Consider the following 56,990-nt stretch of genomic DNA (forward strand, 5'->3'; position numbering starts at 1 on the left):
CGGGCCGCTGTCCCAGAACTTCTTGATGTCACCCCGCAGCCGCGTCAGCACCTTGAACGCGCGGTCCACATCCAGCGGATACAGCTTGTCCATCGGAACACCGTCGGCCAGCAGCGCGAACTCCAGCTCCGGCAGGTCGCCGTCCGGGTGGACCATCGCACGGGAACCCTGGAACGCCTTGGTGTCCCAGAAGTCCGCCCACGACTCGGGCTTCTTACCCCCGAAGGCATCCGTGCGGTACCCGATGCACTGCCCGTAGAAGCTGTGGCCGATGGCGTGGTCGGTGATCTGCGCCTGGGGGATCTTCGCGCTCTTCAGGCTCTTGAGCCGGTCGCGGTCGAGAGTCTCCACAGCGTCCTGCTCGGCGTACTTGGTGTGGGCCATCATCGAGTTGTTGATGAGGTCGCACTGCGGCCGGCCCTGCTTGATCTGCGCCAGCAGCGGGGCGTCGTCCAGGTTGAGCACCCTGACCTGGATGCCGGTCTCCTGCGTGAACGGCGTGTAGACCGCCTTCTGCAGGGCCGCGCCGTAGGAACCGCCGCTGTCACGGACGACCACCGTCTTGCCGCCCTTCCCACCGGTGCCGGTGGAAGCGGTGCGGCTGGTGCCGGTGCCACAGGCGGAGAGGGAGGTCGCGGCGGCGAGACCCGCCGTGGCTCCGCCGACGCCGCGCAGGAAGAGTCTGCGATCGATACGGGCGTCTCTCATGGTGTGCCTCCTGGGGCTGGTGCTAAGGGGGAAGAGGGACGGCTGGGCTGGGGGTCTGAGGGTGGGGGTCCGCCTCGCCGGATCCGAGGCCCGCGCCGGGGGTCGGGAGGGTGTCGATTCGCGTGACCGTGTCGGGGTCCTACGGACGGCCAGGGTGGCCGGTTCCGCGCCGGGGACGACGGTGAGGGCCGTGCATGCTGGGGAAGATCCGCCCCTCGGCCGGGGCGTGGACCGTGTGCTCAGTGCCAGTCGGCCGGGTCGATTACGTGGGCGGGGACGTCGCCCTCGGCCTGGTACTTCGAGTTCTGCGCGGGCGTCGCCGACGAGCTCGGCGGTGGTTCTTCGGGGCTGCCCGTGCGGAACGGTGTGCGTCGCGCGTCAGAGGCCGAGCATGGTGTTGAGGTCGTCCAGGGACTTCACCGTCACGTAGTCGTAGCCGTGGGTCACCGGGTCGCAGCCGCGGTCCAGGAGGACGAGGTTACGGAAGCCCATGTCGTGCATCGGCATCAGGTCGTAGCGGGTGTGCGAGGAGACGTGCACGAAGTCCTCGGGGGACGCGTCGAGCTGGTCGAGCATGTACTCGAACGCGGCGTAGCGGGGCTTGTAGTAGCCGGCCTGCTCCGCGGTGAAGACCGCGTGGAAGTCCGCGCCGAGCCGGGGCACGCTCTCCTCCAGGAAGGCGTCCTCGGCGTTGGAGAGGATGACCAGCTTGTAGTTCTCGCCCATCTTCTTCAGCGGCTCGGGCACGTCGGCGTGCGGGCCCCAGCTGCGGACGCCGTCGGCGAACCGCTTGCCCGCGTCCGGGGCGGCCTTCACGCCCCACTTGCGGCAGACCCGCTCGAAGGAGTCCTGCAGCGTCTGCTCGTAGGGGTAGTACTCGCCGCGGACCTGGTCGTAGCGGTAGCCGCGGAACTCGCGGACGAACTGGTCCCAGTGCTCGGCGGGGATCTGGTCGCCGACGAGCTCCCGCGTGATGGGGGTCATCGGCCACTCGATCAACGTGCCGTAGCAGTCGAACGAGACGTACTTCGGGCGGAACTGAAGCGAGGGAATGGGCATGAGGATGCTCCTGTCTGTGCCGCGGGGAATAGGTTGTGGCCGGTGCGTGCCTTTTCGGGCATGCCCATGACCGAGGTGCCTGGGGCGGGACGGTGCCGTCGGCACCGACGGGGGTCAGGCGGCGGCGACTCCTGCCGGAGCGAGGAAGTCGATGGGGTGTTCCGTGGTGCCGTCGAGTGCCAGATCGGCGGCGATCTCGCCCATGGCGGGCGACATCTTGAAGCCGCTGCCGGAGAATCCGGCCATGACGATGACGTCGTCCTCGCCGGGGAGATGACCGACGAGAGGGTTTCCGGATTCCGTGTAGCCCTCCATGTAGACCGACAGCCTGATGGGGTCGGGGTTCAGGTCGGGCATCAGCTCGCCGATGAGCTCGCGGAAGGTGGCGAGTTCCTCCGGGCGGACGGTGCGGTCGACCCGTTCGGGGTCCGGCACCGGCAGATAACGGGCGAAGGAGAGGCCCAGCTTGACGGAGATGCCGTCCGGCGACGGGAGCCCGTAGCAGTCGTGGGGTGCGCTGCGCACGAAGGCGGGGGCGCCGCCCGCGAACCAGTCGTGGCGTGTGGGGATGTGCCAGGAGCTGATCAGCCGGCGGATGTCCACGGTCCGGGGCAGGTCCGGGAGCAGGGTGTTGATCCAGGGACCCGCTGTCACCACGGCGGTGTCCACGTGGTCCGTGCCCTGGTCGGTGACGATGTGCACGCCGCCGCCCGGCGCGGGGACGATCTCCCGCACGGGGGTGTAGCGGTGCAGCCGGGCGCCCAGCTGTTCGGCGCGGGCGGCGGCGGCCTGGACCGCTGCCTCGGGCCTGATGACGGCGCCCTCGCGGTCGAGGACGGCGGTGTGTCCGTCCGGGAGGCGGTGCTGCGGGTAGCGGCGGGCGAGTTCCTCCCGGTCCAGTACCTCGTGGTCCAGCCGGTGGGTGGAGCTGGCGGAGAGAAGGAGACGCATCGGCGGCGAGGCGGTCTCACCCATCACCAGGCAGCCGCCGCGGCGCCGCAGCGAGAGGCCGGTTTCGCGCTGGAGCCGGTCCCACATCCGGTCGGCGAGCCGCAGCAGCGGAAGGTAGCCGGGTTCACCGAGGTGTACGGCGCGGAAGATGCGGCTCTCGCCCCCGGCCGCGCCGCGGTCGTGACCCGGCGCGTACCGGTCGTAGCCGATGACCTCGGCTCCGCGGGCGGCCAGGCGCCACATGGCCTGGCTGCCCATGCTGCCGGCACCGATCACGGCGACACGCTTCGGGATGCGCATGAGGTCGCTCCTTTCGCCGGGTGGGGCCTGGATGTCAGTGGTGCCCCGGCACGGTGGGGACACCGTGCGGACCCCTCCGATTCGGGCCCCTTGGGGATGGCGTTCACTCTCGACCCCGACGAACACGCAGGTCAACCCACACTCTGTTCCGCCTCGGGACGTTATCGAGACGATGTGTCACGGCGAGCGGGCGGGCCACGGAAAGTGCCCTGCCCCTCTTGTCACGGTGATGTGCCGGTGCGAAGGTGACCCCCGATACCTCGGACGAAAGCACTCCCTATGCCGCCCAAACGTCCCGCAACCGGGCACTTCCCGACCATCACGGAGGTTCTGAGCCTCCCCGTGCTGGCCGAGGGGATGCCGCGCGTGCTGGCCGGCGAGTCACAGCTGAACCGTGCGGTGCGCTGGGTGCACGTCACCGAACTACTCAACCCCGCCGATTTCCTCGAGGGCGGCGAACTGGTCCTGACGACCGGCATGCCCTATCCCGAGGACGCCTCCGAGCTGCGGGGCTACGTCGACCAGCTCGCCGACGTCGGCGCCGCCGGCCTGATCGTGGAACTCGGCTACCGGTACCGGAAGGTGCCCGACGAGCTGGTGGCGGCCTGCCGTGTCCGTGAAGTGCCGCTGGTCGAACTGGCCCGGGGCGTGCGCTTCATCGACGTCACACAGGCGGTGCACGCGCTCATCCTCGACGCCCATGGGGCGTTGCTGCGCCGCGGCAGGGACATCCAGGACATCTTCACTGCCCTGACGCTGCGCGGCGCGGACCCCGAGGAACTGGTGCACACCACCGCGGAGCTCACCGGGGCCCCCGTGGTGCTGGAGGACCTCACCCACCGGGTCCTGATGTGCGAGCTGCTCGGCCGGCCGTACGAGCCGGTGGTGTCGGCCTGGTCCCGGCGTTCCCGGGCCACCCCGACCCCGGAGAAGATCACGCCGAGCGGCCCGGAAGGGTGGCTGATCGCCCCCGTGCAGGACCACCAGGGGCCTTGGGGGCGGCTGGTCCTGCTGGAGGGCCGGCTGAACCCGGAGCCCGACCCGGAACACGTCCTGGTCCTGGAGCGCGCGGCGGTCGCCCTGAGCATGGCACGTCTGGCCGGGCCGGCCTGGTGGGAGCGCCGGGCCCACCGCTCGGTGCTTCGGGACCTGTGCGAACGGCGTTTCCGCTCCCCCGCGGACGCCCGGGCACGCGCCGAGGCACTGGGGCTGCCGACCCTCGGGCACCGCCTCTTCGCCGTGGTCATCCGCCATACGCACACCGGTACCGGGGAGCACCTCGACGAGCGGATCGCGAAGGCGATGGGCCAGACCGGCATCCGCGCCCTGGTCGGCGAGACGGCCCCGGGCCGGATCGGCGTACTCCTCGCACTGGCGCAGGCCAGCGCCTGGCAGCCGGTCGCCGAGCGGATGGGCCGTCTGTGCCGCGAGGAGCTCGGCCCGGAGGCCGTCGTCGCCGTCGGCCCGGGCGTGACCGACCTCTCCGGGATCGCCCGGTCGTGGCAGGAGGCCGAGCAGACGGCCGAGGCCATCACGCCCGCCTCACCCGACCGCTGGTTCTACGTCCCCGCCGACATCCGGCTGCCGGAGCTCCTGGGCGTGCTTCGGGAGGACATCCGCCTCCAGCGGTACGCGGAACGCCAGCTCACGCGTCTCATCGAGCACGACGACCGCAACGGCGGCGACCTGCTCCCGGCACTGCGCGCGTATCTGGCGGCGGCCGGGAACAAGTCGGTGGCGGCGAAACAGGCCGGCATGTCCCGGCAGGCGTACTACCAGCGTCTCCACACCATCGAACGGCTCCTCGGCTGCGATCTGGAGTCGGGCCTGCAGTGCACGTCCCTGCACGTCGCGGTGCTGGTGCTGGACGCGCGGGCAGCGGCGCCCGGCGCCTGACGAAATCAGGTGTCGCGCAGGGCCTCGTCGATCGCGCCGAGTGAGCCGGTCAGCCGTCCGTAGTCGTCGGGATCCAGCGGCGCGACGAAGTACCGCTCGACGACCCGCGCGTGAACGGCGGCGGCCCGGAGGAACACCGTACGGCCGTGATCGGTCGACTCGACCAGGACGCTCCTGCGGTCCCCCGGGGCCGGCACGCGTCGCACCAGCCCGGCTCCCTCCATGCGGTCGACCAGTCGGGTGACGCCGCTGCTGGTGAGCGTGAGGTCGTCGGCCAGCCGGCGCTGGGACACCTGCTCGTCCGGCCGTCGGCAGAGCCGGATGAGCACCTCGAACATCGTGTGGCTGATCCCGCACTCCTTGTGCAGCGCAGTGTCGATCCGTTGCTCCAGGCGGGTGGCGGCCTTGATCAGCAGCCCGAAGTCGTGCACGAGCCGGCTGTCTGCGGCGCGGGCGGCTTCGTCGTCGTCTCGGTTCGCGGCGTTCACCCGGCCGACTTTACTGCCTTTTCACCTACCGCCGCCTCAATTACTGAACAATCAATTGCTGAGCAGTCAATGAAATCTTATGGTGGCCTCCACGACCCCGGCAAGGCGACAGAAAGGGAGATCAGTGGACCTTCAGCACTGGCTCGGCCGGGCCAACGACGCAATACAGCGGTGGGCCGACGACTTCGGGCCCTACGAGCGGCACCCGTCCCTGCTCGTCGGGGACGACCGCTTCGCCGCCACCTTCGAGGAGTTCACCGGGCGGCTGAAGGACAACTATCCCTTCTTCCACCCGCACTACGCGGGACAGATGCTCAAGCCCCCGCACCCGGTGGCCGTGGTCGGCTACCTCACCGCCATGCTGATCAACCCCAACAACCACGCCCTGGACGGCGGCCCCGCCACCGCCCGGATGGAGCGCGAGGCCGTCGCCCGGCTCGCCGCGATGTTCGGCTACGACACCCACCTCGGCCACCTCACCACCAGCGGCACGATCGCGAACCTCGAAGCCCTCTTCGTCGCCCGCGAGCTCCATCCCGGCCGTGGTATCGCCTACAGCGCCGACGCCCACTACACCCACGGCCGTATGTGCCGTGTGCTGGGAATGGAGGGACACAAGGTCCCCACGGACGACCGGGGACGCATGAACCTCGACGCGCTGGAGGAGCTGCTGCGCGGCGGCCGGGTGGGCACGGTCGTCCTGACCGCCGGAACCACCGGGCTGGGGGCCGTCGACCCGGTCCACGAAGCCCTGCCCCTCACAGAGCGCTACGGCGTCCGGCTCCACGTCGACGCCGCCTACGGCGGTTTCTTCACGCTGCTGGCCGGCGCCGAAGGGCCCGAGGGACTCGCCCCCGAGCCCTGGCGGGCGATCGCCCGGTGCGACTCGATCGTCGTCGACCCGCACAAGCACGGCCTCCAGCCCTACGGCTGTGGAGCCGTCCTCTTCCGCGACCCCGAGGTGGGCCGCTTCTACCTCCACGACTCGCCGTACACCTACTTCACCTCCACCGACCTCCACCTGGGAGAGATCAGCCTGGAGTGCTCCCGCGCCGGCGCCTCGGCCGCCGCCCTGTGGCTCACCTTCCAGCTCCTGCCGCCCACGCCCGACGGTCTCGGCCGCGTCCTCGGGGCCGGCCGCCGGGCCGCCCTGCGATGGTCCGAGCTGATCAGCATGTCCGATGCTCTGGAGCTGTACCAGGAGCCGGAGCTGGACATCGTCGGCTACTTCCCAGCGGTCGAATTCGCGACCCTCACCGCCGTCGACGCCGCGTCGGCACGCGTTCTGGCGGACGGCATGGCCGATGCCGATCCGGTGTACCTGAGCACTCTCAAGGCAGACCGCGAAGCGTTCACCGCACGCCACCCGGGGGTCAAGGCCGACGCCGACGGCGCACGCATCCTCCGCAGCGTCCTGATGAAGCCGGAGTCCGAGGACCATGTGGAGCACCTCCACGACCGGGTGGAGCGGCTCACGCGGTCACAACCCGTGTGACGACTTCGCCGGGTCGGCCGCCGGCATCATCACCGAGATGCCGGGCCGACGTCGCGCAGGGCGGCATCGACCACGGTCTCCGCCACGGATCGCGCGATCGCACGGGTGGGCCCCTGTTGAGCGCAGTGCCGCGTGCGGCCGCGCCTCGAAGAGCAGGGCCGGTTGCTCACCCAGGGTTTCCGGGTCGGCGGCCCCGGCCTGCCGCGCGATGTCCGTGAGGCGGCGGGCCAACTCGGGATCTTCACCGCGGCATCGGCCTCGGCCGCGCTCGCACCGGGGATGGGTGAACTGGTGCCGCGCGTGCGGCGCAGGGCGTCGGGGCCGCGATAGTGACACCGCTGACGCTCACCCTGCTGTCGGCCGCCGTCCCCGCCGAACGGCACGGCGCGGCCCTGGGTGTCTGGGGCGCGGCCAGCGGCATCGCCGTCGCCATCCATTGATCAGCCCCGCGCCCTTCATGAGCGTCGAGACCCCGCAGGCGCCGATACCGTCCTGCTCGCACCGGCGGCCTGGCCATCAGTGTGCTACGAGTTCCTCTTCATACGGGCCGGCGGCTCCCAGCTGCGCGAGCTCGGGGCACCGACCACGGCAGCGACTGAGAGTGTGCCGGCCGCAGACCCTCCGTCCGGCAGGGTCAGCGCAGGGGCGACACACGGTGCCAGCGGGGAGCGCGGTCCTTGTCGACCAGGGCCGCGCGGACGCCCTCCAGGAAGTCCGGCGTGCGGATGGTCGTGCGCGTGAGGGCGAGTTCGGCGGCAAGGCACTCGCGCAGCGTGCGCTGCCTGCCCCGGGCCAGCAGGGCATGCGTGATCTCCAGGCTCTGCGGCGAGGCGGACTCCAGGGCGGCCGACGCGGATGCGGCCCAGGGGGTGTCGAGGTGGCGCAGGCGTTTCTCGATCTCGCCGAGGGCCGGCGCGCCGAACGCCCAGTCCACGTCCGCGCGTACCTCCGCCAGCCCGCTCCGCGCCACCGGGGAGCGGCCGGCGAGGCGGTTCAGGACGACGTCCACCGGGTCGCCGGGGTGGTCGGCCAGGACATCCCCGACCGTGTCGAGCCGGTCCGCGGGGACGAAGTGCGTGGCCAGCCCGGTGTAGAGGGCGTCGGCCGCGTCGAGGCGGTGCCCCGTCAGTCCGAGGTACATGCCGATCGCGCCGGGCAACCTCGGCAGAAAGTAGCTGGCCCCGATGTCCGGGAAGAACCCGATCCCGGTCTCGGGCATCGCGAGCACCGCCCGCTCGGTGACGACGCGGAAGCCGCCGTGGACGGAGAGACCGAGACCGCCGCCCATGCACACGCCGTCGATGAGCGACACGACCGGCACGGGATATTCGGCGATCCGGGCGTTGAGCCGGTACTCGGAGGCGAAGAACCGCTCACTGGCCTCGGCATCCCCGGCGAGGCTGTGCTCGCGGATCGTCCGGATGTCCCCGCCGGCGCAGAACGCCTTCGTGCTGGTACTGGCGAGCACCACCGCGGACAGCGGCCTGTGCTCCCACTCGGCGAGCACCCGGTCGATGGCGGCGACCATGTCCGTCGTCAGGGCGTTGAGCGCCTCGGGCCGGTTCAGGAGGACGCGGCCTACGCCCCGGTGGACGTCGGCGAGTATCTCGGCCGCAGCGGTGTCAGTCATCGGTCGTCATCTCGTTTCCGCGCGGGGTGGGCACCTCAAGATCCTGACACAGGGCGCGCAGACGCCCCGGAAGGGCCCGGCCATGCCGTACGGCATACGGTACTTGTGTCCGGCAAAGGTTCCGTACGCAGCCACCACCACCGTCCCTCGATGCCACAAAGGAGTGCGCGATGGGAACGTACGAGGATGTCTTCCGCGCCAGCACCGAGGACCCGGAGGGTTTCTGGCTGAAGGCGGCGGAGGCCATCGACTGGGATGTCACTCCGCGACGCGCCCTGGACTCCTCGGGCGCGCCGTTCTACCGCTGGTTCCCCGACGGGCGGCTCAACGTCTGCCACAACGCGCTCGACCGGCACGTCGAAGCCGGCCGCGGCGGACAGCCCGCGCTCGTCTACGACTCCCCCGTGACCGGCACCCGCCGCACCTACACCTACGCGCGGCTGAGGGACGAGGTCGCGGCCTTCGCCGGAGCACTCGCACAGCTCGGCGTGGGGCATGGCGACCGGGTGGTCATCTACATGCCGATGGTCCCCGAGGCGGCGGTCGCGATGCTGGCCTGTGCCCGTGTCGGCGCGGTCCACTCGGTCGTCTTCGGCGGCTTCGCCCCGCACGAACTGGCCCTGCGCATCGACGACGCGGCCCCCAAGGTGGTCGTCTCCGCCTCCTGCGGCATCGAGGGCAAGCGTGTCATCGCGTACAAGCCCCTGCTCGACCGGGCGATCGAGCTCGCCGGCCACAAGCCGGAGAAGAGGGTGATCCTGCAACGCCCGCAGGAGCCGGCCGTACTGGGTCCGGACGATCTCGACTGGGCCGGCCTGGTCGCCGCCGCGCCGCCGGCCGACTGCGTTCCCGTCGCCGCCACCGATCCGCTCTACATCCTCTACACGTCCGGAACGACCGGAAAGCCCAAGGGAGTCGTGCGTGACTGCGGCGGCCACGCGGTCGCCCTGCACTGGTCGATGGGCGCCGTGTACGACGTGGGCCCGGGCGAGACGATGTTCACCGGCTCCGACGTCGGCTGGGTCGTCGGGCACTCCTACATCGTCTACGGGCCGCTGCTGGCCGGGGCCACGACCGTGCTGTACGAAGGCAAGCCGGTCGGCACGCCGGACGCGGGCCAGTTCTGGCGCGTCGCCGCCGAGTACCGGGTCAAGACCATGTTCACGGCGCCCACCGCCTTCCGGGCGATCAGGAAGGAGGATCCGAAGGGGACGCTCACCGCCGGCTACGACCTCTCCCACCTGCGCTGTCTCTTCCTGGCCGGTGAGCGCCTCGATCCCGGGACGTACCAGTGGGCGAGCGACCTGCTGGGCGTCCCGGTGATCGACCACTGGTGGCAGACCGAGACCGGGTGGCCCATCGCCGCCAACCCGGTCGGCATCGAAGCCGCGCCCGTCAAGCCCGGCTCCCCCACCCGTCCGCTGCCGGGCTGGGACGTCCGCGTCCTCGGCCCCTCGGGCGAGCCGGCGCCCGCGGGCGTCGACGGCGCCATCGTCGTGAAGCTGCCCCTGCCGCCCGGCGCGCTCCCCACGCTCTGGAACGACGACGACCGCTACATCGCCTCCTACCTCTCCGCCTACGACGGCTACTACCTCACCGGCGACAGCGGCCACATCGACGAGGACGGCTACGTCTTCGTCATGGGCCGCACCGACGACGTCATCAACGTCGCCGGCCACCGGCTGTCCACCGGCAGCATGGAGGAGGCCCTGGCCGCCCACCCCGACGTCGCCGAATGCGCCGTCATCGGCGTCGCGGACGAACTCAAGGGACAGATCCCGCGCGGCTTCGTCGTCCTCAAAGCGGGCAGCGACCGCGAACCGGGCGAGGTCGAGACCGAACTCGTCCAGCTCGTACGCGAGCGCATCGGCGCCGTCGCCTCACTCAAGGACGTCACGGTCGTGGCCGCCCTGCCCAAGACCCGCTCGGGAAAGATCCTCCGCAAGACCATGCGCGGCATCGCCGACGGCCGCGACGAGTCCATCCCCTCCACGGTGGACGACCCCGGCGTCATCGAGACACTGCGCCCGGTCCTGCGCCGCACCGGTCACACCTCGTGAACGGTCCTGTGGGCGAGGTCGTTGCACACCCTGCGCCCCCCTGGCACGTCTTTCCGCATCAGGACTACGACTCGTCCTCGACGTCATCCCTGCCGGCCCTGCCGCATCGCCGATCTCCACGAGCCGCGATGAGGACGCCTTCGTCCGGCAGGCCAGGCATACGAAGGCCTCCAGAACGGCCGTCCTGGAGGCCTCGCTGGCACCGATCGAGGGCCGGTTCCGGACACCACCCGTGGTTTCAGCGTGTTCGGGTGGCGTCCATGCCTTTGCGAGACGACCCCGCAGTGCCACTCAACCCAGGGGGTCGGTGATCGCGCTGCCGTCGGCGCGATGCTCGTGGGCATGGTCGTGCGGGGCGAGGTGGTGGTGTGCGGCGGCCGTCGTGCCGCCGACCGGGGAACGGTCGGTAGCGGATTCGACGCGGGGCCGGACGCTCGCGGGCCGGGTGTCCGGCAGCGGGGAAGTGCGCCAGCGGCGCAGCCTGGAGGAGTTCGGTCTTGTCCTAGGCGCTGCGGCGAGGGTGAGTTTCTCCTCCTCGGCCTGAAGCGATGCCTGTTGGGTCTGGAGGTCCGTGACCTGTGAGGCCACGGCCGTGCGCCGGCTCAGGGCTTCGCGGGCGAGGTCTTCTCGTCCGGCGGCGAGCGCCTGCTGGGCCTGTCCCTCCAGCTTGCCGCCGGACTGCTGCACCCGTGCCGGTCTCCCAGCTGCGGACTCGTGCGCCTTCCTCCACGATGAATGCATGGCGCTCATCCGATCCGCCCAGCGATTCGACGCCTTCCGGGCGCTGGCGGGCCGACGTGGGCGGCCGGGAGACAAGCTGATCGAGTCGTTGGCCGAGACCAGGGCTGGAACGCGGGACGGTCCCGAGGTCTGGGCACCGACTGTCGCCGCCCGCGTCGGACTGCCTGCTGCCGCCGCATTGGGACCTGCCAGTTACTACGCCGACCTCGCGGCTCCGCACGGGGACCGCCATGTCCGGGTGTGCGCCGCGACGGCGTGCTTCGCCGCAGCGGGCGGAGAGCACCTCGCGGAGGCGGAGCGTGAGCTGGGTGTCGCTGCGCACACCGCCTCACCGCGCGGTGACGTGTCGCTGCAGGCTGTCCGCTGTCTGGGCTACTGCTACGCCGGGCCCGCCGCCCTTGACGGCGACACACCCTGTACCGGGGCGTCGCTTTCCGCTCAGCTCGCCGGGCGGGAGCCACCGCGGGCGCCAAAGATCCCGGTGGCCGACGACACCGGTGACCCGGTCCTGCTCGGCGGTGTGCTCTCCGGTGAGCCGGCGTGGCAGGTGTGGTCGGGGACGGTGTCGTCGGGCACGGCGGACGAAGTGCGCCGAGAGGTGGCGGCGTCCGGGCTGCGTGGGCGTGGCGGCGCCGGGTTCCGCGTGGCGGCGAAGTGGGAGGCGGCCGGCCGCGCACCCGGGACCGTGGTCGTCGCCAACGGCGACGAAGGCGATCCGGGTTCGTACGCCGACAGGTTGCTGATGGAGGCCGACCCCGGGCGCGTGCTGGAGGGTCTGGCCGTGGCCTGTTTCGCCTGCGGGGCCCGTCAGGGCGTGGTGCTGGTGCGCTCCGAATATCCGGCAGCTCTGGCACGGATGAGGGAAGCGGTGCGCCAGGCGTACGCACATGGGCATCTCGGAGCGTCGGTCCACGGGACGGCCACCTCCTTGGACATCCACATCGTCGAGGGCGCCGGCTCCTACGTCGCCGGTGAGGAGACCGCGCTTATCGCGGGGCTGGAGGGCGGTCGCGGTTGCGCCCGGCCCCGTCCGCCGTATCCGACCGAGCGCGGCCTGTGGAACGCGCCGACCGTCGTCAACAACGTGGAGACCCTGGCGGCCGTCCCGTGGATCGTCCGGCACGGCGGTCAGGCATACGCCCGGCGCGGCACGCCCGACGAGACGGGGACCAAACTGGTCTGTCTCTCGGAGCGGTTCGCACGGCCCGGTTGCTACGAGGTCGAGGTCGGTACGCCGGTGCGACGGATCGTCACCGAACTGGGAGGCGGTCTGAAGGACCGCGCCGAGCTGGCGGCGCTCCAGGTCGGAGGGCCGCTGGGCGGCTTCCTCGCTGCCGACGCGCTGGACGTGCCGCTGTCAGAGGCAGGGCTGTCGGCCCGGGGCGCCGCTCTCGGCCACGCCGGTCTCGTCGCGTTCGACGAGCGTGTGGCACCGGAGGAAGTACTGTGCCACATCTGGGAGTTCGCCGCGGCCGAGAGCTGCGGAGCGTGCTCACCCTGCCGTGTCGGCTCGCGCCGCGGCCTGGAATGGGCGTCCGCCGGTACTCCGCCGGGCCGGGAGTGGGAGCGACTGTCTCGGCTCCTGGCCGAGGCGAGCCTGTGCGCCTTCGGACGGCGGATACCACCCGCCGTGCAAAGCCTCGCCCGCGCCTACGGGGACCGTCTGGTGGGATGGGGCCTGCCATGAACGGCGTCACGATCGAGGTCGACGGCACCGGCGTCGAGGTACCCGAGGATTCGTCACTGCTCACGGCGGTGCGGTCGGCCGGGATCGAGCTGCCCGCGCTGTGCTCCGACGACCGGCTCAGTCCCGCCGGGTCATGCCGCACGTGTCTCGTACGGACCGGGGGACGCATCGCGGCGGCCTGTGTCACTCCGGCCTCCCCAGGCATGCGCGTAGATACCAGAAGCGACGAGGTCGTGCGGCTGCGCCGGGACGCGGTGGAGGTCATCGTCTCCGCACTGCCGCCCCGGGCCCTCGCCGACGGCAGTCCCAGCGAACTCGCCCATGTCTGCCGGTCGACGGGCATCGGCCCTGAGGTGGCGCAGGGTGCCGGAGGCCGGGGCGGGGACGAGTCCCACCCCTACGTCCACCTGGACCGGGACCTGTGCATCGCCTGCGGCCGGTGCGTGCGGATGTGCTCCGAGTTGCAGGGCACCTTCGCCCTCACCCTGGTCGGCAGAGGCGGCGACACCGTCGTGGCCCCCGGCACCGGCGGGCCCTGGGCCGAGTCGGACTGCGTGGCCTGCGGCGGCTGCGTGGACACCTGCCCCACGGGGGCGATCACCCAGCCGGGACCGGCGCGGGGACTCACCTCGGCGTTCCACCCCGCTCAGGCCCGGACGCGCACCACGTGCGGCTACTGCGGGGTGGGCTGCACCCTCGACGTGATCGCACACGACGGTGAGGTCACGGCGGTGCTGCCCGCCCGGGACGGCGCGGTCAATCGCGGCCACGCGTGCGTGAAGGGCCGCTTCTCCCATGGATTCCGCACCTCACCGGAACGGCTCACCCGGCCCCTGCTGCGACGCGACGGCGTACTGGAGCCGGTCGGCTGGGACGAGGCACTGGCTCACGTGGCCCGGGGGCTGCGGGCCGCCGTCGATGCCGGCGGCCCGGACTCCGTGGCGGCGATCTCCTCGGCCCGTGCCACGAACGAGGAGAACTACCTCGTACAGAAGTTCATGCGGGTCGTCGTCGGAACCAACAACGTCGACAACTGCTCCCGTCTCTGCCACTCCCCCTCCGCCGCCGGCCTCACCGCTTCCTTCGGGCTCTCCGGCGGCACCGACAGCTTCGACGACGTGGAGCGGGCCGACTGCCTGCTGGTGGTCGGGGCCAATCCCGTCGAGGCCCACCCGGTGGTCGGAGCTCGACTGCTGAGGCAGGTCCTGCACGGCGCCAGACTGGTCGTCGCCGACCCGCGTGCCGTGGGTCTCGCCCTGCACGCCGATGTGCATCTGCGTCCGCGTCCCGGCACCAACGTGGCGCTCTTCCACGGGCTCGCCCGTGTCCTGCTCGCCGAAGGGCTGACCGACGAGGCGTTCCTGCGCGACCGGGCCACGGGACTGCCGGAGCTCACCGAGCTGCTGGTCGACTACCCGCCCGACCGCGTCGCGGACATAACCGGTGTACCGGCCGCGGACCTGGTCGCCGCCGCCCGCCTCTACGGCAGGGCCGAGCGGCCGGCCATCGTCTATGGCCTGGGCGTCACCGAGCACCTCCACGGCACCGACGGGGTACGGTCCCTGGCCAACCTGGCGATCCTGCGCGGCGCCGTGGGCACCGACCGGGGCCACGGGGTCAACCCGCTGCGCGGCCAGAACAACGTCCAGGGGGCCTCCGACATGGGCGCCCTGCCCGACCTCCTGCCCGGGTACGGAAAGGTGACCGACCCGGCCGTCCGCGCGCGGGCCGAGGATGTCTGGGGCGTACCGGTCCCCGGGCGGCCCGGTCTGCGGATCCCGGACATGTTCGCCGCGGCGCGAGCCGGGGATCTGCGAGCGCTGTGGGTCATCGGCGAGGACGTCCGCGCAACCGACCCCGACGCCAACCAGGTGGCCAAGGCCCTGGACGCCTGCCCGCTCGTCGTCTGCAACGAACTGTTCCTGTCCGAAACGGCCCGGCACGCCGACGTCGTACTACCAGTGGCCTCATGGCTGGAGAAGGACGGGACCTTCGTCAACTTCGACCGCCGGTTCCAGCGTGTCCGCCCCGCCGTGCCCCCACCGGAACAGGCCCGCACCGACTTCGACACCCTTCGGGCCGTCGCCGAGGCCATGGGAGTCGACCTGGCCTGCGCGACTCCCGCCGACGCCCTCGCCGAATGTGGCCGGCTCGCGCCCGTCTTCGCCGGGCTCTCCTACGACCGTCTGGACCGCGAGGGCTCCGTGCCTTGGCCCTGCACCGCCCCCGACCGGCCGGGAGAAGCCCAGCTGTACAGGGAGCGCTTCTGCACACCGGACGGCCGGGCCCACCTGGCAGCCGCCCCCTATCTGCCCCCGGGTGAACGGCCCGACGACGACTATCCGCTGATCCTGGTCACCGGGCGGCGCTGGGCTCACTACAACTCCGGAAGCATGACGCGGCGGGGCAGCAACCTCGCGCTCGACCCCGTTGACTTCCTGGACCTCCACCCCGACGACGCCGGCCGGTACGGCGTGCACGACGGCGAACGGGTAACGGTGGAGAGCCGGCACGGCCACGCCCGGCTCATCGCTCGAATCGGTGACCAGACAGCCCCCGGCCAGGTCTTTTGCTCCTTCCACTTCCCCGCGAGCGGAGTGAACCGCCTTACCTCGGACGTCGCGGATACCGTCACTTCCTGCCCCGAGTACAAGGTCACGGCGGTCCGCGTGGCCGCGTCGTAAGGGCGGCAGACCGGGCGGTGCTGCGTGGCCTGCCGCCTCCGTCCTCCGCCGGTCCCCACCCCAGAGTCGCGTGCAGCAGCCGGAGCCTCGTCCTGCGAGCACGGACACTGGATCGCTCGTAGATTGACAGGGCATGCAGTGGCGCTCGCAAGCAACGGAGAGCGCGTGATGACAGCAGACATCGACTTCACGGCGTTCTTCGACGCCACACCAAGCCCGTACCTGGTGCTGGACACGGACCTGGTGATTCGCTACGTCAACCCGGCATGTCTGAGGACCGCCGACCGGACCGGGGACGAGTTGATCGGGCAGTACTTCTTCGACGCCCTGCCGGAAAGTCCCGGCATCCGCGACGACGCGGAACAGACCCTGAAAGCGTCCCTGCACCGGCTTCTGAGCACCGGGAAGCCGGAAACCGTGGTGCTCCAGCGGTACGACATTCCTCGTCCCGACCAACCGGACGGGTTCGAGGAGCGTTGGTGGTCCATGATCCACACCCCGATCTGCGGACCGGACGGCAAGGTGAAGTGGATTATCCAACAGGTTGAGGACGTCACGGCCTTCGTCCACTCACCCCGGGCACGGCAGCTCAGCGAGGAGTTGGCTGAGCAGGCGGAAGGCATGGCAGCTGAACTGTACGCGCGGGCCCGCGAGCTGGACCGGCTGAACCAGGAACTGCGTCAGGCCCACGCTCGCGAACAGCAGGTCGCCGTCGCCCTGCAGGAAGCCATGCTCTCCGTCCCCGACCTGGACCGGCACAGCAACATCGCCGTGCGCTACCTGCCGGCGACCGCGTCATTGAATGTGTGCGGCGACTGGTACGACGTCGTCGACCTGCCGCCCGACCGCTACGCCGTGGCGGTCGGAGACGTCGTCGGCCACGGTCTTCCCGCAGCAGCCGTCATGGGCATGCTTCGCAGCGGTCTGAGCGCCGTCACCCGCGCCATCCCCAGCCCGGCCCAGGCCCTGGAGATCCTCGGCCTGTACGCCCGCTCCGTGGACGGCGCGATGGCCGCAACCGCCGTCAAGGTACTCATCGACACGCGCAGCAAGCTGATCATCTACAGCAATGCCGGGCACCCACCGCCGATCCTGCTCCACACCGACGGGACATGCGAACTGCTGGACCAGGCCACGGATCCGCCACTGGGCGCACGCGAGCACCATGTTCCCCGCCCTCAGGCCGGCCTCGCCTTCACCCCCGGAGACACCCTCGTGCTGTACACCGACGGCCTCATCGAACGCCGCGACGAGGACATCGACGCCGGTCTGGAACGCCTGGCCACAGCCCTGGCCCAGGACCAAACCCTTCCCCCCGACTTGCTGGCCGACGCACTGCTCGACCGGCTCGGCATCGCTGATGGCGCCAGCGACGATATCGCTCTCGTCATCATCCGCCTATGACCCTGTGGGTCAGCAGAGCCACTGCAGGAGAGGGTCGGGGACCACGAAGTAGTGGGCGCTGACGCAAGTCTCATCGCGATAGACGTATGGCGCCAGCCTTGTGGTGGGTGGGGCGGCTGCATGCCTCGCCGGTGACGAGGACGCGTCCCACGCACTTAAAACCCCTTACCGACGCCGTCGCCACCCTCCTCACGGCCCACCAAGGGGGCGCGCGGCTGCCGCTCCGGCCACAGCCGTGCCTGCAGACGCATGACCACATGGCCGAGACCGGACAACGCGCAGGCGATCGCCAGGTCCCCGAGCGACAGCAGCTCTGTGCCCAACAGGTCCCGGAGAGGGGGCAGATAGACACCGGCCGCCTGGAGTGCCAAGGCCGCACCCACGGCAACCAGCAGGAACGGGTTGGCCAGGCTCCCCGGACGGGCGCGGGAGCCGAGGGCAACGCCCAGCTGGGTCGCGCCGAGGACCAGGAAGATCATGGACTGCCAGGGGCGGCCCGTCTCCCTGGCCCACACGCCGGCCACCAGGGTCACGGTGGCGACGAAGGTCCCCATGAACAGGATCCGCGGCCAGAGGCCGGCGCCCAGCACGCTCTCCTCGGGAGGCCGGGGTGGGTGGCGCATGGCGTCGGGGGCAACGGGTTCCGCGCCGAGCGCGACCCCGGGCAGGCCGTGCGTGAGCAGGTTGATCCACAGGATCTGTGCGGGCAGCAGCGGCAGCGGCATCCCCAGGAAGGGGCCGAGGAGCATCACGAGGATCTCCGCGGCGCCGCCGGCGAGCCCGTAGAGCAGGAACCGGCGTACGTTCGCGTAGACCCGGCGTCCCTCTTCGACGGCCGAGACGATGGTGGCGGGGTTGTCGTCGGCGAGCACCAGGTCGGCCGCCTGGCGGGCCACTTCGGTGCCCCGCCGCCCCATGGCGACACCGATGTCGGCACGGCGCAGGGCCGGGCCGTCGTTGACCCCGTCCCCCGTCATCGCCACCACCTGCCCGGCCCCGCGCCACGCCTCGACGATGTCCAGCTTCTGCTCGGGAGTGGTCCGGGCGTAGACGCGTACGCCGGTCAGCTCGCCCGCCGTTCCTTCCCGGATACGTTGCCCGGTGGTGACCTCCTCCTCCCGGGAGGAGATGCCGAGGCGGTCGGCCACGGCCCGTGCGGTCAGTGGATGGTCGCCGGTGATGAGCACCGCGACGATACCCGCCCGTTTGCAGGCGGCGATCGTCGGCTCCGACGCGTTTCGGGGCGGGTCCAGGATGCCGACGAGGCCGAGCAGCGAAAGGCCCGACTCCCATGTCCCGGGCGGTTCCAGCGGTTCCTCGTGGTCGGCCGACACGACGGCGAGCACCCGGTACCCGTCACGCGCAAGTGCCTCCGCCTGAGCCACCGCCCGGGCGATCACGTCCGGGGCGTCGGCCAGGACTTGCTGTCGGAGCAGGGACTCCGGCGCCCCCTTGCAGGCGACCCGCACTGCTCCGTTCGGCCGGCGGTGGACGGTCGTCATGCGTTTGCGGCCGCTGTCGAACGGAATCTCCTCCACGCGCGGCAGTTCGCGGTCCAGCGCCGCCCGGTCCAGCCCCAGCCTGGCCCCTGCCGCGAGCAGCGCGGCCTCGGTGGGGTCCCCCAGCGCGCGCCACTCCGCCGAGCCGTCCGGCGGCGGCTCCAGCGCAGCGTCGTTGCACAGCATCGCGACACGCAGCAATGCCGCCAGGTCGGGTGCGTCGTTCGCCGTGACCGCCTGCCCGTCGCGGACGACCCGGCCCTGAGGCTCGTAGCCGGTGCCCAGGACCGTGGCCTCTCCGCGCGGCGTCCACAGCCGTTCGGCGGCCATTCGGCCTTCGGTCAGGGTGCCGGTCTTGTCGGTGGCAATCACCGTGACGGAGCCCAGCGTCTCCACCGCGGGCAGCCTGCGGACGATGGCGTGCCGGTCCGCCATCCGCCGTGCGCCCAGGGCGAGGGCGAGCGTGACGACGGCGGGCAGGGACTCCGGTACGGCGGCGACGGCAAGGCTGATCGCCGCCACGATCATCAGTTCCACGGGCTGTCCGCGCACCAGCCCGAGAGCCAGAACCAAGGCGCACAGTGCCACGATCGCGGCTGCCAGAACCCGGCCGAATCCCGCCAGCCGGCGCTGCAGCGGGGTCGGACCGGGCGCGGCACCCATCAGCGTTGCGATCCGGCCGAGCGCGCTGTCGGCTCCCGTGCCGGTGATCACGACGCGTCCGTGGCCTCGGACGACAACCGTGCCTGCCGACACCGTGCCGTGCGACGGGTCGCTGTCGGGGGCCTTCTCCACCGGGACGGACTCCCCCGTCAGCGAGGACTCGTCCGCCAGCAGCAAGGCCGCGGACAGTACGTCCCCGTCGGCGGGCACGATGTCCCCCTCGGCTACCAGGACCAGATCGCCGGGCACCACCTCGGCAGCCGGGAGGGAGCGTTCCTCTCCGTCCCGTATGACTCTGGCGGTGGGAGCACTCATGGCGGACAGGGCCATCACCGCCTGTTCGGCTCGTACCTCCTGTACGACGCCGACCGCGGTGTTCACCGTGATGACGAGCAGAATCACGGCGGCATCGGTGAGATCACCGGTGGCGATCGTCAAGGCTGCGGCCACCAACAGCACCAGGATCAACGGGTCACGCAATTGCTGCAGCACCCGCCGCCATACGGGGGCGCGCGGCTCCGCCGGGATCGCGTTGGGCCCATGACGCGTCAGGCGGCGCGCGGCCTCCCGCGACGACAGGCCCACTGCCGGAGATGCGGACGATGTCGTACGGGGTGCGTGGGTGCCTGCATCGACACCCCGGTCGCCACGCTGCTCGCTCACGCGCCCGACGGAGTTCTGTACGCGCGTACGCCGCGGACTGCTCGAAGGTCACTGTCGCGCGCCGCCAGGACGCCGGGGCGTGCCGGAGCGGCGGCAGCAGGACCGGCTTGTTCGCTGTGTGCCATTCACCAAACTCCCGTCATGCAGGGAACCGCCGTCCCCGAATACCGGTGTCCGCTGTCAGGGTGGCACCGCTGACGCCGACCGGCATGGCCAGCCACTCGTCGTGTGGGCGATCCTGGCGATGCGAGACCGGGGATGGGCCTGTTGGTCAGGACTGCGCGAGGCTGCGCCCGTGGTCTGCGGCGTACGCGGCGAAGACTTCCGTCACCGTGCCACCGGTGTGGAGAAAACGCTGGTCAAGGATGGCGGCGAGGTCCTTCAGGGCACCGGCGAGCAGGTCACCGGCCAGTCGCACCTCCGGCGGCTGGGCTGCCTGCCCGCGTCGGGCAAGGGCATCGGCGCAGCCGACCGTGGCCGCCAGCGACGAGTGGTCCTCCCCGTCATGGAAGTAGTACGCCTCGGCGTACGCCAGGCCCGCCCTGCTCTCGGGTACAGGTCAGACCCGTTGGGGGACGACGGCCACCGGGCACTCGGCGTGATGCAGCAGGGCGTGGGCGACCCTGCCGAGCTGCAGACCGGCATGGCCGTCGCGCCTCCGCGCCCCCACGACCACCAGGTCGGCGTCGGGGGAAACGTCCAGGAGGACCTTGTGGGCGGGGCCTTCGACCGCCTGACGATGCACTTCTACCTGCGGGTGATTCCGTACGGCGTCGCGCAGCGCGTCGGTGAGGAGGGCGGAGGCGCGCTCCTCATGGGCACCGGCGGCATCGTCGGCGATCCGGGGATGGTCCACGTGTTCATGGGCGGGGCGGCGCCAGGCCCGTACGACGTGCAGGGCGCAGCCGCGCGCCTCCGCCTCGCGGAAGGCGAACCGCACGGCGGCCGAGCCCTCAGTGGAGTCGCCGAGTCCGACCACCACCCGGCCGTAGGAGCCCTGCCGGTTCCGCTCCCCGCCGCGCACCACGATCACCGGGCACACGGCTCGGGCGGCCACCGTGAGGCTGACCGATCCCAGCAGGGCCCCGGCAATCTCACCGCGGCCGCGGGAGCCCGTGACCAGGGCGAAGGATTCATGAGCCGCGTGCAGGAGAGCGGACACGGCGTCGTCGGGCAGTACGTCGCTGGAGACCTTCACCTCTGGGTTGCGCAGCCGTGCGCGTTCCGCGCAGGACGCGGCGATGTGCTGGGCCATGACCTCTTCGGCCGGGCGGTCAGTACTGAAGGACGGGCGGCCTCCCTCGTACCGCTCCCACAAAGAGGCGTAGACGAGCCGCAGAAACAGCCCGAGGCGCGCCGCCTCATCCACCGCCCAGTCCACGGCCTCCAGGCTGGAATCCGATCCATCGACACCCACGACCAGCGGGAGCTCCACGGTCACCACCACCTTCCTGCCCGGCCACTGTCGAAAGCCCCTGCCAATACCGTCGCACCGCATGGGTTCCGTCGCGACACATGGACCGGCTCCCGCAGGGGGAACCCGCGGCCCAGGTTGCACTGCGCCCATTTGCGACGATCGTGGAGTCATGCGGCCGGATAAAGAACGGGGTTCCTCCTCACATCGCCGCCACGGCTGTCGCTTCGGCCTGATACGAGTCCGCTTCCGCTTCGAGGTCATGGTGAAGGGAAGGCGATCGTGGTTGCCAGGACCGGCGTCTTCGGCGCCCTGACCAAGGAACATCGCGAGCAGCTCATGCCCCTCGCTCGTGAGGTGTCGTTCGAGACCGACGAGCGCATCTTCAACGAGGGCGCAAAAGCCGACCGCTTCTGGATCATCCACACGGGCACCGTCGTCCTCGACGTACACGTGCCCGGCCGCCGCCCAGCGGTCATCGAAACCCTCGGTGCCGGGGAACTGCTGGGCTGGTCCTGGCTGGTCCCTCCCCATCACTGGCACCTGGGGGCCCAGGCTGCCAGCCCGGTACGCGCTTACGAGTTCGACGCGGCTGCGGTCCGTGGGCTGTGCGGGAACGCCCCGGAGCTGGATCACGCGCTGTTGACCTACGTCGCCGGTGTGGTCGCGGGTCGGCTCAGGTCCGCTCGGGTGCGGCTGCTCGACCTGTACGCACCCCACGGTGCCGGCGAGGTGCCCTGACGAGGCGAGACGAGGAGGATCGCGGTGCCTGAGACCCCGCACATCGTCAGCGATGTGATGACCCAGACGGTCGTGGCCGTCGGACGCGACGCGCCCTTCAAGGAGATCGTGCAGACCATGGAGCAGTGGAAGGTCAGTGCCATGCCGGTCCTGGAGGGAGAAGGGCGTGTCATCGGCGTAGTCTCCGAGGCTGACCTGCTGCCCAAGGAGGAGTTCCGCGACAGCGACCCGAGCCTCTTCGAGCAGCGTCGGCGCCTGTCCGACGTCGCAAAGGCCGGGGGCGTGACGGCGGAGGAGCTCATGAGCACCCCCGCGATCACGGTCCACCCCGACGCCACCCTGGCACAGGCGGCCAGGATCATGGCCGTCCGGCACGTCAAGCGGCTGCCCGTGGTCGACGACATCGGCATGCTCCAGGGCATCGTCAGCCGTGCCGATCTGCTGAAGGTCTTCCTGCGGCCGGACGAGGAGATCGAGGAGGAGGTCCGCCGCACCGTGGTGTCCTACCTTTTCCCGGCTTTCAGCCACGCGATCCACGTGAACGTGCACGAGGGAGTCGTCACGCTCCGCGGGCACATCCGCGACACCTCGCTCATCTCGGTCGCCGTGCGCCTCGTGCGCGCCGTGGAGGGCGTCGTGGACGTCGAGCCAGAGCTCACCGGCGAGTCAGCCGGTCGGGACGGGCCCGGGACCACTCAGTGACCGTGTGCGAGGCCGGCTGACTGCGGCCCCTCTGGTGGGTCAGGGCTGGATGGCAGGTCAGGGCCGGATGTCGAGCACGTCCGACACCGGGCGGCGCGGTGTGCCGGGTCCTTTGGGGCCGTACCCCAGGCGCAGGAGCATCTGGGTGTAGCCCGTCCCGGACACCGGGTCGCGCAGCGGCCAGCGCAGGTCGGTCCATTCGAGGGGCTGGGTGGCGAAGGAACTGGACAGGCCCTTGAGGGTGGCCAGCAGCAGGACGCGTTCCATGGCCTGGCCGGCGCGGAGCCAGTCTTCCGGGTGGTCGTGGCTCGTACTGAGGAGGGCCAGCTGAGGAGTGCGTTCGAAGTCCGCGGCGTCACGGCCCGGCACCTTCCGGGGGCCCGCGAAATCACGTATGGGGGCCTTGCCCCCGCGTTTGCGCGGCCCGAAGGCGTAGTGCGGGACTCCGTCGTCGGCGGTGCCCACCGACGGGGCGTCGATACGCGTCCACCGCGCCAGGTCCTGGTCGCTGCCGAGGTCGGTGATGTCGCGTGCCTCAGCTTCCTGGACCAGTTCCAGTACCTCCCGCAAATGCCATGAGGTCGGGAAGGTCAGCGCTGCTCCTTCGACGCGGGCGGATGCGCAGAGAGCCTCCCGCACGGCATCGGGGATCTCCCTCTCCTCGAACGGGTAACGGCTGCTGTGCCGCTGGTGAATCGCGGTATACAGCGCGCCGAGTTCGCTCTCGTCGGTTGCGGAGCCGGTCAGCCGCACGCTCGCGACCAGTGTCCGGTCGGTGGGGTCGGGCAGCAGGAGGGTTTCCGGACACCAACCCTCGTGGGCCACGGCGACCCTCAGATTCAGCAGGGCGGCGCCGCAGCCTATGTGCAGGCCGCGGGTGTCGGGGTCGGAGTGCGGCATGGTGCGCTCGAAGTCGGCGTGGATTTCGAACGTGCGGCTGCGCCGGAAGTAGCGGAAGAACCAGGGCTGCGCGTTGTGCATCGACGGGGCGGCGGCAGCGGCGTGGGCCAGGGCCGTCACCTGCTCGTCGGCTGGTGCTCGTCGGCTCAACGGAACCTCCCCTCGCGAGTCGGCGGCCCGCTGAGACGGGGCCGCTCTCGGCGGCTCGTGGGCGCCTACTGATCGGCCGGGGTGATGCGCCGACCCGTGAGGCGCGTGGGCCGGATCGACACCCACATCTCGCGTGCACCGCCCGCCCATGGCTCGGTGTGTGCGCGCTGGGCGAGCCCACGTACCGCGTCGGGCTCCGTGACGACGTTCGCGGGGCCGACTGCGAGCACACTCCAGCCCTTGCTCATCGCCTCGTCCACGTGGTCGACCTCGAAGGCGACCTCCGTTCCGACAGCCGCCGCGGGCACGGAGTCGGGCGCGGTCCGGAAGACGATCGCGTCCTCCACGACCTCGTAGTTGACCGGGACGACCGCGGGGCGGCCGTCGGGCGTCGACACGGCGATGCGGCCCACACCGTGCGTGGACAGCAGGCGGCGGCATTCCTCCGGGCCGAGGTCCCGCAGCTGCGGATGCAGCAGTGCGTGACCCTGACCGGGTGGCAGGTCGACGCCTGCCCCACGCAGGGCCGTGGCGGTGGTGCCCAACGCGTCGGCCAGACCGAGGAGAGTCGCCACGGTAGGGTCGGCCGGCTGTTCCTCCAGGTACGCCAGGTAGCCCGGCGAGATGCGGGCGCGACGGGCCGTTTCCTCCCGGCTGAGCCCATGCCTACGGCGTTCGACGGCCACGCGTCGGCCGATGTCGCCGGGATTGGGCGTCCCGGCCGGCGGAGCGACCGCGGACCCGGCCTCCGCCTCACCCGTGTCCCGCTGGGAAGACCCGCGGGTGGTCCCGGGCTGCCCGTGCTCCACATGCCGGATGTGTGCGTCGGGCCCGGGGAACACGAGCGTCACTTCGTCCGTGTCCGACCAGCGCACGTCGTAGGGAGGCGTTCCGTCCTCGTGGTGGAGCCCGACGATCTCGCCGTCACGCCTGGTGACGCCGATCGCCGGACTTTCGATGACGAGTTGGTCGCCGAGGTGAGCTCGCATGATCGCCGCCCTCTCCTCAGAATGGTGTTGTAACCAACGTGCCACGCGCGACACGCCACCGCATGGGACAACCGGCCCCTATCCGCATGGGCGAACTGAGCCGACTGGATGCCAAGCGGTCACAACCCGGACGGGAGAGGCGACATGCACCATCGAACGGTCGCGGAGCTCATGACCCGAGACGTCGTCAAGGCGCGGCGTGACCTGCCGTTCAAGGAGATCGTCAGGCTGCTGGCGGACAACGACGTCACCGCTGTGCCCGTGGTGGACGACCTGGACCGCCCCGTGGGCGTGGTGTCCGAGGCGGACCTGCTGCGCAAGAGCGCCGACCGGGCCGACCCGTCGGGCAGGGTCCCTGTTCCGCACCTTGCGGCATGGGAGCAGGCCAAGGCCGAGGGCTCCCGGGCCGAGGAACTGATGTCGGCTCCCGCCGTGTGCGCACGTCCGGAGTGGAACGTGGTGGAGGCCGCCCGCCTGATGGAGGCCCAGCACGTCAAGCGGCTGCCCGTCGTGGACGAGACGGACCGACTGCTGGGCATCGTCAGCCGTCGGGACCTGCTGCGGATCTTCCTGCGTCGTGACGACGCCGTCCGCGACGAAATCACCGAGGATGTGCTGCGACGCACGATGAGGCTTTCTCCCTCAGAGGTGACGGTCGAGGTGCATGACGGGCGAGTCGACCTCACGGGCTCGGTCGAGTTCAGGAGTGTGATCCCCGTCATCGAGCGGCTCTGCCGGAGCGTCGACGGGGTGGTCTCGGTCTCCGAGCATCTTGCGTACCGGACCGACGACGCCCGACGGTCCCCCACCACTGCCACCTGAGGGGGGCCGTCGGAGCCGTCGGCCTCGCGCGGAGGGCAGGGGCACTTGCCCTGCCGAACCCGGTACGTGGCCCGGAGGGCTGCCCCCGCCCCGGTCAGCCGGTGATCTCGATGCGGTGTGCCTTGGCCGTCTCGGTTTTCGGGACGCGCACCGTGAGGACTCCGCTCGTCAGGTCGGCACTGATGTGCTCGGTGTCCGAGTTCGGCGGCAGAGTCGTGCGGTAGTCGAACTGCCCCATGCGGCGGGTATGCCTGCGGACCACCCCGGTTTGTTCCTTCTCCTTGATCTCACCGTGGATGTCGAGCTCGCCCTCGGCGACCTCCACGGTGATCTGGTCCTTGTCCACGCCGGGAAGCTCCAGTTCCACCAGGTAGGCGTCCTCGGTGTCCACGACGTCGGCCAGCGGCGCCCACGTCTCGGCCGTGCCGAACTCGGGGTAACCGCCGACGGGAAAGACAGCGTGCATGAGCTGGTCCATCCGGGTACGGAGATCGTCCAGCTCATGAAGGGCTTCCGAGAGCCCACCTCTGCTGTGTCGTGCTGGATGTGTCATGGCTGATCCTCCTTTACTGCTGTGCCGACCGGCGGTCACATGGGCCATCCGGTGACCTGACGGGTGCTCGGCCGGGGCGCGCCCACGCCCTCGATGTCACGCTCGGCGATGTTCAGCAGTTGTTGGGCGAGGTCGTTCATGGCCCGGCCCGCCGCCAGTTCGTCGCCGATCTCGGGCACGTTGGCGTCCGCGGGGTGGCAATGCGCGGTCCCGTGGCCGGTGAGTGCCGTGGTGCCGGTGTCCAGCACCACGCGTGCCTTCGTGGTTCCGTCGTCGTCCTCGAAGAGGTGGAGTCGAGTCTTCCACTCCGTCGTGTGCATCGCTTTCCTCCTCACCTCGGTACGGACCCGTGAGGTCCGGACACGGTTCGTTCCGGGACCGAGGAGCATGCGGAAGCCGCCACCGTCTGTTCCTCGATGTGGTGCCGGACGCGGGCGGCGAGTGCACCCAACCGCTCGGAGGCCGTCGCCCGAGGCGCGACCGGCGCTCGGATCCTGCGGGCTGCCGACGGCAGCCGGCCCAGGTCCGCCGTGAATCTCTCCCGGCACTCGTCCAGCGTGGGCCTGGTGCCTGTGCGCTGCCCGCCCCGCATCACCGTCTCCAGCAACGGCCTGCCACCGTCGGGTGGCTGCTCGTCGGCCAGGCCGATCAGGTCGGCGTATCCAGGACGGCGGAACACCTGCTTGCGGCCGGGCGCCGTCACTTTTGCCGACGACAGCTTCATCACCGGCCGTCCGTCGTACGCCACCATCTTGTACGCCGAGTCCAGATACGGTGCGTCGGCCGAGACCCCTACGCGTGTGCCGACGGCGTACGTGTCGATCGGCACTCCGGAGCGGACCAGTTCGTCCACCGCGTACTCGTCGAGACCACCGCTGGCGATGATCCGTACGTCTGGCAGGCCCGCGTCGTCGAGGACGGAGCGTGCCCGTCCTGCCAGGTCCCCGAGGTCGCCGCTGTCCAGCCGTACGGCCGAGCCGGACCCGCGGGCGGCGTGGTCGAGGTCTCGCAGGACACGCGCGGCGACGCGGACGCCCGCCTCGGTGTCGTAGGTGTCCACCAGCAAGGTCACCGGCCCGGGGTGCGACCGCGCGAATGCGCGGAAGGCGTCTTCCTCCGTGGCGAACGCCTCCACGAAGGAGTGAGCCATCGTGCCGACGGCAGGGATGCCCAGGGCTGTGGCCGCGGCCAGGTTGCTGGTTCCGGCGAAGCCGACCATCGCGCCGAGGCGGGCGGCCTGGAATCCGGCCTGCGGTCCGTGGGTCCGCCGCAGGGAGAAGTCCACGACAGGATGCCCCGCCGCCGCGAGGACGGACCGCGCGGCCTTCGAGGCGATGGCGGTCTGGTGGCTCAGCTGGTTGAGCACGTACGTTTCGGCCAGCTGAGCTTGCGGGAGAGGCGCGGTCACCTCCAGCAGGGGCTCTCCTGCCAGCACGATCCGTCCCTCCGGGACCGCCCGCACGTCGCCGGTGAACTCCAGGCCGAGCAGGGGCTCAAGATCTCCGGGCGGGCGGTGGAGAGCGGAGGCGTAAGCGTCGACGTCCTCTGGACCGACGTGGAGGCCGGACAGATAGTCCAGGGCCGAGTCCAGCCCCGCGGCGACCAGGAAGCCGCGCTCGGGAGGCAGGTCGCGAACGAAGAGGCTGAACGTCGCGGGGCCGGTCATTCCCTCCCGGAGGTAGGACATGGCCATCGTGACTTCGTACAGATCGGTGGTCGTCGCGTCGGACATTGGTGTCGCCTCCTCGCTTCCCGTCCGGGTTTCCCGCCCGTCACCGGCGGAAGCGCGCGGACCACAGGGGCTCGACCAGGTCCCACTCGGCGTCCCACTGTGCGTACCTTCTCCGGTCCAGCACACGGCACATGCCTGCCCGCGCCGCGTAGAACCCGACGCCCACTCCGATCGCGGCCATACCGCCCACGAACCAGCCGGTGGTCGTCGCGTTGAGCTCGCTCATCGGCTGACTGGAGAGGCCGCCGTCCTGGTCCACCCATACCCGCACGGTGGCGCCCTTGGCCGTTCCCGAGTCAACGAGGGTCGCCCCCGTCCGCACCGTGCCGTTGTCGTCGGTCCAGCGGACCTTCGCCTGTTGCTCCCCCTCTGTGGTGACGCCCTGGGAGGTCGACATGACTCGGGCCGCGACCTCGTGCCGTTGCGCCGACTGGGCTTGCACGGTGCGCATCGACGACTCGTACACCGTCAACCCGGCGCTGAGTGCGGCCACCGGCAGGCCGAGGACGAGGACCAGCATCAGGAAGCGGAGGAACCAGGACTCGAACTTGTCGGACGGGCGTCGGAGGGGGTTCGCCCGCTTTGACGCCTGCGCCTGGCGTGGCGGAGGCGGACCGGACGCATGCGGCGAATTTTGTGCGCTCATGACTCAGCCTCCAGCAAGTCGCTGGTCCGTTCCTTCACCACTTGTCCCACCATGGGACGGCACCGGCCTCCGGTCACAGGGCCGAAAGTCCCTGCGGGGACGACTTCCGGCCCCGCAGGGGCCCATCGTCGACGTGGTCCGTCTCCGCCGGTCCGGTCATATTCGGGGGACATCTGCGCCGGCGGACGCCGATGGGCCTCCAGGGCGTACGGAGACGGGGCTTGTGGCGTGGTGAAGGCACCGAACGGTGCGCTCCAGGCGTGCACCGCCACCAGCCGGAAGTGCCGCACATGGGCCTCACGGAACGCGAACTGCACGGCCGTGCAGCTGCCCTCTCCCTCCTCGACACCGACGACGACGCTCCCGAACGGGCCCTCCCGGTGCGCTGCCGTGCCGCGCACCACGACGACCGGACAGTCCGCCCGCGCCGCCACGACGAGGCTGGCCGACCCCAGGAGCATTCCAGCCAGGTCACCGAGCCCCCTGGATCCCAGCACCAGCGCAAAGGCGTTGCGCCCTTTGGCGACCAAGGTGGCGGTCGCGTCCTCGTGCAGCACTTCGCTCGACAACCGCACCGTGTGAGCACCCTCCCTGACACGTTGCGAGGCGGCGTCGATCACGTCCGACGCTCCGTGGTCCCGCGCTGCCGCGTGCAGGAGGTGGAGCGGCACGCCATGCCGGACGGCTTCGTCGGCGCCTTCCGGTCCACATGCGCCGCGGAGGGGATTGGGGTACTCCTCGAATGAGATGACCCGCCGCGCCTTTTCCATCCTCGTACGTCATGGAGACCGCTGCCATGCCAGCAGCTGTCACGGTGGTGGCGCAGCGTCTCGTCCACACCGCGCAAGCGGACCTCCAGGCACGTCACCCGGGCCTGTCCAGCTGAGCATGTCCGTCGTGGCGCGGGCCGAGCGGCCGGTCGTTCTGTCCGCAGCGAAACCGGAGGAAGAGCCCGCCCCTATGAACAGAACCACCGCCCGGATCGGATGCCGGGTCGCGCGAAGGTCCTGGCGGACCGGTTCGCAGCCACGTCCTCTGGATCAGGACACCGTAACGACTGCATACGGGCTTACATGGGCCTGGCAGTTGCGGGAACCCGGGTCGCGCCCCTCGGCATTCCGAACGACCGGAGAGGCGAGCCGATGACCGACATCCAAGGCTTGCTGGGCGACGAGGCCATGGACCTGCTGACCTATACCGCCCAGGGGATCCCCAACGACGACCTGGTACTGCCGGGTCCTGACTTCGTCGACCGCACCGTGTCCGCGACCGACCGTTCGCCCCGGGTGCTGCGCAACATGCAGTCCCTTTTCGACCACGGCCGTCTGGCCGGCACGGGATACGTATCGATCCTGCCGGTGGACCAGGGCATAGAGCACTCCGCGGCGTCGGCGTTCGCCTCGAACCCCCGTTACCTCGACCCTGGGAACATCGTCGAGCTCGCCGTCGAGGGCGGCTGCAACGCGGTCGCCAGCACCCTCGGTGTGCTCGGGGCCGTCTCGCGGCGCTACGCACACAAGATCCCCTTCATCGTCAAGCTCAACCACAACGAACTGCTGACCTACCCGAACCACTACGACCAGATCATGTTCGGCAACGTCGAGCAGTGCTTCGAACTCGGCGCGGCCGGCGTGGGCGCCACGGTCTATTTCGGCTCGGAGCAGTCGGACCGCCAGCTGCAGGAAGTCAGCGAGGTCTTCGCGCGGGCTCACGAACTGGGCATGTTCACCGTCGTGTGGTGCTACCTGCGCAATTCGGCGTTCAAGAAGGACGGCGTGGACTACTCGGTGTCGGCCGACCTCACCGGACAGGCCAACCACCTCGGTGTGACCATCGAGGCCGACATCGTCAAACAGAAGCAGCCGGAGAACAACGGCGGCTACACCGCGCTGGGCTTCGGCAGGACCGACAAGCTCCTGTACGGCACGCTCACCACGGACCACCCGATCGACCTCACCCGCTGGCAGGTGGCCAACTGCTACATGGGCCGGGTCGGACTGATCAACAGCGGCGGCGCATCGGTCGGCAAAGGGGACCTCGCCCAGGCCGTACGGACGGCGGTGATCAACAAGCGAGCCGGAGGCACCGGCCTCATCACCGGCCGCAAAGCCTTCCAGCGTCCCACCAGCGAGGGCGTCGAACTCCTCCACGCCGTCCAGGACGTGTATCTCGACGAGAGCATCACCGTGGCCTGACCGCCGCCGTCGATGACATCCGGGGGCGTTGCTCCTTCGGCGCGGACCGGTCGCGCCCCCGGTCCCATGGACACACCGAGCGACGGCGCGAGTGACGGCTGCTCCCCGCGGACCGCGAGCACGTCCCGCCCGACTGGCTGCAGAGCAGCACACCGTTGGTGACATCGCCAACTCCACGCCGGTCGAGAAGGTGGCGTCGGCGGCGATGAACAGCAAGCACCATACGGGCGACCTCCCCGGGCTCACCGAAGCGTGGGAGCGGCTGTCCGGCGGTGAAGGAGTCGTCGAAGCCGGCCGTCATCGCGGTGCGCACCGCGCCCGGGTGGACCGAACAGACACGGATGCCGTCCGGGGCCAGTTCCAGAGCCGCGGCCTTGGTCAGCCCGCGCAGTGCCCACTTGCTGGCCACATACCCTCCGATGCCGGCGTAGCCGGTGATCCCGGCGATCGAAGAGACGTTCACGATCGCGCCTCCGCCGGCCCGGCGAAGCGACGGTGCCGCCGTATGGATACCCAGCCAGGCGCCCTGGAGGTTGACGTCGATGACCCGCCGGAAGGATTCGAGGCTCTGCTCCTCAATGGTCCCCCACTCGATGATCCCGGCGTTGTTGACCAGCACCGAGACAGGGCCCAGTTCCCGCTCCCGTCTCCGCCACCACCGTCTGCCAGTTGTCCTCGGTAGTGACGTCCAGGTGCGCATAGCGGGCCGGGCCGCCGAGTTCCGCCGCCAGTTCCTCTCCCTCCGCGTCGAGGACGTCGGCGATGACCACGGCCGCGGCCTCCTCCTGGACCCATGCCTCGACGAAGATCCGTAAGAGCGGATCGGCCGCGCCCGCGGCATGACACGTCCGGCCACACAGTCGCGGGCCGACGGCCGACAGTCGGTCAGGGGGCCGCGCAGATGACCTCGACGAAATGCCCCACCTGATCCTCGGAGAGATGGCGTGCGAGGTCGCCCTCGCTGATCATGCCGACGAGGCGATGGTCGTCGATGACCGGCAGCCGTCGGATTTTGTGCTCTTCCATGGCCCGGAGCACCTGGCCTGCGTCGGCGTCGGCGTCGATCGTGACCGGCTTGCCCTGCTCGAGCTGGCCCGCGGGCACGGTTCTGGGGTCCTTGCCCTTGGCCAGGCACTTCACCACGATGTCGCGGTCGGTGATGATCCCGTGGAGACGGTCGTCCTCCCCGCAGATCGGGAGGGCTCCGACATCCAGCTCCTTCATCCTGCGTGCCGCGGCCTCCAGCGTCTCGTTCTCCTGGATGCACATGGCACCGGAGTGCATGATCTCCCGGGCAGTGGTCATGGTCGTCTCCCTTCGAGCGTCGCCGCTGCGCGGGGAGAGCCGATGGGGTCTGGCCCGCCCCCGGCCTGTACTCCCTCAGTCCAGTGTGAGTTCCTCGCCTCCCGTGCGCATGCCGGAGCAGGGGCGACCACGTCACCGATTACCTCATCGCCTTCCAAGGTCGGCAGAGCCCGGTCACGGGGACCTGTACCCCTCACCGGTCACGTCTGCGGAACAACCGCGATCGGGCACGGCGCGTGATGCAGCACCGCGTGGTTGACCAGACCCAACTGCAGGCCGATGTGCCCGTGCCGCCTGCGGGCGCCGACAACGAGCAGATCAGCGCCGGCCGCGGCTTTCAGCAGTGCCCGCCGCGCCGGGGCTTCGACCACCTCGCTGCTCACCGGCACGTCCTCATACCGGTCCGCAGGGTCGTGCAGCGCCTCCGCGAGAACTTGCGCCGGCGGGCGCTGAAGGGCTTCGAGGGTGTATCCGGACAGGCCCGGAGGCATAGGGGTCCCGACCGGGACACTCCAGGCGTGCACCGCCACCAGCCGGCAGCGCCGCACATGGGCCTCGCGGTACGCGAACTGCACGGCCGTGCCGCTGCCCTCCCCGTCCTCGACGCCGACGACGATGTCCCCGAATTGGCTGCCTCGGTGCTCCGCCCCACCACGCACGACGACCACCGGGCAGTCGGCGCGAGCGGCCACGGCCAGGCTGACCGAGCCCAGAAGCATCCCGGCGAGGTCTCCGAGCCCCCTGGGCCCGAGCACCAGTGCGAAGGCGTTGCGCCCCCTGTCGACCAGGGCGGCCGCCGCGTCATCATGCACCACCTCGCTCGACAGCCGCACGGAGGGAGCCCCTGCCCTGGCACGCTTCGAGGCACCACTGATCACGTCCACCCTCTCGTCGTCCCGCGCTGCGGCGTGCAGGAGGTGGAGCGGCACATCGTGCCGGACCGCCTCGTCGGCGGCCCAGTCCACCGCCTCCAGGCTCGCCTCGGACCCATCGATGCCGACCACCAAGGGAATCGTCACCGTCCCTGTCTCCTTTCGTGCCGGATTCCGCTCCTCGCGTCCCCCTCGTCCACAGGCCCGAAATGCGCTATTGAGGCGATTGGGGTACTCCTCGAATGAGAGACCGCACTGCTCGGCATGGCGGCGACGTCCTGACTTGACCACGCACTCGACCGGACTCGTTCACCGTCATCCCCGTCATTTCCAGCTTCGTACGAGACGGAGGCCGCCGCCATGCAACAAGCCGTCACCGTGGGCCTCGACGGCTCACCCGAGAGCCTCGCCGCCGCCCGCTGGGCCGCCGACGAGGCCGAGAAGCGCAAGCTCACCCTGCGCCTGCTGCACGCATGGCCACTGCTGGCGCCCGAACCGACCCGCGTCCCCTCGGAAGTCGATCAGAACTACTGGGCGAAGCGTCTCGTGCACACCACGTGGTCGGAGCTCCAAGCACGTCACCCAGGCCTGTCCATCGTCGGCAACCTGGTCGCTGAAGACGCCCAGAACGCCCTGCTCCAAGCTGCGACGGAGTCCGAGATGATCGTCCTCGGTTCACGGGGGCTGGAGCCCGTCGAAAGCTACTTCCTGGGCGACGTCAGCATGCCCGTCGTGGCACGGGCCGAGCGGCCGGTCGTTCTGGTCCGCGCCGAAGCCCGGGAGGGGCCACCCCAGGCACCCGCGAGCCGTGTGGTCGTGGCCCTGAGACTGCACGGACCCTCCGACGACCTGCTCGACTTCGCCTTCCGCACCGCTGCGGCAAGAGGCGTTCCCCTCCTGGCCGTCCACGGCCGAAGCGTGCCGCTCCATGCGCGGGTGCCCTGGGGCGTGGACCACGACATCACCGAGGAGATGACGCAGGACGCGCACAAGCAACTGAGCAAGGCGCTCCGCCCCTGGTGCGAGAAGTACCCGCAGGTGGACGTGGACGACAGCATCCGCCTCGACAGCCCCGCCAGGGCCGTCGTACGGGCCGCCGAAGGCTCAGCGCTGCTGGTCGTCGGCCGGCACGCACACCGGCACGGACTTCCGCCCCACCTGGGCCCCGTGGCCCAGGCCGCGATCCATCACGGGCGCTGCCCCGTCGCCGTCGTCCCTCATGACTGAGCCCGGCTCGCAGGTGACGTCGGTCCGGTCAGTGCCCCGGGCCGACGCGTCAGTGCTCCGAAGCAGTGCCCGGCACGACGGTGAGCCGCTGCCTCGTGCGGAGGTGTGCGAGACCCACACCGCGATCGTGTTCTTCGCCGGCGATCGCGCCTACAAGCTCAAGAAGCCGGTGGATCTGGGATTCCTGGACTACACCACGGTCGCGGCTCGCCGGGCCGCGTGCGAACGCGAAGTCGCTCTCAACCGCCGCTTCGCCCCCGATGTCTACCTGGGCCTGGGCGAAATCCGCAGCCCCGACGCCGAGACGCCCGAACCACTCGTGGTGATGCGCCGCATGCCGGCGGGCCGCCGCCTGTCCCGGCTGGTACGAGAAGCAGCCGCCGTCGACGACGTCCTGCGGGCCGTCGCCCGGCACCTCGCCACGTGGCACGCGGAGGCGCCCCACGGCCGGGACATCGACGAGCAAGGCACGCGAGACGCGCTGTCATCGCGTTGGGAGGCCAGTTTCGCGCAGGTCCGCGCGCTGGCCGACGACGGCCACGTGCCCGACGGGATGGCGGAGGTCGAGCAACTGGTACGCCGCTATCTCGCCGGCCGCAAGCGGTTGTTCGACTCCCGCGTCGCCCAGGGACGGGTGGTCGACGGCCACGGAGACCTGCTCGCCGAGGACATCTTCTGCCTCGACGACGGGCCACGGATCCTGGACTGCCTGGAGTTCGACGACCATCTCCGCTATGTCGACGGCCTCGACGACGCCGCCTTCCTCGCCATGGACCTGGAAGAGCTCGGCGCCCCGCAGGCCGCGGCGTACTTCCTCGCCCAGTACAGCGAGTACTCCGGCGACCCCGCACCCCCGTCCCTGTGGCACCACTACGTCGCCTACCGCGCCTTCGTCCGCGCCAAAGTCTCCCTGATCCAGGCCCGACAGGGCGCGCCGGGCGCGGAGACGGCATCACGACGACTGGTCTCGACAACGTTGCGCCATCTGCGCACCTCGGCCGTCGGCCTGACACTCGTCGGCGGGCTCCCCGGCAGTGGGAAGTCCACCCTCTCCGGGGCACTGGCCGACCGGCTGGGCGTCACACTGCTCAGCAGTGACCGCCTCCGCAAGGAGCTGGCGGGTATCCCCCCGGAGCAGTCCGCGGCGGCCGCCTACGGCGAGGGCCTGTACACGCCCCAGTCGACGGCCCAGACCTACGCCACCCTGCTCGACCGCGCTGCCGCCCTGCTGTCCTCCGGCGAGTCCGTCGTCCTGGACGCCACCTGGTCCGACGCGGCACAGCGAGAAGCGGCACTGCGCATGGCCGAACGCACCAGCACCGACCTGCTGGCCCTGCACTGCCATGTGCCGGGCGACGTGTCAGCGGCCCGCCTGAGCACGCGCACCCCCGGAACATCCGATGCCGGCCTCGACGTCGCCGCCGCCATGGCGGCCACGGAACCGCCGTGGCCTGAGGCCGTCGCAGTCGACACCAGCGGTCCGCTCGAGTCCGCGGTCGCCCAGGCACTGGCTGCCGTACGCCCCTGGGGCACCGGCCAGGCACCGGTCTTCCGCCGCCCCTATATGGAGCCGGACTAGAGAAGCGGTCATGCCCCCTATCCGGGCGCGGCCGTTGGCTGCCAGCGCGCGCCTCCAGGTTTCGCGGGACGTGGCGCATTCCTTCATGGTGGTTGTACGGGCAGAACCCGCGCCCGGCAGGCGGGGCAGAACCGGGCATCGCAGGCTCACTTCGGCTCTTCGGGTGGAGGCCACCATGGGTGAACAGAGACCGCTTCCCCCTGGCGAGGCATGGCGAGCCGTGGCCGCATGCTTCCTCACCACCTTCCCGCTGCTCACGCGGCACCGAATCCGCCTCCCGAAGGAACGGGTGGGAATGGGGCTGCGCTTCGCCGACGGCACCTCGGCCCGGGTGTACCGGGAAACCCACCTCGGCAGCGGCTTGGCGAAGGACCCCTGCACGCTGGTGGTCACCTTCCGGCTGCGCCTGGTCCGCGGGCCCGCGCACGCACTGTTCCGCAGGGAGAGCCTGCTGAACACGCCACTGTTCGTCGGCTTTCCCGGTTTCACCTCGAAGCTGTGGCTGGCCCACGACGAGCACGACCGCTATCGCGGCATATACGAGTGGGACGGCCCGGAGCGGGCCGAGCACTACGCGCGTTCCCTGTGGCGGGTTCTGGCGCTGGTCAGCGTGCCCGGCTCGATCAGCTACACCGTGCTGCCCGGTCTGCGCCGCGACGACGTGATCGCAAACCCCGGGCTGATCGAGGACCTCGCTTCGCACGACGCCGCAGCATGGTGGCGCGTCCAGGCCGGGGTGTGACGACCGCGGTGGACATCCTGGTCGTCGGGGCCGGCACGACCGGCCTCACCTTGGCGCTACAGGCTCATGACCACGGAGCACAGGTCCGGGTCGTCGAGCGGCGTCCCGAGCCGTTCCGGCCCTCCCGTGCGCTCATCCTGCATCCACGCAGCCTGGAAGTCCTGCGCCCACTCGGCGTCACGGACGCCCTCCTGGAGCGGGCGGACACCGCCCCGACAGCCCACCTGCACCTCGGCTCCCGCGTCGTCGAAACCAGGCTCGCGGACCTCGCGCTGCCCGACACGGCGTTCCCCCATCTGTCACTCCTGCGCCAGATGGACGTCGAAACAGTGCTGACTCAGGCGCTCGCCGACCGCGGGGTGACGGTGGAACGGGGAACCGAACTGATCAATGTCCGCGACGACGGGCACAGCGCGCGGGCCGTGCTGCGATCGCAGCACGGCATCGAGGAGATTCGCTGCCCTTTCATCGTCGGCTGCGACGGCCCGGCCAGTACCGTGCGGGCCTTTGCCGGCATCGGGTGGCACGGCAGGCCCTACGCCGCAGAGGTGATCCTCGCCGACCTCGACCTCGACGGCGTCTCCGGACCTTCCGGCCCTTCTGGTCTTTCTGGTGCCCAGGTCTTCGCGGGGCGCCAAGGGCTGATGTTCCTCTTCCCGCTCGGAGAGCAGGCCACCTGGAGACTGCTGGCCACGCGGGCGTCCACCGGCGAACCCGGGCAGAGCTTCGGCCAGCCCGGAGCCGCCGTCCCGAGAGCCGAGGTCCAGCGCCTCCTGAACGACGCGGAGCTTGAGGCACGTATCGGGCACCTCGCGTGGTCCGCGCGGGTGCCGCTGCAGTGTGCGCTCGCCCGGCGGTTCCGCCAGGGGCGGCTCTTCCTCGCGGGGGACGCGGCTCACAACTACTCGCCGGCCACCGGCCAGGGCATGAACGCCGGTATCCAGGACGCGATCAACCTCGGCTGGAAGCTCGGCTTCGCGGCGGGCCGCTTCAGCGGGGAGTCCGCAGACGTGCTGGGCACAGACGTGCTGCTCGACTCCTATGAGAGAGAGCGCAGGCCCGCTGCCCACCGACGGATATTCCTCACTCACACCGCGTTCTGGGCAGAGGCGTCGACCGGCCGGATTCCCTCATGGCTGCGCGCGGTGGCCGCTCCGCTCGCAACCCCTGCCATACCCGTCCTCCTGGAGCAGCGACGGCTCATCGCCGAGGCGATCCGTGTCATCTCCCAGTTGCGGGTCAACTACCGGCGCAGCCCCCTGTCGGTGGAGGGAACACCGCGCCTGCGGGGCGCTCCTCGCCCAGGCGACCGCCTGCCGGACGCAACCGTCAGCGTCGGAGGACCTCCCAGGCGGCTGCACGAAGTGCTGGCCCGCCCGGGTGTCCACCTCCTACTGCAGCGCGACGCCGACCCGCCGCCGGACGCCGTGCTCGGTCCCCACGTAAATGTCCTCCGGCTGACGAACAGCCCAGGTCGGGGCCTGGTGGCCGTCCGCCCGGACGGCCATGTCGGCTTCCGATGCGGGATCGACGCGGCCGGGCTGGCCGGCTGGCTGTCACTGATCGGCGCAGCAGCACCCCCACCCATCCGGTCATGAACGGCGGGCGACGGAGCCCGACGGCCCTGAGGAGTCCGACAGACTGATGATCCCGGCACGCACGGCAAACCGGTCACAATGCATCTCGAAGCACTGTGGCGCAAGAACGTGATGATCAGCACGGGCCACGTGGACACGTCCTCGACACCGTGGCTGCTGGAGCTGATGAGTTATGGACGCCTGGACGTCTCGCAGCCGGCACCCACTGCTTCGGCATCGGTCGGATGGAAGACGCCTACGAGGTGTTCGCACACGACACCGGCACGGGTGCCCTCAAAGTCGTGTTGCACCGCGAGTGAACCGTCTGGACGTGGCCGGCAGGAGTCTGGACCGGGCCAGCCGGACCCTCGGTCGGGGCCGTCCGGCCCTACAACCCGTCGGCGAGCTGCGGTCCCATGGAATTGAGCCGAGGGCCACAAGGAGACACGGCGAAGCGGAGCGAAACCGCGCACCGTGCAATTCGGGCCCGCAAGAAGCGGGCGGCCCCCGGCTCCATGAGCGTCGGCCGGGCGGCAGTGCGCCACAACCGGTCCGTGCCCTCCGGCCGAAATGCGGCAAGGGCGGGGCTCGGCGACTCTGGAGATCGGGGGCGGTGCCGGGAGGAGCATCCATGCACTGGGAAACGATCCACAAGGACACCGCACCGGTCGTCCCGCCCCGTCTCACCGACTACGACCGGGCCCGCTCCGACTTCACCTGGTCGCGGGCGCGCACCGCACTGGCCGGGCTGCCCGGCGGCGGGCTCAACATGGCCCACGAGGCGGTCGACCGGCACGCGGCCTCGGAGCGCGCGGACAAGGTCGCGCTGCGGTGCGTGGCCCGGGATGATTCCGTCTCGACTGTCACCTACGCGGAACTGGCCCGTCGTACATCCCGCTTCGCTAACGTCCTGCGCTCTCTCGGCGTCAGCCACGGGGACCGTGTGTTCACGCTGCTGGGCCGCTGCCCCGAGCTCTACACCACGGTGCTGGGCGCGCTGAAGAACACCAGCGTGGTCTGCCCGCTCTTCTCCGCGTTCGGCCCCGACCCGGTGGAGCAGCGGCTGCGTCTCGGCGACGCCCAGGTCCTGGTCACCACCGCGGCCCTGTACCGGCGCAAGGTCGCCGAGCGCCGGGCGTCCGTTCCCAGCCTCAAACACGTCCTGATCGTCGGCCCCGGCGCGCAGGAGCTGCCCGGCACGGTCTCCTTCGACGACTTGATGTCCGCAGCCCCGGACACCTTCGCCATCCCGCCGACCTCGCCCGACGACATGGCGCTGCTGCACTTCACCAGCGGCACCACCGGCACACCGAAAGGTGCGGTCCATGTCCACGAGGCCGTGGTCGCGCATTACGCCACGGCCGCGTACGCCCTCGATCTGCAGCCCGAGGACGTGTACTGGTGCACCGCCGACCCCGGCTGGGTCACCGGCATGTCGTACGGGATCGTCGCCCCGCTCGTCCACGGCGTGACGCTGGTGGTCGACGAGGGCGACTACGACGCCCGGCGCTGGTACCGGATCCTCGGCGAAGAGCGGGTCACCGTCTGGTACACGGCCCCTACGGCCCTGCGGATGCTCATGCGCGCCACCCCGCGCCAGGGCCCGTACGACCTGCCCCACTCCTACGACCTGTCGGCCCTGCGCTTCATCGCCTCCGTCGGCGAGCCGCTCAACCCGGAAGCAGTCGTGTGGGGCCGGGACGTGCTGGGCCTGCCGATACACGACAACTGGTGGCAGACGGAGACCGGCTCCATCATGATCGCGAACTTCGCGGCCTGCGACATCCGGCCCGGCTCGATGGGGCGGCCGCTGCCCGGCGTCGAGGCGACTGTGGTGGAGCAGGGCGAGGACGGCCGGGCGCGGGTCGCCGGCGGCAGGGTCACGGAGGTGCAGAGGCCTGATGTCGAGGGCGAGTTGGCGCTGCGGCCGGGCTGGCCGTCGATGTTCCGCGGTTATCTGCACGACAAGGAACGCTACGACGCCGCGTTCGCTGACGGCTGGTATCTGACCGGTGACCTGGTCCGCCGGGACGCGGACGGCTGGTACTGGTTCGTGGGGCGCGGCGACGACGTCATCAAGTCGGCGGGGCATCTGATCGGCCCCTTCGAGGTGGAGAGCGCGCTGATGGAGCACCCGGCAGTGGCCGAGGCCGGGGTGATCGGACGGCCCGACCCGGTCGCCGGGAACGTCGTCAAGGCGTTCGTGTCGCTGCGCCCCGGCGTCGAGCCGACCCAGACCCTGCAGCGGGAGCTGCTGGCATTCGGTCGCCGCAAGCTGGGGCCAGCCGTAGCTCCCAGGGAAATCGCGTTCGACCAGAACCTGCCCAAGACCCGCAGCGGGAAGGTGATGCGCCGTCTGCTGCGTGCACGTGAACTCGGCTTGCCCACGGGCGACTTGTCGACCTTGGAGGGATCCGCATGAGCGTGGCCCGCCCCACCCGCACACGGAAGGACCCGGCGCCTTCGAAGTCCGGCAAGAAGACGGCGACGACCGGGGCGCCCAAGCGGAACGCGAGTGCCGGGCTCCCGGCCGGCCGACCGGGCACCGGGCACCGCATGGACCTGCTGGAGTCGATGCTGCGTATCCGGCGCTTCGAGGAGCGGTGCGTCGAGCTGTACAGCGCCGCCGAGATCCGCGGCTTCGTCCATCTCTACATCGGTGAGGAGGCTGTCGCCGTCGGCGTCAACGAGGCACTGACACCCGAGGACGCGGTCGTCTCCACCTACCGCGAACACGGGCACGCCCTGGCGCGCGGCATCACAGCCGAGGCAGTCATGGCCGAGATGTACGGCAGGACCACTGGATGCAGCGGCGGCCGGGGCGGATCCATGCACCTGTTCGACGCGAGTCGCCGCTTCTACGGGGGCAGCGCGATCGTCGCCGGCGGGCTTCCGCTCGCCGCCGGACTCGCACTTGCCGACCGAATGCGCGGAGAGTCCCGGGTCACCTGCTGCTTCTTCGGCGACGGAGCCTTCGCCGAGGGCGAGTTCCACGAGACGGCGAACCTTGCCGCGCTGTGGAGTCTGCCTCTGCTGCTCGTCTGTGAGAACAACCTCTACGCCATGGGCACCGCGCTCGCCCGGGAGCACGCGCAGACCGACCTGGCGATGCGCGCCGCCTCCTACGGCATGCCCGCCTGGGCCGTGGACGGCATGGACGTCGAGGCCGTCGAGCAGGCCGCCCGACGGGCGGTCGAGGGCGTACGGTCCGGTACCGGACCGCACTTCCTGGAGCTGCGCACCTACCGCTTCCGTGCCCACTCGATGTACGACCCGGACCGCTACCGCGCCAAGGCGGAGATCGAGCAGTGGAAGTCCCGGGACCCGATCAACCGGCTGATGGACCGCATGCGCGACAACGGTGAACCCGGCGAGAAGGAGCTCGCTCGAATCGAGCAACAGATCACCGCCGAGATCGACCGTGCCGTGGAAGCAGCCGAACAGGCACCCGAGGAGCCGGTCGAAACCCTGCTCCGCCACGTCACCAGTGCGTCGACGGGAGTGGTGAGTTGACCATGGGCGCCGGCGGAACGCAGGAAGCGAAGACGACCTACCGGGAGGCGCTGCGTGAGGCCCTCCGGGAGGCTCTGCGCGCCGACGACCGGGTCTTCCTCATGGGCGAGGACGTGGGCCGGTACGGCGGATGCTTCGGCGTCAGTCTCGGACTGCTGGAGGAGTTCGGCCCCGAACGCGTCCGCGACACCCCGCTGTCGGAGTCCGCGTTCGTCGGCGCCGGCATCGGCGCCGCCCTGGCCGGGATGCGGCCGATCGTCGAGATCATGACCGTCAACTTCAGCCTGCTCGCCCTCGACCAGATCCTCAACAACGCCGCCACCCTGCTGCACATGTCGGGCGGCCAACTGCCCGTGCCGCTGGTCATCCGCATGACCACGGGCGCCGGACGGCAACTCGCCGCTCAGCACTCGCACAGTCTGGAGGGCTGGTACGCCCACATCCCCGGCATCCGCGTCCTCGTCCCCGCCACCCTCGAGGACGCACGCCACATGCTGGCTCCCGCGCTCGCCGATCCCGACCCCGTACTGATCTTCGAGCACGGCAGCCTCTACAACGCCTCCGGCGAACTCCTCCCGCACACCGCCCCCGTGGACCTGGACCATGCCGCGATCCGTCGGCCCGGCACCGACATCTCCCTGATCACATACGGCGGTTCGCTGCCCAAGACCCTCGCGGCGGCGGACGAACTGGCCGCCGAGGGCATCGGCGCGGAAGTGATCGACCTGCGCACGCTGCGGCCTCTCGACGGCGTGACCATCGCCGCGTCCGTGGCCCGTACCCACCGTGCGGTGATCATCGACGAGGGCTGGCGTACCGGCAGCCTCGCCGCGGAGGTCTCCGCCCGCATCGCCGAGGAGTCGTTCTTCGAACTGGACGCGCCCGTCGAGCGGGTGTGCAGCGCGGAGGTGCCCATGCCGTACGCCCGGCGGCTGGAGGAGGCCGCCCTGCCGCAGACCGCCGACATCGTCGCGGCGGCCCACCGGGCGGTGGACTGATCATGGGCGAGTTCACCATGCCGTCCCTGGGCGCCGACATGGACGAGGGCACGCTCCTGGAGTGGCTTGTGGGGCCCGGTGACCTCGTCCACAAGGGCGATCCTGTCGCAGTCGTCGAGACCGCGAAGTCGACGATCGAGGTGGAGTGCTTCGAGACGGGGAGCATGACGGAGCTGCTCGTCGAACCGGGCACGACGGTCCCTGTGGGCACTCCCCTCGCCTTGATCGGACCGGCGGCGGGGAAGCCGCAGGAAACGGAGGAGGCAGGGAAGCCGCACAAACGCCGGAAAGGAGGGGAGACCAGGAGGCCCGAGGGCCCTACGAAAGCCGAGAAGGCGGAGAAGGGACCAGTCCCCCACGTGTCGAGGAAGGTCGAGCCCTCCGAGGCCCCCACCCCGCCACCCGAACCCGCCCCGGTCCCGGTGCCGTCGGTACCGTCCGACGCTCGGCAGCGCGGCCACATCGAGGCGGGGCCCCTGGTCCGGCACCTCGCGGAGCACAGCGGCGTCGACCTGGAGACGCTGCACGGCTCCGGACCCGGTGGGCGCGTCACCCGGTACGACGTCGAGGAAGAGGCTGCCCGAGCCACTGCTCGGCCGCCACGCGTGCGATCGACTCCCTTCGCCCGGCGGCTCGCCGCCGAACTGGGCGTCGACCTGGCCACGGTGACGGGGACGGGCAGGGAGTCGGCCGTGCGTGCCGTGGACGTACGCCGGGCAGTCCCCGGCCCGTCGGCCCCACCCGAACCAGCACCCGTGGGCGTCACCACGGCGCGTTCTTCCGCTCCACGGCCTTCTGCTGCGCCCCCGTCCGAATACCGGGCGGCAGCCATGCGCCAGGCGATCGCCGGCCTGATGACCCGCGCCAACCGGGACATCCCGCACTACTACCTCTCCACCACCGTGGACATGGCCGCCGCGATGGACTGGCTGCACGAGCACAATCGGAGCAGCCCGGTCGGTGAACGGCTGCTCCCCGCGGCGCTGCTACTCAAGGCGGCGGCCCTGGCGGCCCGGGAGGTCTCTGACCTCAACGGCTTCTGGACCGACGACCACTTCACGGCAGGCGAGGGCGTCCACCTCGGCGTGGCCGTGTCCCTGCGCGGCGGGGGGCTCGTCGCCCCCGCTCTGCACGACGCCGACACCCTGGCACTCCCGCAGCTGATGACCGCCCTGAAGGACCTGGTCGGCCGGGCCCGCACGGGCAGGCTGCGCGGTTCCGAGGTGTCCGACACCACGATCACGGTCACCAACCTGGGCGACCAGGGTGTGGAGACCGTCTTCGGCGTGATCTACCCGCCGCAAGTGGCCCTGGTCGGGTTCGGGCGGGTCATCGACCGGCCGTGTGCCGTAGACGGGCTGCTGGGCGTGCGCCCCGCGGTCACGGCGACACTCTCGGCCGACCACCGGGCGACAGACGGTGCCGTCGGTGCCCGCTACCTCACGGCGGTCTCCCGCCTTCTGCAGAACCCGGAGCAACTGTGAACATGAACAGAACCGACGCACTGGACATGGTCAGGGAATCGATCTCCTCCGTCATCCCCGACGCCGACGCCGACGTCGCCGCGCTGGCGCCCGACGACAGGTTCCGCGAGGTGCTCGAGATGGACTCGCTGGACTTCCTGAGTTTTGTTGAGGTCCTCAGCGAACGGTCGGGCATCCGCATCGAGGACGAGGACACGCCCCGGCTCACCACGCTGTCCGGCAGCGCCGACTTCCTCGTCACCCGCATGCAGTGATGTGCGCCCCATGGATGACCAGCCGCCGACGAAGGTGGCCGTCGCCGCCCTGAGCGGACCGCGCCTCGGGGGGGCGCGAGCCGTCGAGCTCCCCGGCCTGATGACAGGGGCGACCACCACAGCCCTGCCGAGCAAGGAGGAGATCGTGACCACGCTGACCCAGCAGTTGCACCACGAGCACGAGCACCTGCTGCCACACATCGAAGCACTGCGCACGGTCGCCGATACCGTGGGCCGAGCGACGCCGGAGGCGCTCGGCACCGCGCTCGCCGACCTTCAGCTCTTCCTGGCCGATCACCTCATCCCGCATGCCGAAGCCGAGGAGCGGGTGCTGTACCCGGCGGTCGCTCGAGTGATGGGCGCCGCAGAAGCGACCGCAACCATGTCCAGGGAGCACGCCGAGGTCGGTCGACTGGCGCGTGAGCTGGGCACACTACGGGAGGCGATGGGCCGGGACGGGCTCAACGGCGAAGGCCAGGCCGCACTGCGACGCGTCCTGTACGGCCTGTACACACTGGTCAAGGTCCACTTCGCGAAGGAAGAGGAGATCTACCTGCCGCTACTCGAAGAGCGGCTCACCGCCTCGGAGACCGAACAGCTTCTCGCCGAGCTGGCCCACTCCAACCCCCACCGGTGAAACCCGCCAAGCCGGACGATCACGGCTCAGACCGCTTCCGTGTCGTCGACGACATCGATCACGTCATCGATGTCCCGCACCGATGCAAGCAGTTCGGGGGCAACGGCCTTGTCCACCCTCCCCGTCATGGTCACCACGCCGTTCTCCACGGCGACCCCGACGGCACGCGGATCCAGCAGATGCCGGCCGATCAGCGATTCGACCTCGGCCCGGATCTCGGCGTCGTCACGGATCAGGGCACGCAGCAGGTCGCGTCGGCTCACCACACCGACGAGCCGGCCGTGGCGGTCGGTCACCGGGAGCCGCTTCAGCCGCGCGTGGGCAGCGGTCCACGCTGCGTCCGCCACTCGCTGCGCCGGGTGGACGGTGACCGGCGGGAAGGTCATCAAGGTGGCTGCCGTGTCCCCGCGGCTCTTCTCGTAGAGGTGGTGCTGCCGCAGCTTGCCGACAGGTCCGTGCCGGTGCGGTTCCGCCATGACGGCGGCCTTGGCCAGCAGATCGGACTCCGAAACGACACCGATCACGTGATCGTCGGCGTCGACCACCGGCAGGGCGCTCACCTGCTCGCGGGCGAGTGTGTGGGCCACGTCCAGGAACGGCATGTCACCGGGGACGGAGGCCGCCGGTACCTGCATGACGTCCCGCACACGGAGGATGGCCGGTTCTCGGGCGGGCGGCTCGGGTGCGGCCGTGGCGGGAGGCTGTGTCTTCTCGCTGCCGGGAGCGGTGTCGGGCCCCTCGGTGCTCCTCGCCGACGCGGCGGCGGCGACTGCCGTGAGGTAGCGGCGCAGCGCGTCCTGGCGCGTTTCCTCCTGGGGTGTCCAGGGGCGGCCCGGGCGGGCTTCCTTCCGCGCAGAGCTGTGTTTGTAGTCGCTCATGGCTGCCTCCTGGGGACACAGTCCACCTACGCGGTCAGTCTCGCATCGATCCACGGGTGCGGGGGCCGAACGGTCCCGTGTGCGGGACAGGTGGCCCGGCGCGGCGCGACACGCCGTCGCCTACCAAGGAGACTGGGAAACGGGGCCTGGGCCCACCTGGAGGAGATTTCGTGACGGGTTTCCGGGACTTTCTGGCACGGTTCCGGCCGGCGGCGTCGCCCGGCCGGGCCGCACCGAGTGGTGTCCCCGCGGACCGCTCCGCCGAACTCCGTGCCGAACTCGCGCCGCCCCTGGCCCTGCTCGAACAGGCGGAGGCGGAAGCCCGGACCGTACGCGAGCGGGCCGACTGGGCCGCCGCGTCACGTCGGCGGGAAGCCGAACGGCAGGCCGAGGAGATCGTGGCCGAAGCGCGTGCGGAGGCCGGCCGGGTACGGGCGCACGCAGCCGGGCAGGTGCTGCGTGCGGCCGAGGGCGAGGCGGCGGCACTGCTGACCGAGGCGGAACGCGAGGCAGCCGCCGTACGCGATCGTGCCAGGAACCGTACGCCCGCGTTCGCCGAGCGTGTGCTCACGATGGTGCGGGAGGACCTCGCGGCGGAGGAGATGTCACCGCTGGCACCGGCGGATCACCTTGCTCCAGGCCCGGAGGAACCACAGGAGGGTGGTCCGTGATGGGCGCCGGATGGGTGGCGGGCGTGACCCGGGCACGCGCTCTGCGAACCAGGTGCCTGGGGGCCGAGGGCATCAGGGAAGTAGCCGCGTCCCGCACCCTCGATGACGCCCTGCGCTACTTGGCGGCCACGCCATACCGGCACGACGTCACTTCAGGGGCCACGCCGGCCGAGGCCCAGCGTGCGGTCTCGGCGACACTGCTGTGGCATCTGCGGGTTCTCGCCGGCTGGCAGCCGGCCGCCGGCGCCGACGCCATCCGGGCACTCGCCGCCGGATTCGAAATCTCCAACACCGAACACCACCTGAGGGCTCTCGCGGCCGACTCCCGTCAGCCGGGCGCCGAACGTCTCCGTCCCCCGGCCTACCGTCTGGGCGCGCTGGCGATCGCCTGGACGCAGCTCGCCGGTACCCGTACGCCGTCGGAGCTGCGTACCGCGCTGGCGGCCTCCGTCTGGGGCGACCCCGGGGGCGACTCCCCCGCCGCGGTCGCCACCGGTATGCGGGTCTCCGCCGCCGTACGTCTCGCCACCGCCGTTCCCGACGTGGCGCGCTGGGCGGCGGCCCGGCTCGCCTTGCTGTTCGGCCGTGAGGTGTTCATCGTCGGCCGCCGAGTGCCGGACGTCTCGACCCGCCGGGCAGCCCGTCTTCTCGGCCCGCGGGCGGTGGACGCGGGGTCGTACGCCGATTTCCGGCAGGCTCTTCCGACCACCGCGAGGTGGCTGCTGGACGACGTCGACGACGCGACGGACCTGTGGCGGGCGGAGGCACGGTGGTGGGAGGCCGTCGAGCGGGACGGCCTGGAACTGCTGCGTCGGTCCCACTTCGGTCCGCAGCCGGTGGTGGGGGCCGTGGCACTGCTGTCCGCCGATGCGTGGCGTACACGCGGCGCGCTGGAACTGGCCGCCCGGGGCGGCGGCCCCGGGGACTGGCCGGCGGAGGTGCTCGATGCTCCGGGCTGAGGCAGCGCTGCCGGTCCGGATGCGCAGGGTGGCCATCGTGGCCCCCGAGAAGGCGCTGCGGGAAAGTCTGGTGCGGATCGCCGAGGCGGGCTGCGTCGAGATCGACCTGGCCGGGGACGGAGGGCCGGATGTCCGCGGGCCTGCGGCGACGCGCCTGCAGCGGGTGCGCTCAGAGCCGGCGCGACCCGTTCTCAGCGATGCTTCCCCCGACCTGGACGTCCTTGAAAGCGAGGGCCGGACGGACCTGCTGGCGGGTGAGGCGCAGCTGGAGGAACGCCTCGGCAGCGCGGTCCGGCACGGGGCGGGCGCGGCCCTGGCCGGCTGGTGTCCCGAGACAGAGGTGGGCGCCACGGCGGCGCGCATCGCCGCCGCCGGGGGCGCGCTGGTGCCGCTTCGTACCCCGCGTGGTGTCGATCCCCCGACCTTGCTGACCGGAGCGCGCACGCTGCCCCCGGGGCATGCGGCGAGGACCATACGTCGCTCCTTCACGCCCTTGGTCACGACGTATGGAACCGTGCCCTATGCCGACCTCGACCCCACGATGGCGGCCGGGTTCGTCTACGTGGTGATGTTCGGCCTGATGTTCGGCGATGCGGGGCACGGGCTGCTGCTGGTCGCCATCGCACTCCTGCTGCGCGCGGGCAGGCCGCGCCGAGCGGCGGCGCTGCGCCCGCTGTGGCCCTTCATCGCAGGGGCGGGTCTGACCGCCACCCTGGCCGGGGTGGCGTACGGCGAGTTCTTCGGCCCCACCCGGATACTGCCGGTGCTGTGGCTGGAGCCGCTGGAGGAGCCCATGCGGCTGCTGGCCGCGGCCGTCGGACTCGGCGCTGTACTGCTCGCCGTCGCCTACGCCGTCGGCATCGTGAACCGGTGGCGGGAGGGCGGTCCGGCAGCGGCCCTCTACGCGACGACCGGGATCGCGGGGGCGACGCTCTATCTCGGTCTCGCCGTCGTCGCCGGGTACGCGTGGCTCGGCCAGGTCGCGTACGGGGTCGTGGGTGCGGTGATCGCGGCTGTCGGCCTGGCGCTGGCTGGGGTGGGGCTGTACGCGACCACGGCGGGCGGTCCGGGCGGCGCCGTGCAGACCGGCATCCAACTGTTCGACGCGGTGGTGCGGATCGGCTCGAACGTCGTGTCCTTCGCGCGGCTCGCGGCCTTCGGGCTGACCCATGCGGCACTCGGCGCGATCGTCTGGGACGGAACAACGGCGCTGGTGGGCCGAGGCCCGGTGGGCGTCGTCGCAGCAGTGCTCGTCTTTCTGCTCGGCAATGCCCTGGCCTTCTCGCTGGAGGCACTCGTGGCCGGTGTCCAGGCCCTGCGGCTGGAGTTCTACGAACTGTTCTCCCGGCTCTTCGAGGGCGAAGGCCGCCCCTTCAGGCCCTGGCACCTGCCCGTGGAACACCTCACGGCGCCGGCCGCCGGCGCCGGGCCGCTCGCAGCGGCGGCGGTCGTACGACACGGCCCGGTGAGGGAGGAAGAATCGTGATCACCTGGTTCTTGGCCCTGCCCGTCATCGTCGCGGGCTTCGTCGCCGTACGCCTGGTGCTGCGGCGCTCGGGCCGGACGGCACTGTGGTGGATGGTCGCCGCCGACGCCGTGCTCCTGGTGGCCGCCACCGTGGTGCTGGCCCTGGCACTCGGCGGCGGATCCGCTCAGGCCGCGACCACGACGGCACAGGACTCCGGCTCCGGATCCGCCGCCCTCATCGGAGCCGCGATCGCGGTGGCCGGAGCGACGATCGGGGCGGGCATCGCCGTCGCCTACACAGGCGCTGCGGCTCTGGCGGCGCTCAGCGAACGGCCCGAACTCTTCGGCCGGGCCATGGTCATCGTCGGGCTGGCCGAGGGCATCGCCATCTACGGGCTGGTCGTCGCGGTCATCCTCATCGGGAAGGCATGACCATGAGCCGCGTCGCCGCTCTCGGGGAACGTTCCAGGGTGACCGGTCTGGCCCTGGCCGGGGCGGTCGTCCTGGTCGCCGACGACGCCCAGGCTGTACGCCGGGTCTGGCGCAGCCTGCCGGACGGCATCGACCTGGTGATCCTCACACCCACCGCGGCCGAGGCACTGGATTCGGACACCGCAACACCCGGCCCCCACCGTCCGCTGACCGCCGTGATGCCGCCATGACGACCCCGGCCCCCGGGCAGACGACGGACGCGCTCTCGCCGGTCCGGGCGGGGTTGCTGCGAGCCGCTCACGCCGACGCGGAGGCGGTCCTGACCCATGCCGAGCGGGAGGCCGCAGCACTGCTCGACCAGGCCCGCGCCGAGGCTCGGGCCATCCTCGACGAAGCCCGGCGGCAGGGCGAGGCCGACGGCTCGGACGCCGCCCGGGACCTTCTCGTCAGGGCCCGGCGGAACGCCAGGTCCCGCACGCTCGCCGCTCGCCGGGAGGCGTACCAGGAGCTGCGCCGCGAGGCCGCCGAGCGGGTCCGCGCCCTGCGCGGGACCGATGGCTACGCCGGCCTGCGGGCGTGGCTGGGGCAGCGGGCTCGTGTCCTCCTCGGTCCCGCGGCCGAAGTCGGCGAGCACGCCGACGGGGGCGTGGTGGCCAGGGCGCCGGGAAGGCGGGTCGACCTCTCGCTGACCGCGCTCGCCGACCGGGCGCTGGACCGAATGGGAGGGGAGGTGCGGAGCCTGTGGGAGCCGTGACGGAAGACTCCGGGACCCGTCAGCGACAGACCGACCGGCGGTCGGTCTCCCGCATCCTGCGTGTCACCGGACCGCTCGTGGAGATGGAGTACACGGGCGGCATCGCGATGTACGACCTGGTCTCGATCGGCCCCGCCCGGCTGCCCGGAGAGATCGTGGCCATCAGCGGCCACGTGGTCACCGTCCAGGCGTACGAGTACACCGGCGGCCTCGCTCCGGGACAGACGGCGCTGCCCCAGGGCCGTCCGCTGTCGGTCCGGCTCGGCCCCGAACTGCTCGGCGGAATCTTCGACGGTCTGCTGCGCCCCCTGTCCGGTGCCGGGGACTGGCTGTTGCCCGGTGCACAACGAAACACGGCTGAGGAACGGGTCTGGCCTTTCCGCCCCTTCGTGGCGCGGGGCGAGCAGGTGGCCGAGGGGCAGGCGCTCGGAGAGATTCGCGACGCGGGTCCCCTACGGGTGAAGGTCCTCGTGCCGCCGGGCGGCGGGGGCACGGTCGAGGAGATCGCCGAGGCCGGGGACCACCCACGGGAGGCCGTGGTGGCTGTGGTGGGCGGTACCGAGGTGACAGTCGGCGCCCTGTGGCCGGTGCGCCGGCCGCGTCCGGTGCGGGAGCGCGTCGACAGCCACGAGGCCCTGAGCACCGGACAGCGGGTGATCGACCTGCTCTTCCCCGTGGCCCGGGGCAGCACGGTGGCGGTGCCCGGCGGCTTCGGCACCGGCAAGACGATGCTCCTGCAGCAGATCGCCAAGTGGTGCGATGCGGACGTCATCGTCTACGTCGGCTGCGGGGAGCGCGGCAACGAGATGGCCGACGTCATCACCGAACTGTCGGAGCTCCAGGACCCGCGCACGGGCGGGCGCCTCGCGGACCGCACCGTGACGATCGCCAACACCTCCAACATGCCGATGATGGCCCGCGAGGCGAGCGTCTACACGGGGATGACGGTCGCCGAGTACTTCCGGGACATGGGCCTGGATGTGGTGGTCATCGCCGACTCGACCTCCCGGTGGGCCGAGGCGCTGCGCGAGTTCGCCTCCCGCACCGGCGCGCTGCCCGCCGAGGAGGGCTACCCGGCCGGACTGGCCTCCGCCATCGCCGCGTTCTACGAACGGGCCGCGGCCGTGACCACCCTCGAAGGAGACCGGGGATCGGTGACCGTGATCGGCGCGGTGTCACCACCCGGCGGCGACATGACCGAACCGGTGACCGCGCACACCGAACGCTTCGTCCGCTGCCTGTGGACCCTCGACCGCGACCTCGCCTACGCCCGCCACTACCCGGCGGTCTCCTGGGCGGGGTCCTTCTCCCGCGACGTTCCGGTCCTCGCCGCCAGACATCGGGCGGCCGGCGATCCGGCGTGGGCCAGGCGCCGCGACCGGGTGGGAGCGGTGCTGGCGGAAGCCGACCGGCTCGCCGACCTGGTGGACCTGATCGGCATCGCCGCCCTGCCCGCGCGGGAGCGGATCAGTGTGCTGGCGGGGAGGCTGGTCCGCGAGGGCGTACTGCAGCAGAGCGCGCTGTCGGAGCGGGACGCCTACTGCGGGCCGGAGAAGACGGCCGCCCTGGCCGACGCCGTCCTCGCGGTCGCCGACCACTGCCGCGAGCTGGTGGACTCCGACATCCCGGCGTCCGCGGTCGAGGAGGTCGACTTCGGCCCACTGCTGCGCGCCCGCGAGGACACCGGCCCGCAGGACGCCGCCGGAGTGGCGGCGCGGCGGGACGCCATGCTCGCCCGGTTGGGGGGCTTGCGGCCATGAGCCTGACCGGTGGGATCGAGTACACGTCGGTGCGTGAACTGCGGGGGCCGCTCGCGATCGTCGAAGGCGTGACCGGGATCGGCTGGGACGAGTACGTACGCATCACCCTCGCCTCGGGCGATCTCCGCCACGGCGTGGTCCTGGACGCCGACCGCGACCTGGCGGTCGTCCAGGTGCTGGAGGGCACCGCGGGCATGGACCCGGAAGGTGTCCGGGCGGCCTTCACGGGCAGCCCACTGCGTGTTCCGGTCGGCACGGAGTGGCTCGGCCGGGTCTGCAACGGCCGGGGCGAACCCCTCGACGGCGGCCCGCCCGTCCTCGGCTCCCACGACGCCGAGGTGGGCGGCGCGCCCATCAACCCTGTGCGGCGCGAACCGCCATCCGAGCCGGTGCTCACCGGCGTCGGGGTCGTCGATGCCCTGACCACGCTGGTACGAGGGCAGAAACTGCCGGTGTTCTCCGTGGCCGGGCTGCCGCACCTGGAGCTGGCCGCCCAGGTCGCCGCGCAGGCCACTGCCGCCGGTGAGGCGTTCAGCGTCGTCTTCGCGGGCATGGGGCTCACCCATGCCGACGCCTCCTTCGTGCGCGACGCCCTGGAGGAACGGTCCGCAGCCGGAGAGCTGGTCCTGCTGCTGAACACCGCCGACGACCCGGTGATCGAACGGATCCTCACCCCGCGCATCGCCCTCACCGTCGCCGAGCACCTCGCCTTCACCGAGGGACGCCACGTCCTCGTGGTGATGACCGACATGACCACGTACGCCGAGGCCCTGCGCGAGGTCTCCGCCGCCCGCGGGGAGATCCCCGCCCGCCGCGCCTACCCCGGCTACCTCTACAGCGACCTGGCCTCCCTGTACGAACGCTGCGGACGCATCCGGGGCCGTCCCGGCTCGGTCACCGTACTGCCGGTGCTCACCATGCCCGCGGGCGACATCACCCACCCTGTGCCCGACCTCACCGGCTACATCACCGAAGGCCAGATCGTGCTCTCGTCCGAGACACACGCGCGGGGCGTATACCCGCCGCTGGACGCGCTGTCCTCCCTCTCCCGGCTGATGCGCAAGGGCGCGGGGCCCGGCCGTACCCGCGACGACCACCTCGACGTCGCGGCCCAGCTGCTCGCTGCCCTGGCCCGCGCGCGGCAGGTACGCGATCTCGCGGACCTGGTCGGCCAGGCGGCGCTGAGCCCCACCGACCGCCGCTACCTGGACTACGAGGAGGCGTTCCTGCGGGACTTCGCCGACCAGCGCAGCGACGAGCCGCGCGACCTCGACACCTCGCTGGAACGCGGCTGGCGGGCGCTACTCACCCTGCCCCGCAGTCAGCTGTCCATGCTTCCCGCCTCCCTCCTCGACGCCCACGGAGCCCAGGACTCACCGGACACGGAGGCGTCCCGATGACCGGCGCACGCCGTACGCCGCCCGGCCGTGCGGGTCGCCTGCGGCTGCGGCACAGCCTCGATGTCGCCGAGCGCGGAGCCGACCTCCTGGAGCAGAAGCTGCGCATCCTGCGCTCCGAGCACCAGCGGCTGCTGCGTACGGAGCAGGAAGCCGCCGACGCCTGGCGGGACCTCCTGGCGGAGGCCGAGAGCTGGCTGCTGCGGGCACTGCTCCTGGGCGGGGAACAGTCCCTGGACGCGGCCGCCGCGGGCATCGGCGCCGCCGAGGTCACTGTGCGCTGGGCCACCTCCATGGGCGTACGCCACCCGGCCGCGGTCGCCCTGTCCGTACCGGCCCGTCCGCCCACAGCCGCCGCCCCCACCAACACGGCCCTCGTGCACGCCGAGGCGGCCTACGGCCGCGCCGTGCGCGCCGCCGCCGAGTACGCGGCGGCCCACGCCGCCGCCGAGTTGGTGGGCACGGAAGTCATCAGCACACGGCACCGGGCCCGTGCTCTGCGGCGCCACTGGATCCCCCGCCTGCGGGAGGCCCTGGAGCGGAGCGACCTCGCCTTGGAACAGGCCGAGCACGAGGACAGCGTCCGGCGGCGTTGGGCCGCTCGGCATCAGTCATGAGATGTCCTGATAAGAGCTGAAACAGAAGTAAAGTAAGCCTACCCTAAGTACCAGGTCGGGCAGGTTTCCGGCAAGGACACGGTGTACAGCGGTCGGAGCAGGCCCCTGCCCGGACGCACCAGGCCCCGCCACAGTGGCGGGCAGCCTGGCGTGCCCGCCTTCGGGGCGATTCACTGGAACGCCGCGTGGATCTCCTGTTCGGTCGCGGAATGGGAAACGATCAGGAGCTCGTCCCCGGCCCGCAGGCGGATCACCGGATCCGGCACGGTGGGCTGTCCGTCACGGACGATCGTTGCGACAACCGTCCCTTCGGGCAGCCTGACCTCGCCCAGAGCCTGGCCCACCGCCCTGGACTGGGGCGTGATGGCCGTTTCGATGACGTCGACGCCGGCCTTGCTGAGCCGCAGCAGGGCGACCGTGTCGGTGGCCCCGGTGGCCTCCTCGATGAGGGAGATCAGCGGGGTGGCGGCGGGGACGGCGACGTCGACGCCCCAGCGCGCGTCGAACAGCCAGGCGTCGTCGGCGTCGTTGACTCGGGCGGCCACGCGGGGCACCGAGAACCGCCGTTTGGCGAGCAGGCCGACGACGAGGTTGTCCTCGTCGTCACCGGTGGTGGCGATGACCAGGTCGGCGGTCAGGGCGCCGGCGTGTTCCAGGAGGGCCGGTTCGCAGGCGTCCCCGGCGACCAGCCGCACCGGGATGCGCCCTTCCAGTGCGGCGATGCGGTCGTCGTCGGTGTCGATCAGCGTGACCTCGTTGTGGGCGGCGGCGAGCACCTGGGCGATCTGGGTGCCGAGCCGTCCCGCGCCGGCGATGATCACGTTCATGTCCCCAGCTCCTTGTCGAGGAAGCCGCGCAGTCTGCCGAGCGCGGTGGCGGCGACGGCGAAGGTGACCAGGTCGCCCGCCTGTGCGGGCGTGCTGTGCGCGGGGATCATGGAGCGGCCCGCGCGGGTGACCTCGACGACGCGGATCTCGCCGTCGACGTCGAACTCGGTCAGCCGCCGCCCGATGAAATAGTCCGGCAGCTCGGAGCGGATGAGCAGGGTCTCTCCACTGCCGAAGCTGAGTTCGGGGCTCAGGTGGCGGTGCAGCAGCATCTGGTGGATCTGGTGCACGGTCCAGCGGACGCCGGCGATGGTGGGGATGCCGAGTTCGCGGTAGATGTCCGCACGCCGGGGATCGTAGATGCGGGCGAGGACGATCGGCACCCGGTAGGTCTCCTTCGCGGTGCGCGCGCTGACGATGTTGCTGTTGTCCCCGGAGGTGACGGCCACGAACGCGTCCGCGTGCTCGATTCCGGCGGTCTGGAGCACCGCGCGGCTGTAGCCGTTTCCCTCGTGGAAGCGGATGCGGGGGCTGTCGGGCAGCCGCCGGGCCGCTTGGGGACGCCGGTCGACGACCTGCACGTCGTGCCCTTCGGTGGCGAGCAGACCGGCGAGGGTGGAGCCCACCCGTCCGCAGCCGACGACGATCACCTTCACGGTGGGCCTCCTTTCCGGCGGACGGCGCGGCGGCGCAGCCACCCCTTGCGGGCCTCGTCCGCGAGCAGGGGCAGGGTGCCGAGCCCGGCCAGGACCGCCCAGTCGGCGGCGTCGAGCGGGGCGGTGTTGAAGACGGCCTGCAGGGGCGGCAGATAGCTGATCGCGACCATGAAGGCGACACCGAAGCCGCCTGCCGCCAGCAGGGCCGGATTGGACAGCAGACCTGCTTTCAAAATGCTCTGGCGATCGGTGCGCACCGCGAGGGAGACGAAGAACTGGCTGAGCACGATCCCACCCTGGGCCAGCGTGACGGCTTCCCGGTAGACGGGGTGGTCCTCGGTGAAGTCGTCGAACGGGATGCCGGAGGAGTGGATGTGCCAGAAAAACACGGCGCACACGCCGAGCGCCTGGATGCCGCCCAGAAACAGGATGCGCCCCACCACCGCCGTCGAGAACAGCCGCTCGCGCCGGGAGCGCGGCGGGCGGTCCATCACGTCCGACTCGGGCCGTTCCGCGCCCAGTGCCAGGGCGGGCATCACGTCCGAGCCCAGGTCGATCGCCAGGATCTGCACCGCGCTGATGGGCACCAGCGGGAATCCGGCGAACGTCGCCGCCAGGATCGGGCCGAGTTCGCCGATGTTGCTGCTGAACACGTAGATCAGGAACTTGCGGATGTTCTGGTAGACGGACCTGCCGAGCCGCACCGCCGTCGCGATGGACGCGAACGAGTCGTCCAGCAGCACCATCGAGGCCGCCTCCCGGGCGACGTCGGTGCCTGAGGCCCCCATCGCCACGCCGATGTCCGCGTGCTTGAGCGCCGGGGCGTCGTTCGCTCCGTCCCCGGTGACCGCCACGACCTCGCCGCGCCGCTGGAAGGCGGTGACCACGCGCATCTTGTGCTCCGGGCTGACCCGGCACAGCAGCAGCTCGGACGGCTCGGTGAGCAGCGCGTCCAGCGCCTCGTCGTCCATCGCGTCGAGCCGGGCGCCCGTCACCACCACGGGATCCGGCTGGCGCACGATCCCCACCCGGCGGGCCACGGCCTCCGCTGTCAGCGGGTGGTCGCCGGTGACCATGACGACCCGGATGCCGGCCCGGCGGCAGGCGGCGACCGCGTCGGTGACCTCCGGACGCGGCGGGTCCAGCATGCCGACCAGGCCCAGCAGTGTCAGCGCCGACTCGGCCTCCTCCTGCGCCGGGCGGGGCCCGTCCAGCGCCCGGCGCGCGACCGCCAGCACCCGCAGCCCCTGCGACGCCAGCCCGTCACTCGCCGCGACGACCGCAGCCCGGTCCACCCCGGTCAGCAGCCCACGCCGCCCGTCCCACTCCACGTCGGTGCACCGCGCCAGCAGCTCTCCGGGCGCTCCCTTGACGCACGCCTGGTAGCCCGCGCCGGTCTTGTGCACCGTGGTCATCAGCTTGCGGTCCGAGTCGAAGGGGAACTCCGTCACCCGCGGCGCGGCCGCCTCCTCCGCGCCCGGATCCAGACCGGCCTTGGCCGCGACGACGAGCAGCGCTCCCTCCGTGGTGTCGCCCAGCACCCGCCAGTGCTCCCGAGGGCCCGTAGGTGGAACAAGCCGGGCGTTGCAGCACAGGCCCGCCACCCGCAGCA

General features: G+C 71.2%; 51 protein-coding genes and 3 pseudogenes (1 of these 54 running past the window's edge). 31 read left to right on the forward strand and 23 right to left on the reverse strand.

The genetic code is table 11. The annotated features are described in order from the left end of the window. The 3 genes from ACFZDA_RS40035 to solA form a co-directional block, all read right to left on the reverse strand. On the reverse strand, positions 1–708 hold a 708-nt coding region (locus ACFZDA_RS40035), incomplete at its 3' end, for an extracellular solute-binding protein (RefSeq protein ID WP_391091234.1). 378 nt (positions 709–1,086) lie between these two features. Further along, positions 1,087–1,767 (reverse strand): haloacid dehalogenase type II, encoded by a 681-nt coding sequence (locus ACFZDA_RS40040; RefSeq protein WP_391091236.1) that lies wholly within the window; start codon positions 1,765–1,767, stop codon positions 1,087–1,089. Positions 1,768–1,881: 114 nt separating this feature from the next. Beyond that, the gene (gene solA / locus ACFZDA_RS40045; protein ID WP_391091238.1) at positions 1,882–3,018 is read right to left on the reverse strand and encodes an N-methyl-L-tryptophan oxidase; all 1,137 of its coding nucleotides are present in this window, start codon (positions 3,016–3,018) and stop codon (positions 1,882–1,884) included. A gap of 279 nt (positions 3,019–3,297) precedes the next feature. Here solA and ACFZDA_RS40050 point away from each other — a divergent pair, with 279 nt between their 5' ends. Continuing rightward, positions 3,298–4,914, forward strand: coding sequence for a PucR family transcriptional regulator ligand-binding domain-containing protein (locus ACFZDA_RS40050; RefSeq protein ID WP_391091240.1), 1,617 nt, complete (start codon positions 3,298–3,300; stop codon positions 4,912–4,914). A gap of 5 nt (positions 4,915–4,919) precedes the next feature. Here ACFZDA_RS40050 and ACFZDA_RS40055 read toward each other — a convergent pair whose 3' ends face one another. Next, complete coding sequence (locus ACFZDA_RS40055; protein WP_391091242.1) at positions 4,920–5,402, reverse strand: MarR family transcriptional regulator; 483 nt, start codon at positions 5,400–5,402, stop codon at positions 4,920–4,922. Between the two features lie 124 nt (positions 5,403–5,526). Between ACFZDA_RS40055 and ACFZDA_RS40060 the strand changes: the two genes are divergently transcribed. Together ACFZDA_RS40060 and ACFZDA_RS40065 are read left to right on the forward strand one after the other, a co-directional pair. Beyond that, positions 5,527–6,897: an aminotransferase class I/II-fold pyridoxal phosphate-dependent enzyme gene (locus tag ACFZDA_RS40060; RefSeq protein ID WP_391091244.1), complete on the forward strand. Its 1,371-nt coding sequence runs from the start codon at positions 5,527–5,529 to the stop codon at positions 6,895–6,897. 231 nt (positions 6,898–7,128) lie between these two features. After that, a pseudogene (locus ACFZDA_RS40065) lies at positions 7,129–7,328 on the forward strand (MFS transporter); the annotation flags it as partial. A gap of 203 nt (positions 7,329–7,531) precedes the next feature. On the opposite strand, the gene ACFZDA_RS40070 reads toward ACFZDA_RS40065, so the two are convergent. Next, positions 7,532–8,527: a 3-hydroxyisobutyryl-CoA hydrolase gene (locus ACFZDA_RS40070; protein WP_391091246.1), complete on the reverse strand. Its 996-nt coding sequence runs from the start codon at positions 8,525–8,527 to the stop codon at positions 7,532–7,534. A gap of 170 nt (positions 8,528–8,697) precedes the next feature. Between ACFZDA_RS40070 and ACFZDA_RS40075 the strand changes: the two genes are divergently transcribed. Then, positions 8,698–10,587 carry an AMP-binding protein gene (locus tag ACFZDA_RS40075; RefSeq protein ID WP_391091249.1) on the forward strand — a complete coding sequence of 630 codons (1,890 nt, stop codon included), beginning with the start codon at positions 8,698–8,700 and terminating at the stop codon, positions 10,585–10,587. A 510-nt stretch (positions 10,588–11,097) separates the two neighbouring features. On the opposite strand, the pseudogene ACFZDA_RS40080 reads toward ACFZDA_RS40075, so the two are convergent. Continuing rightward, positions 11,098–11,268: pseudogene (locus tag ACFZDA_RS40080) on the reverse strand (PspA/IM30 family protein); the annotation flags it as partial. 58 nt (positions 11,269–11,326) lie between these two features. Here ACFZDA_RS40080 and ACFZDA_RS40085 point away from each other — a divergent pair. From ACFZDA_RS40085 to ACFZDA_RS40095, 3 genes are all read left to right on the forward strand, one after another. Continuing rightward, positions 11,327–13,015, forward strand: a complete 1,689-nt coding sequence (locus tag ACFZDA_RS40085) for an NAD(P)H-dependent oxidoreductase subunit E (RefSeq protein ID WP_391091251.1) — start codon at positions 11,327–11,329, stop codon at positions 13,013–13,015. Further along, positions 13,012–15,699, forward strand: coding sequence for a formate dehydrogenase subunit alpha (gene fdhF / locus ACFZDA_RS40090; RefSeq protein ID WP_391091253.1), 2,688 nt, complete (start codon positions 13,012–13,014; stop codon positions 15,697–15,699). The genes ACFZDA_RS40085 and fdhF overlap by 4 nt, the downstream gene beginning before the upstream one ends. Before the next feature lie 168 nt (positions 15,700–15,867). Next, positions 15,868–17,103, forward strand: coding sequence for a SpoIIE family protein phosphatase (locus ACFZDA_RS40095; protein ID WP_391091254.1), 1,236 nt, complete (start codon positions 15,868–15,870; stop codon positions 17,101–17,103). A 155-nt stretch (positions 17,104–17,258) separates the two neighbouring features. Here ACFZDA_RS40095 and ACFZDA_RS40100 read toward each other — a convergent pair whose 3' ends face one another. From ACFZDA_RS40100 to ACFZDA_RS40110, 3 genes are all read right to left on the reverse strand, one after another. Beyond that, on the reverse strand, positions 17,259–19,928 hold the full coding sequence (locus ACFZDA_RS40100; RefSeq protein WP_391091256.1) for an HAD-IC family P-type ATPase: 2,670 nt from the start codon (positions 19,926–19,928) through the stop codon (positions 17,259–17,261). Positions 19,929–20,199: 271 nt separating this feature from the next. Next, complete coding sequence (locus ACFZDA_RS40105; protein ID WP_391091258.1) at positions 20,200–20,346, reverse strand: hypothetical protein; 147 nt, start codon at positions 20,344–20,346, stop codon at positions 20,200–20,202. A gap of 141 nt (positions 20,347–20,487) precedes the next feature. Next, positions 20,488–21,363, reverse strand: a complete 876-nt coding sequence (locus ACFZDA_RS40110; protein WP_391091369.1) for a universal stress protein — start codon at positions 21,361–21,363, stop codon at positions 20,488–20,490. Positions 21,364–21,681: 318 nt separating this feature from the next. Here ACFZDA_RS40110 and ACFZDA_RS40115 point away from each other — a divergent pair, with 318 nt between their 5' ends. Both ACFZDA_RS40115 and ACFZDA_RS40120 read left to right on the forward strand, forming a co-directional pair. After that, complete coding sequence (locus tag ACFZDA_RS40115) at positions 21,682–22,083, forward strand: cyclic nucleotide-binding domain-containing protein (protein ID WP_391091371.1); 402 nt, start codon at positions 21,682–21,684, stop codon at positions 22,081–22,083. 24 nt (positions 22,084–22,107) lie between these two features. Further along, positions 22,108–22,785 (forward strand): CBS domain-containing protein, encoded by a 678-nt coding sequence (locus ACFZDA_RS40120; protein ID WP_391091260.1) that lies wholly within the window; start codon positions 22,108–22,110, stop codon positions 22,783–22,785. A 57-nt stretch (positions 22,786–22,842) separates the two neighbouring features. Here the strand turns inward: ACFZDA_RS40120 and ACFZDA_RS40125 are convergent, their stop codons facing one another. Both ACFZDA_RS40125 and ACFZDA_RS40130 read right to left on the reverse strand, forming a co-directional pair. Further along, the gene (locus ACFZDA_RS40125; RefSeq protein ID WP_391091262.1) at positions 22,843–23,835 is read right to left on the reverse strand and encodes an Acg family FMN-binding oxidoreductase; all 993 of its coding nucleotides are present in this window, start codon (positions 23,833–23,835) and stop codon (positions 22,843–22,845) included. Between the two features lie 65 nt (positions 23,836–23,900). After that, entirely contained in the window at positions 23,901–24,824 is a 924-nt protein-coding gene (locus ACFZDA_RS40130; protein WP_391091263.1) for a pyridoxamine 5'-phosphate oxidase family protein, read from the reverse strand. A gap of 144 nt (positions 24,825–24,968) precedes the next feature. On the opposite strand from ACFZDA_RS40130, the gene ACFZDA_RS40135 reads away from it, so the two are divergent. Next, positions 24,969–25,646, forward strand: coding sequence for a CBS domain-containing protein (locus tag ACFZDA_RS40135; RefSeq protein WP_391091265.1), 678 nt, complete (start codon positions 24,969–24,971; stop codon positions 25,644–25,646). 94 nt (positions 25,647–25,740) lie between these two features. On the opposite strand, the gene ACFZDA_RS40140 is transcribed toward ACFZDA_RS40135, so the two are convergent. From ACFZDA_RS40140 to ACFZDA_RS40160, 5 genes are read right to left on the reverse strand one after another with little or no spacing between them, the layout of a single operon-like run. Next, entirely contained in the window at positions 25,741–26,199 is a 459-nt protein-coding gene (locus tag ACFZDA_RS40140; RefSeq protein ID WP_391091267.1) for an Hsp20 family protein, read from the reverse strand. Positions 26,200–26,234: 35 nt separating this feature from the next. Continuing rightward, a complete protein-coding gene (locus tag ACFZDA_RS40145; RefSeq protein ID WP_391091268.1) occupies positions 26,235–26,519 on the reverse strand; it encodes a dsRBD fold-containing protein in 285 nt (94 codons plus the stop codon). 11 nt (positions 26,520–26,530) lie between these two features. After that, positions 26,531–27,931, reverse strand: a complete 1,401-nt coding sequence (locus ACFZDA_RS40150) for a nicotinate phosphoribosyltransferase (protein ID WP_391091270.1) — start codon at positions 27,929–27,931, stop codon at positions 26,531–26,533. Positions 27,932–27,971: 40 nt separating this feature from the next. Next, complete coding sequence (locus tag ACFZDA_RS40155; RefSeq protein ID WP_391091271.1) at positions 27,972–28,577, reverse strand: hypothetical protein; 606 nt, start codon at positions 28,575–28,577, stop codon at positions 27,972–27,974. Then, positions 28,574–29,197 (reverse strand): universal stress protein, encoded by a 624-nt coding sequence (locus tag ACFZDA_RS40160; RefSeq protein ID WP_391091274.1) that lies wholly within the window; start codon positions 29,195–29,197, stop codon positions 28,574–28,576. The genes ACFZDA_RS40155 and ACFZDA_RS40160 overlap by 4 nt, the downstream gene beginning before the upstream one ends. A 522-nt stretch (positions 29,198–29,719) precedes the next feature. Between ACFZDA_RS40160 and ACFZDA_RS40165 the strand changes: the two genes are divergently transcribed. After that, on the forward strand, positions 29,720–30,772 hold the full coding sequence (locus ACFZDA_RS40165) for a class I fructose-bisphosphate aldolase (RefSeq protein ID WP_391091277.1): 1,053 nt from the start codon (positions 29,720–29,722) through the stop codon (positions 30,770–30,772). Here ACFZDA_RS40165 and ACFZDA_RS40170 read toward each other — a convergent pair. The 3 genes from ACFZDA_RS40170 to ACFZDA_RS40180 form a co-directional block, all read right to left on the reverse strand. Next, complete coding sequence (locus tag ACFZDA_RS40170) at positions 30,759–31,391, reverse strand: SDR family NAD(P)-dependent oxidoreductase (protein ID WP_391091278.1); 633 nt, start codon at positions 31,389–31,391, stop codon at positions 30,759–30,761. The two genes, ACFZDA_RS40165 and ACFZDA_RS40170, sit on opposite strands and share 14 nt — an antisense overlap. Positions 31,392–31,657: 266 nt before the next feature. Beyond that, positions 31,658–32,077, reverse strand: coding sequence for a CBS domain-containing protein (locus ACFZDA_RS40175; RefSeq protein WP_391091280.1), 420 nt, complete (start codon positions 32,075–32,077; stop codon positions 31,658–31,660). Between the two features lie 200 nt (positions 32,078–32,277). Beyond that, positions 32,278–33,096: a universal stress protein gene (locus tag ACFZDA_RS40180; protein ID WP_391091282.1), complete on the reverse strand. Its 819-nt coding sequence runs from the start codon at positions 33,094–33,096 to the stop codon at positions 32,278–32,280. 213 nt (positions 33,097–33,309) lie between these two features. Here ACFZDA_RS40180 and ACFZDA_RS40185 point away from each other — a divergent pair, with 213 nt between their 5' ends. The 11 genes and pseudogenes from ACFZDA_RS40185 (at position 33,310) to ACFZDA_RS40235 (ending at position 44,960) form a co-directional block, all read left to right on the forward strand. Further along, positions 33,310–34,176 carry a universal stress protein gene (locus ACFZDA_RS40185; protein ID WP_391091284.1) on the forward strand — a complete coding sequence of 289 codons (867 nt, stop codon included), beginning with the start codon at positions 33,310–33,312 and terminating at the stop codon, positions 34,174–34,176. A 103-nt stretch (positions 34,177–34,279) separates the two neighbouring features. Beyond that, complete coding sequence (locus tag ACFZDA_RS40190) at positions 34,280–35,755, forward strand: AAA family ATPase (RefSeq protein ID WP_391091286.1); 1,476 nt, start codon at positions 34,280–34,282, stop codon at positions 35,753–35,755. A gap of 175 nt (positions 35,756–35,930) precedes the next feature. Beyond that, positions 35,931–36,497, forward strand: a complete 567-nt coding sequence (locus ACFZDA_RS40195; RefSeq protein WP_391091288.1) for a hypothetical protein — start codon at positions 35,931–35,933, stop codon at positions 36,495–36,497. Continuing rightward, on the forward strand, positions 36,494–38,095 hold the full coding sequence (locus tag ACFZDA_RS40200) for an FAD-dependent monooxygenase (RefSeq protein WP_391091290.1): 1,602 nt from the start codon (positions 36,494–36,496) through the stop codon (positions 38,093–38,095). Before ACFZDA_RS40195 ends, ACFZDA_RS40200 begins: the two co-directional genes overlap by 4 nt. A 54-nt stretch (positions 38,096–38,149) precedes the next feature. After that, positions 38,150–38,394: pseudogene (locus tag ACFZDA_RS40205) on the forward strand (alcohol dehydrogenase); the annotation flags it as partial. Between the two features lie 311 nt (positions 38,395–38,705). Next, complete coding sequence (acsA, locus tag ACFZDA_RS40210; protein ID WP_391091292.1) at positions 38,706–40,496, forward strand: acetate--CoA ligase; 1,791 nt, start codon at positions 38,706–38,708, stop codon at positions 40,494–40,496. Next, positions 40,493–41,587: a pyruvate dehydrogenase (acetyl-transferring) E1 component subunit alpha gene (gene pdhA, locus ACFZDA_RS40215; protein WP_391091294.1), complete on the forward strand. Its 1,095-nt coding sequence runs from the start codon at positions 40,493–40,495 to the stop codon at positions 41,585–41,587. Before acsA ends, pdhA begins: the two co-directional genes overlap by 4 nt. A 2-nt stretch (positions 41,588–41,589) precedes the next feature. Then, positions 41,590–42,585 carry a pyruvate dehydrogenase complex E1 component subunit beta gene (locus ACFZDA_RS40220; RefSeq protein WP_391091296.1) on the forward strand — a complete coding sequence of 332 codons (996 nt, stop codon included), beginning with the start codon at positions 41,590–41,592 and terminating at the stop codon, positions 42,583–42,585. A gap of 2 nt (positions 42,586–42,587) precedes the next feature. Next, the gene (locus ACFZDA_RS40225; protein WP_391091298.1) at positions 42,588–44,069 is read left to right on the forward strand and encodes a 2-oxo acid dehydrogenase subunit E2; all 1,482 of its coding nucleotides are present in this window, start codon (positions 42,588–42,590) and stop codon (positions 44,067–44,069) included. Between the two features lie 2 nt (positions 44,070–44,071). After that, positions 44,072–44,323 carry a phosphopantetheine-binding protein gene (locus ACFZDA_RS40230; protein WP_391091300.1) on the forward strand — a complete coding sequence of 84 codons (252 nt, stop codon included), beginning with the start codon at positions 44,072–44,074 and terminating at the stop codon, positions 44,321–44,323. 10 nt (positions 44,324–44,333) lie between these two features. After that, positions 44,334–44,960, forward strand: coding sequence for a hemerythrin domain-containing protein (locus tag ACFZDA_RS40235; RefSeq protein ID WP_391091302.1), 627 nt, complete (start codon positions 44,334–44,336; stop codon positions 44,958–44,960). Positions 44,961–44,986: 26 nt separating this feature from the next. On the opposite strand, the gene ACFZDA_RS40240 is transcribed toward ACFZDA_RS40235, so the two are convergent. Beyond that, positions 44,987–45,838: a CBS domain-containing protein gene (locus tag ACFZDA_RS40240; protein ID WP_391091304.1), complete on the reverse strand. Its 852-nt coding sequence runs from the start codon at positions 45,836–45,838 to the stop codon at positions 44,987–44,989. 170 nt (positions 45,839–46,008) lie between these two features. Between ACFZDA_RS40240 and ACFZDA_RS40245 the strand changes: the two genes are divergently transcribed. The 9 genes from ACFZDA_RS40245 to ACFZDA_RS40285 are packed head-to-tail and all read left to right on the forward strand — an operon-like array spanning position 46,009 to position 53,895. Further along, complete coding sequence (locus ACFZDA_RS40245) at positions 46,009–46,509, forward strand: hypothetical protein (RefSeq protein ID WP_391091306.1); 501 nt, start codon at positions 46,009–46,011, stop codon at positions 46,507–46,509. Next, a complete protein-coding gene (locus tag ACFZDA_RS40250; RefSeq protein WP_391091308.1) occupies positions 46,509–47,468 on the forward strand; it encodes a V-type ATPase subunit in 960 nt (319 codons plus the stop codon). The genes ACFZDA_RS40245 and ACFZDA_RS40250 overlap by 1 nt, the downstream gene beginning before the upstream one ends. Next, a complete protein-coding gene (locus ACFZDA_RS40255) occupies positions 47,455–48,954 on the forward strand; it encodes a V-type ATPase 116kDa subunit family protein (RefSeq protein ID WP_391091310.1) in 1,500 nt (499 codons plus the stop codon). Before ACFZDA_RS40250 ends, ACFZDA_RS40255 begins: the two co-directional genes overlap by 14 nt. After that, positions 48,951–49,367, forward strand: coding sequence for an ATP synthase subunit C (locus tag ACFZDA_RS40260; RefSeq protein ID WP_009322764.1), 417 nt, complete (start codon positions 48,951–48,953; stop codon positions 49,365–49,367). Before ACFZDA_RS40255 ends, ACFZDA_RS40260 begins: the two co-directional genes overlap by 4 nt. Further along, entirely contained in the window at positions 49,364–49,597 is a 234-nt protein-coding gene (locus ACFZDA_RS40265) for a hypothetical protein (RefSeq protein ID WP_391091312.1), read from the forward strand. The genes ACFZDA_RS40260 and ACFZDA_RS40265 overlap by 4 nt, the downstream gene beginning before the upstream one ends. Next, complete coding sequence (locus tag ACFZDA_RS40270) at positions 49,594–50,121, forward strand: hypothetical protein (RefSeq protein ID WP_391091315.1); 528 nt, start codon at positions 49,594–49,596, stop codon at positions 50,119–50,121. Before ACFZDA_RS40265 ends, ACFZDA_RS40270 begins: the two co-directional genes overlap by 4 nt. Then, positions 50,118–51,881, forward strand: a complete 1,764-nt coding sequence (locus ACFZDA_RS40275; RefSeq protein ID WP_391091317.1) for a V-type ATP synthase subunit A — start codon at positions 50,118–50,120, stop codon at positions 51,879–51,881. The genes ACFZDA_RS40270 and ACFZDA_RS40275 overlap by 4 nt, the downstream gene beginning before the upstream one ends. After that, the gene (locus ACFZDA_RS40280; protein ID WP_391091319.1) at positions 51,878–53,281 is read left to right on the forward strand and encodes a V-type ATP synthase subunit B; all 1,404 of its coding nucleotides are present in this window, start codon (positions 51,878–51,880) and stop codon (positions 53,279–53,281) included. Before ACFZDA_RS40275 ends, ACFZDA_RS40280 begins: the two co-directional genes overlap by 4 nt. Then, positions 53,278–53,895 (forward strand): V-type ATP synthase subunit D, encoded by a 618-nt coding sequence (locus ACFZDA_RS40285; protein ID WP_391091321.1) that lies wholly within the window; start codon positions 53,278–53,280, stop codon positions 53,893–53,895. The genes ACFZDA_RS40280 and ACFZDA_RS40285 overlap by 4 nt, the downstream gene beginning before the upstream one ends. A 170-nt stretch (positions 53,896–54,065) precedes the next feature. Here ACFZDA_RS40285 and ACFZDA_RS40290 read toward each other — a convergent pair whose 3' ends face one another. The 3 genes in view from ACFZDA_RS40290 to ACFZDA_RS40300 are tightly spaced (each overlapping or abutting the next) and all read right to left on the reverse strand, a layout consistent with a single transcriptional unit that may run on beyond the window. Further along, positions 54,066–54,722: an NAD-binding protein gene (locus ACFZDA_RS40290; RefSeq protein WP_391091323.1), complete on the reverse strand. Its 657-nt coding sequence runs from the start codon at positions 54,720–54,722 to the stop codon at positions 54,066–54,068. Beyond that, positions 54,719–55,378: an NAD-binding protein gene (locus ACFZDA_RS40295; RefSeq protein WP_391091325.1), complete on the reverse strand. Its 660-nt coding sequence runs from the start codon at positions 55,376–55,378 to the stop codon at positions 54,719–54,721. The genes ACFZDA_RS40290 and ACFZDA_RS40295 overlap by 4 nt, the downstream gene beginning before the upstream one ends. Continuing rightward, positions 55,375–56,990, reverse strand: partial view of an HAD-IC family P-type ATPase gene (locus ACFZDA_RS40300; protein WP_391091327.1) — the 3' portion only. Its footprint extends 1,162 nt past the window's final position; the window shows 1,616 of its 2,778 coding nt (coding positions 1,163–2,778); the start codon falls outside the window, past its right edge; it ends in the stop codon at positions 55,375–55,377. The genes ACFZDA_RS40295 and ACFZDA_RS40300 overlap by 4 nt, the downstream gene beginning before the upstream one ends.

The organism is Streptomyces sp. NPDC007991 (genome assembly GCF_042958445.1).
GTDB lineage: Bacteria > Actinomycetota > Actinomycetes > Streptomycetales > Streptomycetaceae > Streptomyces.

Coding starts and splice junctions, on each gene's coding strand:
- ACFZDA_RS40115 (WP_391091371.1), top strand. CDS start 21,682: ATGCCCCTCGCTCGTGAGGTGTCGTTCGAGACCGACGAGCGCATCTTC.
- ACFZDA_RS40145 (WP_391091268.1), bottom strand. CDS start 26,519: ATGCACACGACGGAGTGGAAGACTCGACTCCACCTCTTCGAGGACGAC.
- acsA (WP_391091292.1), top strand. CDS start 38,706: ATGCACTGGGAAACGATCCACAAGGACACCGCACCGGTCGTCCCGCCC.
- ACFZDA_RS40070 (WP_391091246.1), bottom strand. CDS start 8,527: ATGACTGACACCGCTGCGGCCGAGATACTCGCCGACGTCCACCGGGGC.
- ACFZDA_RS40240 (WP_391091304.1), bottom strand. CDS start 45,838: ATGAGCGACTACAAACACAGCTCTGCGCGGAAGGAAGCCCGCCCGGGC.
- ACFZDA_RS40050 (WP_391091240.1), top strand. CDS start 3,298: ATGCCGCCCAAACGTCCCGCAACCGGGCACTTCCCGACCATCACGGAG.
- ACFZDA_RS40270 (WP_391091315.1), top strand. CDS start 49,594: ATGACGACCCCGGCCCCCGGGCAGACGACGGACGCGCTCTCGCCGGTC.
- ACFZDA_RS40095 (WP_391091254.1), top strand. CDS start 15,868: ATGACAGCAGACATCGACTTCACGGCGTTCTTCGACGCCACACCAAGC.
- ACFZDA_RS40195 (WP_391091288.1), top strand. CDS start 35,931: ATGGGTGAACAGAGACCGCTTCCCCCTGGCGAGGCATGGCGAGCCGTG.
- ACFZDA_RS40280 (WP_391091319.1), top strand. CDS start 51,878: ATGAGCCTGACCGGTGGGATCGAGTACACGTCGGTGCGTGAACTGCGG.
- ACFZDA_RS40285 (WP_391091321.1), top strand. CDS start 53,278: ATGACCGGCGCACGCCGTACGCCGCCCGGCCGTGCGGGTCGCCTGCGG.
- ACFZDA_RS40155 (WP_391091271.1), bottom strand. CDS start 28,577: ATGAGCGCACAAAATTCGCCGCATGCGTCCGGTCCGCCTCCGCCACGC.
- ACFZDA_RS40040 (WP_391091236.1), bottom strand. CDS start 1,767: ATGCCCATTCCCTCGCTTCAGTTCCGCCCGAAGTACGTCTCGTTCGAC.
- ACFZDA_RS40135 (WP_391091265.1), top strand. CDS start 24,969: ATGCACCATCGAACGGTCGCGGAGCTCATGACCCGAGACGTCGTCAAG.
- ACFZDA_RS40165 (WP_391091277.1), top strand. CDS start 29,720: ATGACCGACATCCAAGGCTTGCTGGGCGACGAGGCCATGGACCTGCTG.
- ACFZDA_RS40255 (WP_391091310.1), top strand. CDS start 47,455: ATGCTCCGGGCTGAGGCAGCGCTGCCGGTCCGGATGCGCAGGGTGGCC.
- ACFZDA_RS40265 (WP_391091312.1), top strand. CDS start 49,364: ATGACCATGAGCCGCGTCGCCGCTCTCGGGGAACGTTCCAGGGTGACC.
- ACFZDA_RS40185 (WP_391091284.1), top strand. CDS start 33,310: ATGCAACAAGCCGTCACCGTGGGCCTCGACGGCTCACCCGAGAGCCTC.
- fdhF (WP_391091253.1), top strand. CDS start 13,012: ATGAACGGCGTCACGATCGAGGTCGACGGCACCGGCGTCGAGGTACCC.
- ACFZDA_RS40075 (WP_391091249.1), top strand. CDS start 8,698: ATGGGAACGTACGAGGATGTCTTCCGCGCCAGCACCGAGGACCCGGAG.
- ACFZDA_RS40230 (WP_391091300.1), top strand. CDS start 44,072: ATGAACAGAACCGACGCACTGGACATGGTCAGGGAATCGATCTCCTCC.
- ACFZDA_RS40140 (WP_391091267.1), bottom strand. CDS start 26,199: ATGACACATCCAGCACGACACAGCAGAGGTGGGCTCTCGGAAGCCCTT.
- ACFZDA_RS40220 (WP_391091296.1), top strand. CDS start 41,590: ATGGGCGCCGGCGGAACGCAGGAAGCGAAGACGACCTACCGGGAGGCG.
- solA (WP_391091238.1), bottom strand. CDS start 3,018: ATGCGCATCCCGAAGCGTGTCGCCGTGATCGGTGCCGGCAGCATGGGC.
- ACFZDA_RS40130 (WP_391091263.1), bottom strand. CDS start 24,824: ATGCGAGCTCACCTCGGCGACCAACTCGTCATCGAAAGTCCGGCGATC.
- pdhA (WP_391091294.1), top strand. CDS start 40,493: ATGAGCGTGGCCCGCCCCACCCGCACACGGAAGGACCCGGCGCCTTCG.
- ACFZDA_RS40175 (WP_391091280.1), bottom strand. CDS start 32,077: ATGACCACTGCCCGGGAGATCATGCACTCCGGTGCCATGTGCATCCAG.
- ACFZDA_RS40290 (WP_391091323.1), bottom strand. CDS start 54,722: ATGAACGTGATCATCGCCGGCGCGGGACGGCTCGGCACCCAGATCGCC.
- ACFZDA_RS40250 (WP_391091308.1), top strand. CDS start 46,509: ATGGGCGCCGGATGGGTGGCGGGCGTGACCCGGGCACGCGCTCTGCGA.
- ACFZDA_RS40225 (WP_391091298.1), top strand. CDS start 42,588: ATGGGCGAGTTCACCATGCCGTCCCTGGGCGCCGACATGGACGAGGGC.
- ACFZDA_RS40085 (WP_391091251.1), top strand. CDS start 11,327: ATGGCGCTCATCCGATCCGCCCAGCGATTCGACGCCTTCCGGGCGCTG.
- ACFZDA_RS40150 (WP_391091270.1), bottom strand. CDS start 27,931: ATGTCCGACGCGACGACCACCGATCTGTACGAAGTCACGATGGCCATG.
- ACFZDA_RS40235 (WP_391091302.1), top strand. CDS start 44,334: ATGGATGACCAGCCGCCGACGAAGGTGGCCGTCGCCGCCCTGAGCGGA.